The organism is Streptomyces sp. Sge12, from assembly GCF_002080455.1.
Lineage (GTDB): Bacteria > Actinomycetota > Actinomycetes > Streptomycetales > Streptomycetaceae > Streptomyces.
In genome coordinates this window covers 3479763-3537433 of the sequence record NZ_CP020555.1, presented here as the reverse complement: position 1 = coordinate 3537433, position 57671 = coordinate 3479763, and the positions used below count along the sequence as shown (strand labels likewise).

Here is a 57671-nt window from a genome sequence, read left to right as displayed (position 1 = left end):
GCGACGGCAAGCCCGCCGTCAACCAGGAGGTGGTCTTCGCGGTGGAGAAGGACACCACCGGCGGCACCCTCTTCGGCACGGCGGATTCCCTGGTGGTCAAGGCGGGCGCCGACGGCATCGCCGCCGCGCCCGGGCTGAAGGCGGGCTCCAAGGCCGGCACCTTCACGCTGCGGGCCTCGGCCTACGACCCGCAGGGCGGGTTCACCGTGAACTTCGACGGCAAGGTCACGGTGACGGTCGCGGACAAGCTGGCGCGTGCGGGCGACGCGAAGCCGCTGGAGGCGGTCGCCGGCAAGAGCTTCACCGACGTGGAGGTCTTCGCGACCGCCGCCGGCAAGGCCGTCGCGGGTACCGAGACCGTCGCCGACCTGGTCGTGAAGGACGCGAACGGCAAGTGGGTCCCGGTGGACCCGGCGACCGCGAAGGGCCCGTACTTCAAGGACGAGGCCGGCAAGAAGGTCTTCGGGCGGCTGCTGGCCAAGACGGGCGCCGACGGCAAGATCGTCCTGCCGGAGCTGTTCACCGCGGACGCGGCCCCGGGCAGCTACTTCGTGCGCCTGACGACCAAGGAGAACGTGACCCTGGTCCTGGAGCTCAAGGTCACGGCCCCGGCCACCACCCCGGCCCCGGCCCCGGACCCGGCTCCCACGAAGACGGCGGCCCGCCCCTGAGGCAGTAGGGCGGCAGGCCCGGTACGCGAGTGGCCCCCGGCACCGTTTCCACGGTGCCGGGGGCCACTGCGTTGCCCCTCCGGGCCGGCGGACGGCCCGGAGGGGCAAAAAAGGCAGGAGCCCTGCCTGATCTGCTCGCGCAGAGGGGACAGGGCTCCTTGGATACTGCTTTTCCAACCCGCGATGAGGTTGGCCCAGGCGACTAGGCCGGGGTGACGTTCTCCGCCTGCGGGCCCTTCGGACCCTGCGTGACGTCGAAGTTCACCTGCTGGTTCTCCTCGAGGGAGCGGAAGCCAGAGGCGTTGATCGCGGAGTAGTGGACGAAGACATCCGGGCCGCCGCCGTCCTGGGCGATGAAGCCGAAGCCCTTTTCAGCGTTGAACCACTTCACGGTTCCGGTAGCCATGAGCCCTCCTATGGGCCAAAGGGTCGCCCTGCTCCAGAACCTGCTAAGAAGTCTGAAAACTACAAAAGCCTGCGGGTCACATTCTCCGCAGGCCTCGTACTGCAAGGGAAACCAAACTGCAACTTGCGGTGAGCCTAGCACGCACCCTGCGGCGGAGACCAGAGGGAAAGATCACGTCACCCGGACGTTTGAGACCCGCCGGAAGGCTGACGCCGAGCCGGGGGCTAGTCTCGCGATGTGGACCTCTATCGCAGCCGGCCCCGCGTCGGCCACATTCAGTTCCTGAACTGCCTGCCCCTCTACTGGGGGCTGGCCAGAACCGGCACTCTGCTGGACCTGGAGCTGACCAAGGACTCCCCCGAGAAGCTCAGCGAGCGCCTCGTCCAGGGAGACCTGGACATCGCCCCGATCACCCTCGTGGAGTTCCTCCGCAACGCCGATCAGCTCGTCGCCTTCCCCGACATCGCGGTCGGCTGCGACGGCCCGGTGATGTCCTGCGTGATCGTTTCGCAGGTCCCCCTGGAGCAGCTCGACGGCGCCCGCGTCGCACTCGGCTCCACCTCCCGTACGTCCGTTCGCCTCGCCCAGCTGCTGCTTTCCGAGCAGTACGGGGTACGGCCCGACTACTACACCTGCCCGCCCGACCTCAGCGTGATGATGCAGGAGGCGGACGCGGCCGTACTGATCGGGGACGCCGCGCTGCGCGCCTCGCTGCACGACGCACCCCGGCTCGGGCTGACCGTGCACGACCTCGGGCACATGTGGAAGGAGTGGACCGGGCTGCCGTTCGTCTTCGCCGTCTGGGCCGCCCGCAAGGACTACCTCGCCCGCGAGCCCGCCGTCGTGCGGGAGGTCCACGAGGCCTTCCTCTCCTCCCGCGACGTCTCCCTGGAGGAGGTCACCAAGGTGGCCGAGCAGGCGGCCCGCTGGGAGGCCTTCGACGCGGAGCTGCTGGAGCGGTACTTCACGACGCTCGACTTCCGCTTCGGCCCCGAGCAGCTGGCCGGCGTACGGGAATTCGCACGCCGTACGGGACCGACGACCGGGTATCCCGCGGATGTCGACGTGGAGCTGCTGAGCACGGTGGTCCAGGAGTGCTGAGCGGGTTTACCCGGCGGTAGTCCAAAGGCCGGGTGCGGGTGAATGTACGGTTTACCGGGAATTCCCGTCCTTTTTGCATTTCTCGCCTTGGGGTGGAAATGCAAAAGGGTGACCTGCACCTTCACCCGGCCCGCCCCGGCACCCCACTAGGCTGCTGCTGCTCTCCCGGGCGGCACAAGGCGCCCGGGAACACGGGGAATTGGGGGACGCGATGCAGCCGCTCGAAGCCGGGGAGCCGCGGACCATCGGCGCGTACCGGCTGCTGGGCCGGCTCGGCGCGGGTGGCATGGGCCGGGTCTACCTGGGGCGCAGCGCCGGCGGCCGGACCGTCGCCGTCAAGATCGTGCACCCGCATTTCGCCACCGACGAGGAGTTCCGTGCCCGGTTCCGCCGCGAGGTCGAGGCGGCCCGCCTGGTGGGCGGCGAGTGGACCGCGCCCGTGCTCGACGCGGACCCCGACGCCCCCGTGCCGTGGGTGGCCACCGGCTACGTCGCCGGGCCCTCCCTGGACCGGGCGCTGGCCGCGCACGGACCGCTCCCCGAGGCCTCCGTACGGGCCATCGGCGCGGGGCTGGCCCGCGCCCTGGTCGCCGTGCACGGCCTGGGGCTCGTACACCGGGACGTGAAGCCGTCGAACGTGATGCTCACCCTCGACGGGCCGCGGCTGATCGACTTCGGGATCGCGCGGGCCACGGACGGCACCGCCTCGCTCACCTCCACCGGGGTCTCCGTCGGCTCGCCCGGCTACATGTCGCCCGAGCAGATCCTCGGCAAGGGGATCACCGGGGCGGCCGACGTGTTCTCGCTCGGCGCGGTGATGGCCTTCGCGGCGACCGGGCGGCCGCCCTTCACCGGGGACAACTCGGCCACCCTCCTCTACAAGGTGGTCCACGAGCCGCCCGAGCTCGGCGCGCTCCCGGCCGGGGAGCTGCGCGACCTGATCGAGGCCTGCCTGGCCAAGTCGGCCGCGGATCGCCCCGCCCCCGAGGCCGTCGCAGCGGCCCTCGGCGGGGCGCTGGGCGCCCCGGGCTGGCTCCCCGGGCCGCTGGTGGAGGAGGCCAGCCGGGCCGCGGTGGCCCTGCTGGACCTGGACGCGGACACCTCCGCGGGCGGGGCCGGCGTGTCGGCCGGCGGGGGCTTCGCGATGCCCCACGCGCCGTACGCGGACGGCCCGTCCGGGCCGGTGCCGTTCACGGCGGCCTCGTACGGCGGCCCGGCCGGGGGCGGCTTCGGGCCGCCCGACCCGGCGTACGGCACTCCGGGACCGGGATCGGGACCGGGAAGCGGCCCGGGTACCGGCGGCGGGGCGGCTCTGCCCGGGCAGCGGACCGTCGCGGAGGGTCCGGGGCGGCAGGCCGGCGTCCGGGTGGCCGGGCGCCGCTTCAGCTGCACGCTGGTCCTCGCCGCGGCGGCGGTACTGGCGGTGCTGTCCGGGGGGTTGTACTGGCTGGACGTCCTGCCCGGCCCGGGCGGGAAGGAGCGGGACCTGGCCGACGCCGGACCGGGGGCCTCCGCCTCGGCCTCCGCGCCCGCCCCGGCGGCCTCGGCCTCGTCGGCCCCGAACCCGACCGGGAGTCCGGCGGCGCCCAAGGGGACCCGCCAGGACGTGCCCAAGGAGCTCGTCGGCACGTGGAAGGGCACGGTCACCACCGCCCGCCTCGGCCTGTCCTCGGAGTTCGAGATCACCATCAGGGCGGGCCGGGTCGGTGAGGTCGTCGGCCGGGACAAGTCGGTCCTGGCCGTCCTGGGCACGGACTGCAGCGGCGACTGGAAGCTCTCCTCCGCCACCGACCGCTCGCTGGTCCTGGACACCTCGGGCGGCCCCAACCCGGCTCCCGGCGTCTGTTCCGACGGCTCCGCCGACGAGCGCTTCAGCCTGAACACCGACGGGACGCTGCACTACAGGTCGGGCGACACCCCGGCCGGAAACCCCGAGGGCGACCTCAGGCGCAGCCCCTGAAATGCGCCGGTCGGCCCTGGCGTAGGCTGGATCGGTCCGGACCTTGACACAGACACACCGCCGAAAGGTGACTCACCGGTGACCGACCTGGCCGTTCTCCAGTCTGTCCTCGACCGCGCCGCCGCGGGGGGCCGGATCACCAAGGAAGAGGCGCTCGACCTCTACCGCCACGCGCCGCTGCACGCGCTCGGCCAGGCGGCCGACGCCGCGCGCCGCCGCCGCTACGCGGGTACCGAGCACATCGCGACGTACATCATCGAGCGCAACATCAACTACACCAACGTGTGCGTCACGGCGTGCAAGTTCTGTGCCTTCTACGCGGCTCCCAAGGACGCGAAGAAGGGCTGGTCCCGCGACCTCGACGACATCCTGCGCCGCTGCGCGGAGACCGTCGAGCTCGGCGGCACCCAGATCATGTTCCAGGGCGGGCATCACCCGGACTACGGCGTCGAGTACTACGAGCACCACTTCTCCGCCATCAAGAAGGACTTCCCGCAGCTGGTCATCCACTCCCTCGGCGCGTCCGAGGTCGAGCACATGGCCCGCATCTCGGGCGTCTCGGCGGAGGAGGCCATCCAGCGCATCCATGCGGCCGGCCTCGACTCCTTCGCGGGCGCCGGCGCCGAACTGCTGCCCGCGCGACCGCGCAAGGCGATCGCCCCGCTCAAGGAGTCGGGCGAGCGCTGGCTGGAGATCATGGAGATCGCCCACAAGCTGGGCGTGGAGTCCACCTCCACGATGCTGATGGGCACCGGCGAGACGAACGCCGAGCGCATCGAGCACATCGCGATGATCCGGGACACGCAGGACCGTACGGGCGGCTTCCGCGCCTTCATCCCGTACACCTACCAGCCCGAGAACAACCACCTCAAGGGCCGCACCCAGGCGACGATCTTCGAGTACCTGCGCATGATCGCGATCGCGCGCCTCTTCCTCGACAACATCGCCCACATCCAGGGCTCCTGGCTGACCGTGGGCAAGGAGGCGGGCCAGCTCTCGCTGCACTACGGTGCGGACGACCTCGGCTCGATCATGCTGGAGGAGAACGTCGTCTCCTCGGCCGGTGCCAAGCACCGCTCCAACCGCCAGGAGATCATCGACCTGATCCGCAAGGCGGAGCGCACCCCGGCGCAGCGCGCGACCACGTACGAGCACCTGCTCGTGCACGACGACCCGGCGAACGACCCGGTCGACGAGCGCGTGGTCTCGCACATCTCCTCCACCGCCCTCGAAGGCGGCACGGCGCACCCCGAGCTGAAGCTCATCTCCACGAACTGACGACGCCGGCCGACCGATGCTGACGCTGCACACCGCCGAACTCCTGGTCCCCGGGCCGGGATCCGCGCCGCTGCCCGGCGGCGCGGTCCTCGTCGACGGCGACCGGATAGCCCGCGTCGGCCCCTACGAGGAGGTCGCCGCGGCCCACCCGCACGCCAGGACCCGCCGCTGGCCCGGGGTGATCACCCCGGGGCTGGTCGTGCGCGGGGCGGACGAGCTGCTGGAGCGGACGTACTACCCGGACGACCCGTACGAGGTCACCGAGCTCGGCGCCGACCCGATCAGGGGCGAGGCCGCGCTGGAGGCGCTGAAGATGACCGAGCCGCGGTGGGGCAACAGTGCCCGGCGCGGCACGCAGCGGCTCCTGGCCCGTGGGGTGGTGGCGGTCTGCGGCCGCTTCACGATCCCGGCGGTGCGCACGGCGGTGTCCCGGTCGGGGCTCGCCATCCTGGCGCCGGCCGCTCATGAGGGGCTGCCCGCCCTGGATCCGTTCGCCGGGCGCAGCGCGGCGGCGGAGGCCTTCCACGGCATTCTGGAGGCGGGCGTTCCGGCGCGCTTCGCGGCCTTCGCGGTGGCGGACGAGGCCGACCTGCTGGAGCAGGGTGCGACCACGTGCGTGGCCACGGTCATCGGCGGGCGGCTGCTGCACCGCCGTCGCTGAGGCCGCCGGGCCCGGTCCGCGCGCAGTGCCCGGAGCGGGCGGCGCGCAGGGTGTCCTCCCGGGCGAGGGCGGCCAGCAGGCAGGCCTGGAGGCGGCTGATGCCGCCCAGCTTGGCCCGTATGTTGACGACGTGGAACTTGACGGTGCTGACGGAGAGTTGAAGCTCGGCGGCGAGTTCCCGGTTGGAGGCGCCGGTGGCCAGGCACAGGAACACCGCGGACTCCTGCTCGGTCAGCTGGGCGTCGGCGGTCCGGTCCGGCGTCGGGCGGTCGGAGGCCGGGCGGTCCGCCGCCGGTCTGATCGCGGCGGGTCCGTTCGCGGCGGGTCCGCCCGTCGGGGATCTGTCCGCCGGGGATCCGTCCGCCGCCGGTCTGTTCGCCGCCGGTCTGTTCGCGGCCGGGCCGTCCCCGTTCGACGCGTCCTCGTGCGGCGCCTGCCCCTCCGCGCCCGTCTCCTCGTACGAGGGGAACCAGGCGGGGACGGTGAAGCTGACGACGCGCACGGTTTCTCCTCGCCCCCGGGCGCCCGTCCTGTAGCCGCCTCTCCCTATAGGACGGGTGGACCGGACAGGTAGGTTCCATTCGAGTCGTACGGCCAGGCGTTGGACTTGCAGCCGAGCAGCCCCTTGATCTGCTGCATCATCGCCGGAGCGGGCTGGCCGGGGCCCGGGCACGACTCGTGCCCGCGGCCGAGCTCGTGCCCGACCTCGTGGTTGATGATCAGCGCCCGGTACTCCTCGGGCGAGCCGCTGAACTGCGGCGAACCCTCCTGCCAGCGCTTGAGGTTGACCACGACGGTGTGCCCCGTGCTGCAGTTGGTCTCGCCGATGAGCTCGGGCGTGACCACGTCGCACAGCCGGTCGGTGGTCTTGGGCGTCGCGATCTTGATGGTGAAATCGACGGGCTGGCCGGCCGCGACGAGCTGGAAGCCGTACTTCGGGTCCTTGGTCCAGCCCCGCGGGTCCCCGAGGATCGCCTCGACCGAGCGCGCGGCCGACTCCGGGTCGATCCCGCTGCCCTCCTCGACCTCGATGCGCCAGCGGCGCGCGGGCCCCTTGCCCTGCGCGTTGCCGACGGTGGCGGAGGGCTTGAAGACACCCGGCCGGGCGGCCGTCGCGGAGGGCTGCACCGAGGGCGAGCCCTCGGCCTGCGGCGAGGGCGAGGCGGGCGGCTGGGCGGAGGGCGACTTCTGGCCGCCCTGCGGGACCGCGTTCCCCGAGCCGTCGGCGGACTCGGCGTCCGTCGGGTCCGGCGAGGCCGCGGTCCGGCCCGCGGCGGTGTTCGCGCCGTCGTCCCCGGGCAGCAGCGTGTACGCGGTCGCCGAGACGACGACCAGTGCCGCCGAGCCGATGAGGATCGTGCGCCGCAGCCGCTTGCGCCGCTCGGCCCGGCGCCTGGCGCGCGGGCCGCTGCGGCTGGAGCGACCGGTGGAATGGCCTGCCGGCATCGTGAAGCTTTCTGTTCGCGGCGGCCACTGCCGGACCGGCCACGATTCGGGTGCCGATCCGGTGGGTGACCCTCACCGGGCCGCACCCTTGTCAGTCAACGTGTCCGCGGGTGCGCGGCGTAACTGTCCTTCGGAACAGTTTCCGGTATCCGCCCGGCGGCGGTCACAGCGGGTAGCCGTGGAGCCCCTTCGTCCGGCGAGGGCCCGGCCTGAGAGGATGGGGGCGTACCCGCCGATCCGCATCGCACACCGAGGGGCGAACGCCAGTGACAAGGGCTTCCCTGGACAAGCAGCCGCACGAAGTCGCCTCCATGTTCGACGGTGTCGCCGCGAACTACGACCTCACCAACGACGTCCTCTCGCTCGGCCAGGCACGGCTGTGGCGCAAGGAGGTCGCCAAGGCGGTCGGCGCCCGCCCCGGGCACACGGTCCTCGACCTGGCCGCGGGGACCGCGACCTCCTCCCTGCCCTTCGCCGCCACCGGCGCGTACGTCGTCCCCTGCGACTTCTCCCTGGGCATGCTCATGGAGGGCAAGAAGAAGCACGACTGGCTGCCGCTGACCGCCGGCGACGCGACGAAGCTGCCGTTCAAGGACGGCTCCTTCGACACCGTCACGATCTCCTTCGGGCTGCGCAACGTCCAGGACACCGATGCCGCGCTGCGCGAGCTGTACCGGGTGACGAAGCCCGGCGGGCAGGTCGTGATCTGCGAGTTCTCACAGCCCACTTGGGCGCCGTTCCGCACGGTCTACATCGAGTACCTGATGCGCGCCCTGCCGCCGGTGGCCCGCGCGGTGTCCTCCAACCCCGACGCGTACGTCTACCTCGCCGAGTCCATCCGCGAATGGCCGGACCAGCCGGCGCTGGCCGCCCTGCTGCAGAAGGCCGGCTGGTCCAAGGTGGCCTGGCGCAACCTCAGCGGCGGCATCGTCGCGCTGCACCGGGGCACCAAGGACTGACTGCCGTGCCGGACGTCGCGCCCATGGACTACGGGCCCCTGCTGGAGCGGATCGCGGCCGACATCGCCCCGCTGGTGGGCAGCGGCACCCCGGCCGAGTACATCCCCGCGCTCGCCGCCGTGGACCGGCGGCAGTTCGGGATGGCCATCGCCGACCTCGACGGCAACGTCTTCGGGGTCGGGGACTGGCAGGTCCCCTTCTCCGCGCAGTCCATCACCAAGGTCTTCGCGCTGGCCCTGGCCCTGGCCGAGGGCGGTGACAGCCTGTGGGAACGGGTCGGACGGGAGCCCTCCGGCAATCCGTTCAACTCGCTCGTGCAGCTGGAGTACGAAAACGGCATTCCGCGCAATCCATTCATCAACGCGGGCGCCCTCGTGGTCACCGACCGGCTCCAGACGCTGACGGGCGACGCGAGCAGCGAACTGCTGGAGTTCCTGCGGCAGGAGAGCCAGAACCCGGACATGGGCTTCGACGGCGAGGTCGCGGCCTCCGAGCAGGAGAACGGCGACCGCAACGCCGCCGTCGCCCACTTCATGGCCTCGTACGGGAACATCGACAACCCGGTGCCCGCCCTGCTGGAGCACTACTTCTGGCAGTGCTCCATCGAGATGAGCTGCGCCGACCTCGCCCGTGCCGGGCGCTTCCTGGCCCGGCACGGAGTACGGGCCGACGGCTCGCGGCTGCTGACGCGCAGCGAGGCCAAGCAGATCAACGCGGTGATGCTGACCTGCGGGACGTACGACGCGGCGGGCGAGTTCGCCTACCGCGTCGGCCTGCCGGGCAAGAGCGGGGTCGGCGGAGGGATCGTCGCGGTCGTCCCGGGCCAGTGCGTCCTGGCGGTGTGGAGCCCGGGCCTGGACGCCCGGGGGAACTCGGTGGCGGGCGTGGCCGCCCTGGACCGCTTCACGACCCTGACGGGCCTGTCGGTGTTCTAGGCCGTGAGCGCCCGGGCCGCGGGGCCGGACCGTGCCCGGTCCGGCCCGCGGCCCGTGATCAGGACTGCTGCGCCGCCAGACGGTCGGCAGAACTCTTGCGCTGCGGCTGGACGGTGTCCACGAGGACACCGGAGCCCAGCCCGGGCGTGTGGTTCCAGTCCCAGATCTTCCCCGCCACCGTGCCGAGCCGTTCGTCGCCGGGCCGTACGTCGATGTAGAAGAGCGACTCGTCCGGCTTCGGGTCGTCGCCGCCCCAGCGCACCACGCCCTCGCAATCGGCGAGGATGTCCCGCAGGGTCAGCTCCTGCATCGGGTAGAAGCCGCCGCGCGCCCCGGCGGGGTAGGAACCGGAGCGGATCCGCACGGCCGTTCCGGACGCCAGGTTCGACTCCGGAAGGCCCTTCCGCACGGAGCCGGGCTTCACCCAGCCGACGACGTCACCGCCCCGGAGGGCGTCGATCTCGTAGTGGAAGCGTCGGACCACGTGGACCAGGACGGTCTCGACGTCGGCCATGCGGATCTGGATCCCGCCGACCGGGAGGCCGGTGACGGGCCGGGTGTAGATGCTGCCGTGGTCGTCCGCGACCTTCTCCATCTCCCACCCGTTCTTCGAGGGGATGCCGGTCTGGACGCGCTTCTCGCGCTCCTGGGCCTTCTTGATGGCGTCACGGACGTGGGCCGGATCCGGGGAACTGCCCGCGGCGTGGGCGGGGGTGGCCAGCTGCGAGCCGACCGCGACGCCGACCGCCACGAAGGCGGCACGCCGCAGGACCGTGCGGCGAGAGATCTTCTCAGTCACTTCTTGTCTCCTCGTACCGATGGCCGGCGTCAGACGTTGCGGGATATGGAGTTGTACTTCTCCATGACCTGGTAGAGCGCCAGGCGCTTCTTGGCGTGCTCCACGGCCACCGAGTCCTCGGTGCCCTGGTACCGGCGCAGGATCTGGTAGATCTCGCTCTCCGTGTAGTCCAGGCTCATGGGCCGCATCACCTTTTCGGTGGGCGAGTTGCCCGGTGCGCCACCGGCGTTCCAGAGGTGGACGAGCGGGACGCTCTGGATGGCGAAGTAGTCCTCGTTGCGGAGGTCGTCCCAGACCTCGAACTTGTCCTTGTCGCTCTGGACGTTGCGGATCGTGCCCGTGGTGAAGCCGTTCTGGATGGCGTAGTTCCACGCGAGGACGGCGGTCTTGCCGAACATCTGGGCGATGCCGGTCGAGCTGTCCGCGAACCCGAGGCCGGTCTGGAACTGAGCCGCGACACGCACGTCCGCGGCGAGGTCGGCGGCGTCGATGTGCCGCATCTCCCAGTAGCACGCCGTCTGGATGAGGGCCTTGCGCATCTTGTACTTGTAGGCGAGCTGGGTGATCACCGTGTCCCACTCGACGACGACCCTGTTGAAGCACGTCTCGTTGCCGTACGTCCTGATGCCGCCGTCGTTCGGGAAGCCGATCGACTCCATGTACTTGCCCACGTCCGTCCGCATCGCCCCGATCACGCTGGGAAGGAGGTTGGTGTCCGGGCGCGGGGTGCGGGGCGCGTCGAACGACGCCTGCCCGATGTCGCGGCCCGACGCGATGTTGACGTCGATGTTGATCGCGCCGTCACCCGAGCCGATGGTGCGGGTGACGATCTGGTCGTAGGCCCAGTTCTCGGGCATCGGGTAGCCGAAGTTGCCGGAGAAGCCGGACGACATGTCGGAGACGAACGAGGCGGTGGCGTGGCCGGCCTCGCCGACACGGGTGCAGACGTTCCGGGGCCCGTAGACGCCGATGCCGAAGCGGTTGCCGTCGTCCGCGATGGCGTCCTTGATGCCCTTGAAGTGCGGCAGGACGCTGCCCGACACGTCCTCGTCGAGCGCGTCGAAGTCCACGGCGAAGAAGATGCGCGTCCCGGTCCTGAAACCGTGGTCCAGGGCCGCGTTGATCGCGGACTGGCCCGCGGCACGGCCCAGGGGGTAGCTGAAGTCCGAGGCGTCGCGGCCGAAGGTCTGGTAGATCGGGAAGCAGCGCAGCCCGCTCGCGGCGATGGTCTGGAGCTCGCCCGGCTGGATCGCCTTGTGGCGCAGCGGGTCCTTGTCGTCCTTCGGGGGGACCGGGTTGGTGAGGTATCGGCCGACGTATTTGATGCCCTGCGCCTTCAGGGTCGCCGCCCGCGCGGGCGTGATCAGCGTGATGCCGTCGCACGCCTCGCCGTTGCGGGACTGGTCGCCGTACGAGACCAGCAGGGAGGCCCAGGTGGAGAAGTTGCCCGTGCCGGTGACGGGAAGGTTCACGAACGACTGGAAGGCACTGACCGCGTAGGCGAGGGAGTCGGTGAAGGTGGAGGTGAAGGTGGCCGGGCGCTGGTTGAGGACCATGCCGCCGGAGAAGAGCCGGACCCAGGTGCCCGAGGAACCCGTGGAGACGGTGTGGCTCTTCAGCCCGCTCTGGGTGCCGGGTCCGAAGACGCCGTTCGCGGTGCCGTCGGCCATGCCCAGTTCGTACTGAACGGCGAAGAGCATGGACTTCGCGACGTCGCGGGAGTGGTGGCCGTCGGCCGGGATGATGTAGAAGTCGCGGCGGTTGACGTAGGAGCCGTTCAGCCAGCGCTGGACGGCCCGGATGTTCTCCGAGCCGCCGTTGACGGTGACGTAGGCGTCCATGTTGAGCAGGCCCTTGAACACCTTGGGCACCAGGGTGTCACCGGGGTACGTGGAGTCCACGCCCATGTCCTGCTTCAGCTTGGCGACGGACGCCGATACCCGGGAGTTGTACGTGCCGTCGAAGGAGCCCCCGTCGTAGCCCTTGCAGTAAAGGGCGGCCTGGATGATCGAGGCAACGTTTTTGTTGGGCACCGTGCTGCTGTTGAGAGCCGGGTATTTCGACTGGAGGGTATTCAGCGTCGTCGGACCGAATGTGTCGGAAAGGGTCGCAATGCCGAGCTCGTATTGAAGGGCGCGGGTGAGTGCGAACATCACCTTCCAACTGGTCACGCCGTTTTCGACGAGCGGGTCGGTACCCAGCTTTCCCCGATAGGCGGTATTGAGCCAGCTCTGGGCCCTGAGCACCATTTCGTCGGCCATGCGGAACTCCTGTCAGTGCGATCGCAGCCAGGTGGGGCACCGGCCCGTCGCGGTGGCGTACGGGCTGATGGGCGCAGGTGCGCATGACGGGAGCGCGCGAAAGCAGACCGATGCGTCCCCCGGCACCGGTCTGACGATTTCGGATGGTCGGCCGAAATTGCCGCGCTTGTCGATCAACCTATCGGAAGGATCTCGCGCGGAGCAGCTCGAATATCTGCGTCCGGAGAGATTGGCGCGAAATATTCTGTTGCGGACGGAGGTCTGCTGCAGCTATAGCAGTGCGCTACGGAGAGCAGGACGGCTCGCCCGGACGACATTCCACGGCGAACTGGAAGAAGAGGAGGACGAGGAAACAGACGACGAGGGACACGGCGCACATGACGGCGAAGCGCCGGCGCGCTCGCCGGTGCCCTCCCGCGTGCGCCAGCACCAGCCCGGCGACGGGAGCGGCGACCGCGCCCGTGAGGGCCACCCACGCCAGCACCGTGGCGGGGCCCCAGAGGAATCCGTGGTCATGTGACCAGACGGTGAGGCGGGCGCTGAGGATGAAGGCGACCGGAGACGTCGCCCACCACACGGTCAGTACGGAGGACAGCCGCGTGGCAGCGGCAGACGGAGGGCCCGAGCCGTTGGCGGCGTCGTCGGCGGACCCGGTGGACTCGGTGGCGTCGTCGGTGGACACGGACCACTCCCTTCCGTTCTACAGTGCGAGTTCGTACCGGCGGGCGGGGTTGCCCGCCGGGGTGGTGAACTCCGCCGCCAGCGCCATGTCCAGGCGTTCCGCGACCGCCACCGAGCGCTTGTTGCGGGCGTCGATCATCGCCACGACCCGGGGCAGGCCGGCCGCCCGCACCCGTTCCAGCGTGGCCAGCGCAGCGGCGTACGCGTAGCCCTGGCCCCACGCGGCCCGGCCCAGGCGCCAGCCGATCTCGATCTCGCCGACCGGCCCCCAGGTCCTCTCCCGCGGCCACGGCTGGGCGCCGGTGAAGCCGATCACCGTGCCCTGCCCGTCGAGCAGGGTCCACAGGCAGTAGCCGAGCTGGGCGTCGTGCATGCGCTGGCGCGCGGTGATTTCCTCGTACGCGGACAGTTCCGCGGGCCCGCCCAGGAACTCCATGACATCGGGGTCGGCGAAGACCGAGTGCCATGCGTGCGCGTCCTCGTCCGTGGGCACGCGGAGCTGTACGGCGGGAAGTGGCCGGATCGGCGAGGTCGTCATCGGAGGCACCCTTCGGATCGTGATCTCTCTCGCTGCATAGACTGCACATGTCCGGTGCCGCCTGGCACCCTTTATCGAGCCTTCGGGAGACCCCGCAGTGACCGAGCTCCTCTCCGAACACTCCGCGGACGTGATCGTCGTCGGGGCCGGGCCCGCCGGCTCGACCACCGCCTACTACCTCGCCAAGGCCGGATTGGACGTCCTGCTCCTGGAGAAGACGGCGTTCCCCCGCGAGAAGGTCTGCGGCGACGGCCTGACCCCGCGCGCCACCAAGCAGCTGGTGGCGATGGGCATCGACATCTCCGAAGAAGCCGGCTGGCTGCGGAACAAGGGCCTGCGGATCATCGGCGGCGGCCAGCGGCTCCAGCTGGACTGGCCGGAACTCGCTTCCTACCCGGACTACGGACTCGTCCGCAAGCGCGACGACTTCGACGAGACCCTGGCCCGCCAGGCGCAGAAGGCCGGCGCCCGGCTCTACGAGCGCTGCACCGTCGGCGAGCCCGTGCGCGACGCGCGCACCGGCCACATCACCGGCGTGCAGGCGAAGCTGGGCGAGGAGAAGACCCCGGTCACCTTCCACGCCCCGCTGGTCGTCGCGGCCGACGGGAACTCCTCCCGGCTGTCCCTGGCGATGGGCCTGCACCGGCGCGAGGACCGCCCGATGGGCGTGGCGGTACGGACGTACTTCACCTCGCCGCGGCACGACGACGACTACCTGGAGTCCTGGCTGGAGCTGTGGGACCGGCGCGGCCCGCAGGACCGGCTGCTGCCCGGCTACGGCTGGATCTTCGGCATGGGCGACGGCACCTCCAACGTCGGCCTCGGCATCCTGAACTCCTCCTCCGCCTTCAAGGAGCTGGACTGGCGCGAGGTCCTCAAGGCCTGGTGCGCCTCGATGCCGGAGGACTGGGGCTACACCCCCGAGAACATGACGCAGCCGATCCGCGGCGCGGCCCTGCCGATGGCCTTCAACCGGCAGCCGCACTACACCAAGGGCCTGCTGCTGGTCGGCGACGCGGGCGGCCTCGTCAACCCGTTCAACGGCGAGGGCATCGCCTACGCCATGGAGTCGGGGCAGATCGCCGCCGACGTCATCGTCCAGGCCCAGGCCCGTGCCACCCCGGCGCAGCGCGAACTGGCGCTGCACAACTACCCGAAGGTGCTCAAGGAGACCTACGGCGGCTACTACACGCTGGGCCGCGCCTTCGTGAAGCTGATCGGCAACCCGAAGGTCATGAAGATCGCGGCTCAGCGCGGCCTGACCCACCCGGTGCTGATGAAGTTCACCCTGAAGATGCTGGCCAACCTGACCGACCCGACGGGCGGCGACGCGATGGACCGCATCATCAACGGCCTCTCGAAGGTGGCCCCGAAGGCCTGAGCCCGAACCGGGTCAGGGGCGGCGTCCGCACGGGCGCCCGCCCCGCCCGGTCAGCCGTCCGTACCGGTTTCCGCCGGGGCGCCCGCTCCGGCTTGCGGACCTGCGGGCGCGGGGGTGTCGTCCGGGCGGCCGTGGACGGTGCGTACGCACCGGGCCAGCAGGACCAGGCCGCACAGCAGCAGGGCTCCCGAGGCGGTCCAGCCCAGGCCGAGCGTGAGCGGGTGGCCGGGCTTGTGCCAGGGCCGGGCGGTGGTCAGCAGCCAGCCGCCGACGGCCAGGAGGCCGAGGCCGAGCGCCGCCGGGCCCGCGGTGGGGTCGCCGGCGCCGTGGGACTCGTACGACTTCGGGTTCACGGGACCACCACTTCCAGGGGACGGCCGGGGCGCACTGCCGCCCGCGGCCTTCCCCGCTATCTTCGCAGGGCCTCGGCCGGTTCGACACGGGCCGCCCGCCAGGCGGGATAGAGGCCGGCGAGCAGCCCGGTGACCAGGCCGGTGAGCGGGGCCGCGGCCACGGTGACCGGGTGGATCACCGGGGTCCAGTCCCGGACGAGGCAGACGCCGACCACGGTCAGCTCGCCCAGCGAGGTCCCGACCAGGCCGCCCAGCGCCCCGAGAGCCGCGGACTCGGTGAGGAACTGGGCCGAGACGTGCCGGCCCCGCGCGCCGAGCGCCCGCCGCAGCCCGATCTCGCCGGTCCGTTCCAGTACGGCGACCAGCGTGGTGTTCGCGATCCCGACCGCGCCGATGACCAGGCAGATCCCGGCCAGCAGCAGGAACAGCGCGCTCAGGTCGGCGGTGACCCCGGAGCGCAGCATCCGCGGGTCGGGCGGCGGAACGGCCTTGAGGTACTCGGGGTGGTCGGGGCGCAGCGCGAGCGGGGCGAGGTCGGCGACCTGGCGGGCGGCGCCGAGTTCGGTGGCGATCAGCATGCTCGCGGCTCCGGGCGCGGGCGGCCCCCAGAGCTGTTCGGCGGTGGCGCGCGGCACGAGGACCGACATCAGGTGCTCGGGCCGGCGTTCGAGGTCGCCGACGATCCCCGCCACGGTGAACGGCTCCTGCCCGATGTAGAGGGCGGGCCGGGTGGCCAGGGTGGTGATGCCCAGGCGGGCGGCCAGCCCGCTGCCGATGACGACGACGCGTTCGCCGCCGCGCTCGGCGAAGTCGTCGTAGAGCCGTCCTTGCTGGAGGGTCGGCACGAGGGCGGCGACCGCGCCGGGGGAGGCGGCGACGACGGCCGCGCCGGTGGTGGGGTCGCCGGCCCCGGACGGCAGTGCGCCGACGGTGGTCCGGGAGTCGAGCCGTACCGGCCACAGCACCCCGGCGTGCTCGATCCCGGCGACGGCGCGCAGCCGCTGCTCGGCGTCGGCGGGGAAACCGGGTCCGGCGAACTCGTTCTGCTGGGCGGCGACGTCCTCGATGCCGACCTCGGTGGCGGTCAGGACGTTGAACCGGCCGTCGATCTGCGAGGAGATGGTGGCGGTGAGGCCGAGCACCGCGACGAAACTCCCGACGCCGAGGACGGTGCCGAGGGCGGTGAGCACGGCCCGGCCGGGTCGGCGCAGCATGCCGGCGACGGCCTCGGCGAGGGCGTCGCGGACGGCGAGCCGGGTGGGTGCGACGGCGCGCGGCGGGGTCGCGCTCACGGGTGGAGCCGTCCGTCGCGGATGGTGACGGTCCGGTGTCCGCGCCGGGCCACCTCGGGGTCGTGCGTGATGACGAGGACGGTCATCCCGGCCGCGTGCAGGTCCTCCAGAAGTCCGAGGACGGAGGAGGCGTTGGCGGAGTCGAGATTGCCGGTCGGTTCGTCGCAGAGCAGCAGGGAGGGCCGTCCTACCAGGGCGCGGGCGATGGCCACGCGCTGGCGCTCGCCGCCCGAGAGCCGTCCGGGCACGGCGCCGGCCCGGTGCCCGAGGCCGACCTGGTCCAGGGCCTCGCGGGCGCGTACGAGGCGCCGGTCGCGCGGGATTCCGGTGTAGAGCATGGCGAGGGTGACGTTCTCCAGGGCGGACCGGTGGGGCAGCAGGTGGAAGGACTGGAAGACGAAGCCGATCCGGCGGCCGCGCAGGGCGGTGCGCTCCCGGTCGGGGAGGGCGGCGGTGTCGATCCCGTCGAGGAGATAGCGGCCGCTGGTGGGGGAGTCGAGCAGTCCGGCGACGTTGAGGAAGGTGGACTTCCCGGAGCCGGAGGGGCCGACGACGGTGATGAACTCGCCGCGCCGGACGGTCAGGTCGCAGGGGTGCAGGGCCGCCACGGGCGGCGGCCCGGGGTAGGTGAGGCCGACGCCACGGAGTTCGATCACGGGCCTGTCCGCGTCTGGGGCAGGGTCTGGGGCTGCGTCCGGGTCCGGGTCGGTGTCGGTACCGGTGTCGCTGGTGACGTCGCCCGCGGGCTGCGGGGCCCGTTGCGGCTGCCGCCGCAGGAGCCTCACTCGGGCTTCCCCGGGGCCTGCCGGGGCGCGGCGCCGATCACCACTCTGGTCCCGGCGGCCAGTGCGCCCGCCCGGGCCGGGGTGACGGCCACGAAGCCGTCGCCGCTGGTGCCGGTGCGCACCTCGATGCGCCGCTGGGTTCCGTCGGCGGAGACGGCGGTGACGACCGTACGCCCGTCCGCGCCCGCCGAGACGGCGGTGACCGGGACGACGAGGGCCTCGCCGTCGGTGGCGGCGGACTCGATGGTCAGCCGGACGTCCTGCCCGGCGAAGCCGGCGGGCAGCGGCTGGTCGGCGCGGACCACCATCCGGTAGCCGAGATCGGCGCCACCGGCGCCACTGCCCCCGCCGGAGCCCCCGCCGCCCTTGGGGTCCTGGCCCTGGCCCTGCTGGGGGAGGTCCCCGGCGGGCTGTGCGGCGGTCCGTTCGGTGGCGACGAGCGCCACCTTGCCACGGGCATCGGTGCCGGAGACCTCGGAGGAGATCACCACGGCCATCCCGGCGCGCAGCAGCTGCCGCTTGTCGTCCTTGAGGTAGGCCTCCACGACGAGTTCTCCGGCGGAGAGCGTGAGCACCGGCCCGGAGACGGGGGAGCCCGCGCGGGCTCCGACGGAGCTGACGCGGGCCGGGAAGGAGCCCAGGAACACGGCCTCGGCGGTGGGCAGCATCGGCCCGTCCGCGGCCTCCGCCGCCGCGAGTGCGGCCCGGGCCTCGCCGAGGGCCTCCCGTGCCCGCGCCAGCTCCCGGCCGGCCCCGGACCCCGTGCCGGTGGTGGGGCCCGCCCCGGGGCCCGGGGCGGCGCTCGCCCCGCCCTTGCCGGACCCGGGCCCCGCGGGCGCGCCGGCCGGGCCGCTCGCGTCCTCCACGGCCCACGTCGCGGACCGTACGGCCTCCCGCGCCGACTTGAGCGCCGCGCCCCCGTCGGCGACCGCGGGCAGCGGCTCGTACCCGATGGCCCGGTAGCGGGCGGCGAGCGCGGCCTTCGTACCGGCCCCGAAGACGCCCTTCGCGTCGGCGCCCGTGCCGTGCCCGAGCTCGCGCAGTGCCTGCTGGAGCTGTGCGACGTCGTCGCCGCCGGCCCCGGGCTTCAGGTCGCGGTACATCGGCTGCGCGCCGTGCAGGGTGAACACGGGCCGCCCGGAGACTTCGGCGACCAGCTGCCCGGCCGTGACCGGCTCCCCGGCCTTCAGGGGCAGTTTGGTCACCACCGCGGCCCCCGCGCCCTCGGCGGAGCGCATGCCCTGCGGGGACACGGCGACGCTCTGGTCGGCGGCCACGGTCCCGCGCATCACCACGGTCTGCGCGAGCACGCGCCGCTCGACCTCGGCGGTCAGGGCCCCCTGTGCGGGCGGCCCGGTCTCGGCGGCCACCTGCGCCGGGGACTTCACCAAGGTGGTGGCCAGCAGTCCGCCGACCGCCATCAGTGCGGCCCCGCCGACGACCGCGAGCACCACGCGCCGGCCGCGCGCGAGACCGCCGCGGTCGTCGTCGGGGGCGCCGCGGTCCCCGGGTTCCGTACGGGACTCGGTGTGCCGCACGACGTGTTCCAGTTCGGTCATTTGTGCGTCCGGCACTTCTGCAACGCCTCGACGTGGTCTCGCTTGAGCGCACTCCACTGCTCGGGAGTGCCCTTGGTCTGGTCGATCTCGGCGGTGACCGGGTCCGGGTCGGGGTACCAGGAGACACCCTCGGCCCGCAGGCACGCGGCTTCCCTCTGTGCGGCGGCGAGTTGTTCGGGGGCGACCGGATCGGGCTTCGGCCGCGGCGGCAGCATCGACTCGCAGGCCTTGTGCGCCTCTTCGTTCCAGGGCTTGGACTTGTCCACGCGCGGTGCGCCGTATTCGGTGTGGACGATGGCGACGCCCTGCTTCTTCAGGCAGTCGTGGTAAGCGATTTCCTCTGCGGTGGGGGGCGGACTATCGCTTGCCTTGGGCTCCTTGTCGCCGCCGCCGCATGCCGTGAGTGAAATGCATACGAGGAGCAGCGGGGCGAAATAGCGTGCGCGCACGACGGGAGTTCCCTTGCGGCCGTAGAAGTGGGATCGGCGCGCCCGTGGAGAAGTGCGAAGGGAGCGCGCCGGGCGATAGTAGATAGCCGCAGGTGCAGACACAAGTTCCTGGACAGTAACCGGAGATGACTGTCCATCAGGTGAGAAAGGGGTTGGTTTCCGGGCGCCCTGGCCTGTTGAATCCGGCCGGACGGGGAGTCGTGACCGCAACTCGGCTCGGCGTCACTCATTCACCTTCGGAGGAGCAGATCATGAGCAAGGTATTCCGTTCGCTGACCACGGGCGGCGTCGCCGCCGTTTCGGTGGCCGCGATTCTTCTGGGTGCGGCCGGACCGGCGGCCGCCCTCGGTAAGAACGGAAATCTGGAAGTCGACGAGTTCGGTCTTTTCTACAACCAGAATCAGGCCGGTTGTGTCTTCGACCTGTACGGCGAGGACCTGAACTTCAACAACGACTACTTCAAGAGCGGGTGCACGGGCGGCACGTCCCTCGTGAACGACAACACGGAGTCCTACCGGAACCGTGACGTCTACGCCTGGAAGGTCGCCACCGACGCGAACATCGACGGAAATGTCGGTGAGATCCCGTCGGGCTACTCCGGAAACGCCTCGACCAACTTCAAGAACAAGATCAGCTCGGCCACCTTCACCCTCCACCCCTGATCCGGACGAAGGAGTTCCACGCGATGCGTCCTGCCAGGCGCCTCGGCTCGGCCGCCCCGGTCGTCCTGCTGACCGCGGTGCTCGCCGGGTGCTCCGGCGCCACCGGCGAGGAGGGCGGTGAGCCAAAGCTCGGTCCCGTCGAGGTGAACCCCGCGACGGCCGCGCTGTCCTTCCCGATGGACGCGTACACGGACTCCGACGCGGAGCGCAGCCGCATGGGCCAGGTCCAGCAGACGCTGGTCTCCCGGTGCATGGCCCGCTACGGGTTCACGTACGAGGGGGCGAAGGCGGCCGCCCCGTCCGGCGGCGGGGCGGCCGAGGACCGGCACCGGTACCTGTTCGGCCTGGCCGATCCCGTGTACGCGGCGGCCCACGGGTACGACAAGTCCGCGGGGGAGGGGGCGCCGACCAAGCCCCCGGCCCCGCAGCTGAGCGACAGCGCGCACCTCGTGATGTACGGCGAGCAGCGGGGGGCGTCGGGGGCCCCGGTCCCCGACGCGAACACCGAGGAGGAGGCCGCGACGGTCGACAGCGGTCTGACGGCGGCCGGGCAGAAGGTGCCGGCCGGCGGGTGCGGGCGGGAGGGGTACCGCAAGCTGTACGCACCGACCAAGGACAGCGTGGACCTGCTCTTCGCGTTCGGGCTGGCCTCGGAGGCGCACGAGCGGTCCCGGCAGGACTCCCGGGTCGTCGACGTGCTGAAGAAATGGTCGACTTGCATGGACAAGTCGGGATACGGCGGGATCGGCACGCCGTACGAGGTCATCGAGAAGCTGGGCCTGGAGAACGACAAGGGCGGCCCGAAGGCCGTGACGGCGGCCAAGGCGGACGTCGCGTGCAAGCGCGAGGTCAACCTCGTCGGGATCTGGGGCGCGGTCGAGAAGGCCTACCAGGAACGGCTCGTCGAGGAGCACGCCGAGACGCTCGCGCTCTACAAGAAGCAGCGCGAGGCCCGCTTCAAGCTGGCGGCCTCGCTGGGGCGCTAGACGGCCCAGGGCGGCTCGGCGCCGCGAGAAGGCGAACAACGGCCCCAGGGCCGGTACTCCACCCCCGAGCGGGGGAGTACCGGCCCTCGGCCGTGTTCAGGTGTTCCGGTGCTCAGAGGACGCGGACGGCGCCCGTCGGCTTGTCGTAGCTCAGGTTGCGCTCGACGATGCCGGTGCTGGGGTTCTGCGCGCCGACGAACTTGCCGCCGCCGACGTAGATGGCGACGTGGTACGCGCTGCCCTTGGAGCCCCAGTACAGGATGTCGCCCGGCTGAAGGGCGCTGAGCGACACCGAGGTGCCGGCCGAGGACTGCGCCTGGGACATGCGCGGCAGGCTGATGCCGGCCTGGCGGTAGGCGGCCTGGACGAGACCGGAGCAGTCGAACGAGGACGGGCCGGTGCCGCCCATCACGTACGCCTTGCCGACCTGCGCGCGGGCGAAGTTGACGATGGCCGCGGCGGAGCCGGTGGCCGGGGCGGAGACCGTGCCGGTGCCCTGCGGGGCGGAGGCGCTCTTGAGCGTGGTGCGCTCGGAGCTGCGGCTGGAGCGCTCGGCCTCGGCCTTGCGGTCGGCCTCCTGCTTCGCCTTCTTCTCGGCGTCGGCCTTCTTCTGGGCCTCTTCCTTGGCCTGCTTCGCCTCGGCGGCGGCGCCGGTACGGGCGCTCTCCTCCTGGGCGGTCAGTTCGCCCTCGATGGCCGCGAAGCGGGTGTTCTCGGCGGCCACGGTGACGGCGGAGGAGACCTCGGCGCCCAGGTCCAGGTTGAGGACCGGCATTTCGAGCGTCGTCTCGGCCACGGGCTCGGCGGACGGGGACGCGCTCGCGGTGCCGGCCATGGCCAGGGTGCTGAGGACGCCACCGGCAACTCCGGCGCGGACCGCGAGCTTCGAGGCGCTGCGGCGGGGCTTCCGGTGGCTGGGTATGTGAGCGGTGTGGGACATGAGGACAACCGCTATCAGGGTGCCCGGGTTCCCTTCAAGAAACGTGGGTTGCGCCACAGTTGCGCGCGAAGGCCGCTAACCGGGCGCCTCTCGCTTCTTATTGACGCCGTAACGGGCGAAACGGACAGGCCGTCACAGGGCTGTGATCATGGGGTTTCGGAATTAAGTCCTATATGCTCCCTGACCTACCATCACTGCGCACAGATGGCCAAGCCCTCTTTCGGAAGCGTCGATTCAGAGTGGCGCAGGTCACAGCAGCATCACGCCATGTGGACGCTGTGCCCCTCCCGTGACCTTCCTGTGAACGGGCCGAGAGGTTCGTGAACGGATGCACGCACTCGCGCGGCCCCCGCGCGGCCGCCGGACGCTCCCGCCCGTCCGGCACCGGCACCCTCATCCGCCCCGCCGCGCACCCCGCGGCGCATCCCGCCGCGCGTCCCGCCGTCCGTCCCGCACCCTCGCGTCTGCCCCGCGTCCACCTCCGTACACACGGGATCCCCCGACCGGGCGACGGCGATCCCTTTATCACCACAGCACCCCCGTTGCCAATTTGCCTGCATCGGGAATCGTTTGATAGGGCAAGCAGCCTTCTACCTGCGGTAACGGGCTCGGATGTCACCTTTGGTGATCATGTGGATGCTTCGCGTATGAAGATCACCACTCATCGGACTTCATGATCGTTCGTCAGGTGGTGGAGATCACAAACTCGGTGTTGCAACCCGTGTCGCAGATCACAGACGAGCAGGCATAAGATGCGCACCAGTCCGGCTTGTGAACTGCCTCACATGCGAGCGCTCGATCGGAAGCGCGATCTTCGCGAGGCGGTGCACGCGGCGCCGGCAGCGGTCCAACGGTCAAGGACGACTGGAAGGAGCGAGGAGCGTGAATGCGTACGCGCCCATCCTCGTGCTCGGCGCCCTCGGCGCAGGGTTTGCGATCTTCTCCGTGGTCATGGCCACGCTGATCGGTCCAAAACGGTACAACCGGGCAAAGCTCGAAGCCTACGAGTGCGGCATCGAACCGACGCCGATGCCGGCCGGCGGTGGCCGCTTCCCGATCAAGTACTACCTGACGGCGATGCTCTTCATCGTCTTCGACATCGAGGTTGTCTTCCTCTACCCCTGGGCCGTCACCTTCGACTCCCTGGGGATCTTCGGGCTCGTCGAGATGCTGCTCTTCGTGCTCACCGTCTTCGTCGCCTACGCCTACGTGTGGCGCCGCGGCGGCCTGGAATGGGACTGAGGGGCTGAATTTTCCATGGGACTGGAAGAGAAGCTGCCGAGCGGCTTTCTGCTGACCACCGTCGAACAGGCCGCGGGATGGGTGCGCAAGTCGTCCGTCTTCCCGGCGACCTTCGGCCTGGCCTGCTGTGCGATCGAGATGATGACCACCGGAGCGGGCCGGTACGACCTGGCCCGCTTCGGCATGGAGGTCTTCCGCGGCTCCCCGCGCCAGGCCGATCTCATGATCGTGGCCGGACGGGTCAGCCAGAAGATGGCGCCGGTGCTGCGGCAGGTGTACGACCAGATGCCCGCTCCCAAGTGGGTCATCTCCATGGGCGTTTGTGCATCTTCGGGCGGAATGTTCAATAACTACGCGATCGTCCAGGGCGTTGACCACATCGTCCCGGTGGACATCTATCTGCCCGGCTGCCCGCCCCGCCCGGAGATGCTGATGGACGCGATCCTCAAGCTCCACCAGAAGATCCAGGGCTCCAAGCTCGGCGTGAACCGGGAAGAGGCGGCCCGTGAGGCGGAGGAGGCGGCCCTCAAGGCCCTCCCCACCATCGAGATGAAGGGGCTGCTCCGGTGAGCGAGACCCAAGAGCCGGAGAACGGCAGCAACGTCCCCGCCCCGCGCGTCCAGGGCCCCGAGGTGATCGGTGTCCGCAAGGGCATGTTCGGCGCCGCGGGCGGCGGGGACACCAGCGGCTACGGCGGCCTCGTGCGGACCGTGGTCATGCCCGGCGCGACGAGCCGACCGTACGGCTCCTACTTCGACGAGGTGGCCGACGAGCTCGAAGGCGCCTTGGAGGAGCAGGACCTGGTCCCCGAGAACGCCATCGAGAAGACGGTCGTCGACCGCGGAGAGCTCACCTTCCACATCGCCCGCGAGCACCTCGTCCGGGTCGCGCAGCTCCTGCGCGACGACCCGGCCCTGCGCTTCGAGCTCTGCACCGGCGTCTCCGGCGTGCACTTCCCCGGGGACAAGGGCCGCGAGCTGCACGCCGTCTACCACCTGCGCTCGCTCACGCACGGCCGGGTCCTGCGGCTGGAGGTGTCCGTCCCGGACAGCGACCCGCACGTCCCCTCGCTCGTCCAGGTCTACCCGACCAACGACTGGCACGAGCGCGAGACGTACGACTTCTTCGGCCTGATCTTCGACGGGCACCCGGCCCTCACCCGGATCATGATGCCGGACGACTGGCAGGGCTTCCCGCAGCGCAAGGACTACCCGCTCGGCGGCATCCCCGTCGAGTACAAGGGCGCCCAGATCCCGGCTCCCGACCAGCGGAGGTCGTACAGCTGATGTCCCCCACCTCTCACGACGCAGTGAACAACGCCTCCGCCGATCACGCCTCCGCGCGCGAGACGACCGAGGGCACCGTCTACACCGTCACCGGCGGCGACTGGGACGAGATCGTCCAGTCCGCCGCCAAGGCCGACGACGAGCGGATCGTCGTCAACATGGGTCCGCAGCACCCGTCCACCCACGGAGTGCTCCGCCTGATCCTGGAGATCGACGGCGAGACGGTCACCGAGGCCCGCTGCGGCATCGGCTACCTGCACACCGGCATCGAGAAGAACCTCGAATTCCGGAACTGGACGCAGGGCACCACCTTTGTGACGCGCATGGACTACCTGACGCCGTTCTTCAACGAGACGGCGTACTGCCTCGGCGTCGAGAGGCTGCTCGGCATCACCGACCAGATCCCGGACCGCGCCACCGTCGTCCGCGTGCTGCTGATGGAGCTCAACCGGCTCTCCTCCCACCTGGTGTGCATCGCCACCGGCGGCATGGAGCTGGGCGCGACCACGATCATGATCTACGGCTTCCGCGACCGCGAGCTGATCCTCGACATCTTCGAGCTGATCACCGGACTGCGCATGAACCACGCGTTCATCCGCCCCGGCGGCCTCGCCCAGGACCTGCCCCCGGGCGCCGTCGACCAGCTGCGCGAGTTCGTCAAGACGATGAAGAAGAACCTGCCGGAATACGACAAGCTCGCCACCGGCAACCCCATCTTCAAGGCCCGCATGCAGGACGTCGGCTACCTCGACCTCACCGGCTGCATGGCGCTCGGCGCCACCGGCCCGATCCTGCGCTCCGCCGGCCTGCCGCACGACCTGCGCAAGTCGGACCCGTACTGCGGCTACGAGAACTACGAGTTCGACGTACCGACCACCGACACCTGCGACTCCTACGGGCGGTTCCTGATCCGCCTGGAGGAGATGCGCCAGTCGCTGCGGATCGTCGAGCAGTGCCTGGAGCGGCTGGAGCCGGGACCCGTCATGGTCGCCGACAAGAAGATCGCCTGGCCGGCGCAGCTGGCGATGGGCCCGGACGGCCTGGGCAACTCGCTCGACCACATCAGGAACATCATGGGCACCTCCATGGAGGCCCTCATCCACCACTTCAAGCTGGTGACCGAGGGCTTCCGGGTACCGGCCGGCCAGGCGTACACGGCCGTCGAGTCACCCAAGGGCGAGCTCGGCGTGCACATGGTCTCCGACGGCGGCACCCGCCCCTACCGGGTCCACTTCCGCGACCCGTCCTTCACCAACCTTCAGGCCATGGCCGCGATGTGCGAGGGCGGCCAGGTCGCCGACGTCATCGTCGCCGTCGCCTCCATCGACCCCGTGATGGGAGGCGTCGACCGATGACCGCCAGTCCTTCGAACCAAGGGGTCTCGCTGGGCATGCCCCAGCTGCCGGCCCCCGACTTTCCGGCGGAGGTACGCGAGCGCCTCGAGGCCGACGCCCGGGAGGTCATCGCCCGCTACCCCGACAGCCGCTCCGCGCTGCTGCCGCTGCTGCACCTGACCCAGTCGCACGAGGGCTACGTCTCGCGCACCGGCATCCGCTTCTGCGCCGAGGTGCTGGGCCTGACCACCGCCGAGGTCACGGCGGTGGCGACGTTCTACACGATGTACCGGCGCAAGCCCTCCGGCGACTACCAGGTCGGCGTCTGCACGAACACGCTGTGCGCGGTGATGGGCGGCGACGTGATCTTCGAGGAGCTCAAGGAGCACCTCGGCGTCGGCAACAACGAGACCACCCCCGACGGCAAGGTCACCCTCGAGCACATCGAGTGCAACGCGGCCTGCGACTACGCCCCCGTGGTGATGGTCAACTGGGAGTTCTTCGACAACCAGACCCCCGAATCCGCCAAGGCCATGGTCGACGACCTGCTGGCCGGCCGCGAGGTCTCCCCCACCCGGGGCGCGCCGCTGTGCACGTACAAGGAGACCGCCCGGATCCTGGCCGGCTTCCCGGACGAGCGGGAGGGCGCGGTCGAGGCCTCCGGCGGCGCCGGGCCCGCCTCCCTGATCGGACTGCGCATCGCGCGCGGCGAGTCCGCGCACACCTCGATCGTCCACCCGCGTGGCGAGGCCACCACCGAGGGAGGGGAGTGATGTCCGTGTCTTCCGAGCTGAGCAACGGAGGGACCTCCCGGCCCGAGGCCGGGGGCGGGACGAGCCCGGAGAAGCTCCTCGCCCCCGTGCTGTCCTCCTTCTGGGACGAGCCGCGGTCGTGGACGCTGGAGACCTACCGGCGCCACGAGGGGTACGAAGGCCTGCGCAAGGCGCTCGCCATGACCCCGGACGACCTGATCGCATACGTCAAGGACTCGGGTCTGCGCGGCCGCGGCGGCGCGGGCTTCCCCACCGGAATGAAGTGGCAGTTCATCCCGCAGGGCGACGGAAAGCCGCACTACCTCGTCGTGAACGCGGACGAGTCGGAGCCGGGAACCTGCAAGGACATCCCCCTCCTCTTCGCCAACCCGCACTCCCTCATCGAGGGAATGATCATCGCCTGCTACGCGATCCGCTCCGAGCACGCCTTCATCTACCTGCGCGGTGAGACGGTGCCCGTCCTGCGGCGCCTGCACGAGGCCGTGCGCGAGGCGTACGCGGCCGGATACCTCGGCAAGGACATCGACGGCACCGGTCGCAACCTCGACATCACGGTGCACGCGGGCGCGGGCGCGTACATCTGCGGCGAGGAGACGGCGCTGCTCGACTCCCTCGAAGGCCGACGCGGTCAGCCCCGGCTGCGTCCCCCCTTCCCCGCGGTCGAGGGGCTCTACGCCTGCCCCACTGTCGTGAACAACGTGGAGTCCATCGCCTCCGTTCCCGCGATCCTGAACAAGGGCAAGGACTGGTTCAAGTCGATGGGGACCGAGAAGTCCCCCGGCTTCACGCTGTACTCGCTCTCCGGGCACGTCGTCGGACCCGGCCAGTACGAGGCCCCGCTGGGCATCACCCTGCGCCAGCTCCTCGACATGAGCGGCGGCATGCGCCCCGGCCACCGGCTGAAGTTCTGGACCCCGGGCGGCTCCTCCACCCCGATGTTCACCGACGAGCACCTCGACGTCCCGCTGGACTACGAGGGCGTGGGCGCCGCCGGCTCGATGCTCGGCACCAAGGCCCTCCAGTGCTTCGACGAGACGACCTGCGTGGTGCGGGCCGTCACCCGGTGGACCGAGTTCTACGCCCACGAGTCCTGCGGCAAGTGCACGCCGTGCCGCGAAGGCACCTACTGGCTGGTCCAGTTGCTGCGCGACATCGAGGCCGGCAAGGGCGTCATGTCCGACCTCGACAAGCTGAACGACATCGCCGACAACATCAACGGCAAGTCCTTCTGCGCGCTCGGCGACGGCGCGGCCAGCCCGATCTTCTCCTCGCTCAAGTACTTCCGCGAGGAGTACCAGCAGCACATCACGGGCAAGGGCTGCCCCTTCGACCCCAGGAAGTCGACCCTCTGGGCCGACACGGAGGTGAACGCATGACCGTCACCACTCCAGCGGCCTCCGGGGGCGCAGCGGCGGTTCCACCGGAGAACACCGTCTCGCTGACCATCGACGGCGTCGAACTGTCGGTGCCCAAGGGCACCCTCGTCATCCGGGCCGCCGAACAGCTCGGCATCGAGATCCCCCGGTTCTGCGACCACCCCCTGCTCTCCCCGGCCGGCGCCTGCCGCCAGTGCATCGTCGAGGTCGAGGGCCAGCGCAAGCCGATGGCCTCCTGCACCATCACCTGCACCGACGGCATGGTCGTCAAGACCCAGCTGACCTCCGAGGTCGCCGACAAGGCCCAGCGCGGTGTGATGGAGCTGCTGCTCATCAACCACCCGCTGGACTGCCCGGTCTGCGACAAGGGCGGCGAGTGCCCGCTGCAGAACCAGGCGATGTCGCACGGCAATGCCGAATCCCGCTTCGAGGGCAAGAAGCGCACCTACGAGAAGCCGGTCCCGATCTCCACCCAGGTGCTGCTGGACCGCGAGCGGTGCGTGCTGTGCGCGCGCTGCACCCGCTTCTCCAACGAGATCGCCGGCGACCCGATGATCGAGCTGCTGGAGCGCGGCGCGCTCCAGCAGGTCGGCACCGGCGAGGGCGACCCCTTCGAGTCGTACTTCTCCGGCAACACCATCCAGATCTGCCCGGTCGGCGCCCTCACCTCGGCCGCCTACCGGTTCCGCTCCCGCCCCTTCGACCTCGTCTCCTCCCCGAGCGTGTGCGAGCACTGCGCGGGCGGCTGCGCGACCCGCACCGACCACCGCCGCGGCAAGGTGCTGCGCCGGCTCGCCGCCGAGGACCCCGAGGTCAACGAGGAGTGGATCTGCGACAAGGGCCGCTTCGGGTTCCGCTACGCGCAGCGCCCGGACCGGCTGACCACCCCGCTGGTGCGCAACGCCGCCGGGCAGCTGGAGCCGGCGAGCTGGCCCGAGGCCCTGGAGGCCGCGGCCAACGGCCTCGCCGCCGCGCGCGGCCGGGCCGGGGTACTGACCGGCGGCCGGCTCCCGGTCGAGGACGCCTACGCGTACGCCAAGTTCGCGCGGGTGGTGCTCGACACCAACGACATCGACTTCCGGGCCCGCGTGCACAGCGCCGAGGAGGCCGAGTTCCTGGCCTCGGAGGTCGCCGGGTACGGCGTCGACCTCGGCGGTCAGTGGCTCTCGTACACCGGCCTGGAGGCGGCCCCCGCGGTCCTGCTCGTCGGCATCGAGGCGGAGGAGGAGGCCCCCGGCGTCTTCCTGCGGCTGCGCAAGGCCCACCGCAAGCGGAAGCAGCGGACCTTCTCCGTCGCCCCCTTCGCCACCCGCGGCCTGGACAAGGCGGGCGGCACCCTGCTGGCCGCCGCCCCCGGCACCGAGCCCGAGTGGCTGGACGCGCTGGCCTCCCGGACCGGCCTGGAGACCGGGGGCGCCGAGGCCGCCGAGGCGCTGCGCCTGCCCGGCGCGGTCATCCTCGTCGGGGAGCGCCTCGCCGGAGTACCGGGCGCGCTGACCGCCGCGGTCCGGGCCGCCGGAGTCACCGGAGCCACCCTGGTGTGGATCCCGCGCCGGGCCGGTGAGCGGGCCGCCATCGAGGCGGGCGCGCTGCCGTCCCTGCTGCCGGGGGCCCGTCCGGCCACCGACCCGCGGGCCCGCGACGAGGTCGCCACCGCCTGGGGCCTGGACGAACTCCCGCACCGCTACGGCCGCGACACCGGCCAGATCGTCGAGGCCGCGGCGACCGGTGAGCTCTCCGCCCTGCTCATCGCGGGCGTGGAGGTCGCCGACCTGCCGGACCCGGCCCGCGCGCGGACCGCCCTCCAGGAGGCCTTCGTGGTCTCCCTGGAACTGCGGCCCAGCGAGGTCACCGACCACGCGGACGTGGTCCTCCCGGTCGCCGCGGTCGCCGAGAAGGCCGGCGCCTTCATCAACTGGGAGGGCAGGGTCCGGCCGTTCGAGGCCGCGCTCAAGCCCGACCAGATGACCCGCCGGCTCGCCCCGGCCGACGCCCGCGTGCTGCACATGCTGGCCGACGCCGCCGACCGCCCGATCGCGCTGCCCGACGTACACGCCGTACGCCGGGAGCTGGACCGGCTCGGCCCGTGGGCCGGTGAACGGGCCGCCGAGCAGAGCGTGGACACCGCGGTGCTGCCCCGTCCGGGCATCGGCGAGGCCGTCCTCGCGGGCCACCGGCTCCTCCTCGACCTCGGCAGGCTCCAGGAGGGCGACGACGCCCTGGCCGGCACCCGGCACGAGGCGAGTGCCCGGCTCTCGGCCGCCACGGCCGCCGAGACCGGCGTCAAGAACGGAGACGTCCTCGCGGTCACCGGCCCGGCCGGCACCGTGGAACTCCCGCTCCGGATCACCGAGATGCCCGACCGCGTGGTCTGGCTCCCGCTGAACTCCACCGGCTCCGGCGTCCTCGCCGACGCCGGCGCCCGCCCGGGCACCCTCGTACGCATCGGCCCGGCGACCCCGGCCGGCGCAGGCGACACCACTGCGGAGGTGGGCGCGTGAACACCGTTCAACTCGCTGCCGAGGACCTGTCCCTGTTCGGCAAGGACGTCTGGTGGCTCGTCCTGATCAAGGCGGTCTTCTGTTTCGCCTTCCTGATGGTGACGGTGCTCTTCTCCATCGTCTGGGAGCGCAAGGTCGTCGCCTGGATGCAGCTGCGCATCGGCCCGAACCGGCACGGCCCCTGGGGCATGCTCCAGTCGCTCGCCGACGGCGTGAAGCTGATGCTCAAAGAAGACCTGATCGTCAAGCGGGCCGACAAGGTCGTCTACATCCTGGCCCCGATCATCGCGGCGATCCCGGCCTTCATGGCCATCGCGGTGATCCCCTTCGGGCCGCCCGGTGACGAGGTCTCCATCTTCGGCCAGCGCACCACGATGCAGCTGACCGACCTGCCCATCGCGATGCTCTACATCCTCGCGGTGGCCTCGGTCGGCATCTACGGCATCGTGCTGGCCGGCTGGTCCTCCGGCTCGACCTACCCGCTCCTCGGCGGCCTGCGCTCCTGCGCGCAGATGATCTCCTACGAGATCGCGATGGGCGCGGCCTTCGCCTCGGTCTTCCTCTACTCCGGGTCGATGTCGACCTCGGCGATCGTGGAGGCCCAGGAGGGCCGCTGGTTCATCGTGCTGCTGCCGGTGTCCTTCATCATCTACGTCATCACGATGGTCGGCGAGACGAACCGCGCCCCCTTCGACATGCCGGAGTCCGAGGGCGACCTGGTCGGCGGCTTCAACACCGAGTACTCGTCCATCAAGTTCGCGCTGTTCATGCTGGCGGAGTACGTCAACATGGTCACCGTCTCGGCGGTCTCGGTCACCCTCTTCCTGGGCGGCTGGCGGGCCCCGTACCCGATCAGCTCCTTCTGGGAGGGCGCGAACCACGGCTGGTGGCCGATGCTCTGGTTCGTCCTGAAGGTGCAGCTGCTGCTGTTCTTCTTCATCTGGCTGCGCGGCACCCTGCCCCGCGTCCGCTACGACCAGCTGATGAAGCTCGGCTGGAAGGTGCTGATCCCGGTCTCGGTGGTCTGGCTGATGCTGGTGGCCACCGTCCGGGCGCTGCGCAACGAGGCGTACGACATCAGCGAGATCGTCCTCTACGTCGGCGGCGCCGTCGTGGCGATCCTGCTCCTGTCCTTCGTCGCGGACGTCTTCCGCGACAAGCGGGAGAAGACGGCGGCCGCGGAGGCCGTGCGGGACGACGCTCCCTTCGACCCGCTGGCGGGCGGATTCCCCGTACCGCCCAAGCCCGGCCAGCACCTGGCACCCGTACCGCGCAGGCGGTCCCGCACCGAGCGGGAGCTGATTGTCAGTGGTGGCACGAATACTGACAGTGACCGAGAGGAGGCTTGAGAGATGTCCGACGAGAAGTGGCAGAACCCGGTGGCGGGCTTCGGCGTGACCTTCAAGGCCATGTTCAAGAAGCGCCTCACCGAGCAGTACCCGGAGCAGCAGAAGACGACCGCCCCGCGCTTCCACGGACGGCATCAGCTCAACCGGCATCCCGACGGTCTGGAGAAGTGCATCGGGTGCGAGCTGTGTGCCTGGGCCTGTCCCGCCGACGCGATCTATGTGGAGGGCGCGGACAACACCGAGGAGGAGCGCTACTCCCCGGGTGAGCGGTACGGCCGCGTCTACCAGATCAACTACGCCCGCTGCATCCTGTGCGGGCTGTGCGTGGAGGCGTGCCCGACCAGGGCGCTCACCATGACGAACGAGTTCGAACTGGCCGACTCCAGCCGCGAATCGCTCATCTACACCAAGGAGCAGCTGCTCTCCGGCCTGACCGAGGGCATGGTCGAGGCACCGCACTCGATCTTCCCCGGTACGGACGACACGGACTACTACCGCGGACTGGTGACCGGGGCCGCCCCGGGCACGGTCCGGCAGGTCGCCGTCTCCAAGGGCGAAGTCGCCGCGGAGGACGGGAAGTCCGAGGAGGTGGACGCATGAGCGCCATGGCCGCCTCCATGACCTCCACGGGCGAGGCGATCCAGTTCTGGATCCTCGGCTCGGTCGCCGTCATCGGCGCCCTGGCCACGATCCTGATGAAGAAGGCCGTCCACAGCGCCCTCAGCCTGGCCGGGACGATGATCATCCTGGCCGTCTTCTACCTCGCCAACGGGGCGTACTTCCTGGGCGTCGTCCAGGTCATCGTCTACACCGGCGCGATCATGATGCTCTTCCTCTTCGTGGTCATGCTCGTCGGCGTCACCGCCGCCGACTCCCTGAAGGAGACCATCAAGGGGCAGCGCTGGCTGGCCGCCCTGTGCGGGCTCGGCTTCGGCACCCTGCTGATCGCCGGCATCGCCAACGCCGGGCTCACCCACTTCAACGGGCTGGGCCGGGTCAACTCCGCCGGGCACATCGAGGGCCTGGCGCAGCTGATCTTCACCAAGTACGTCTTCGCCTTCGAGATCACCGGCGCGCTGCTGATCACCGCGTCCGTCGGCGCGATGGTGCTCACCCACCGCGAGCGCACCGAACGGGCCGCCACCCAGCGCGAACTCGCCGAGAAGCGGGTCCGCGAGGGCGTCCAGCTCCCGCCGCTGCCCGCGCCCGGCGTCTACGCCCGGCACAACGCGGTGGACGTCGCCGGTCTGCTGCCGGACGGCACCCCGTCCGAGCTGACCGTGAACCGGACGCTGCGTGCCCGCGGCCAGATCCGGGACGTCTCCAGCCAGGCGATCGACGACCTCAAGGCACTGGAGCAGGCCTCGTCGGAGCGCCTCGGCCGTGAGGAGGCCTCGAAGTGAATCCGGTCAACTACCTGTACCTGGCGGCCCTGCTGTTCACCATCGGTGCCGTCGGGGTCCTGATCCGCAAGAACGCGATCGTGCTGTTCATGTGCGTGGAGCTGATGCTCAACGCCTGCAACCTCGCCTTCGTCGCGTTCTCCCGGATGCACGGCAACCTCGACGGCCAGATCATCGCGTTCTTCACGATGGTCGTCGCCGCCGCGGAGGTCGTGGTCGGCCTGGCGATCATCGTGTCGCTGTTCCGTACCCGCCACTCGGCCTCGGTCGACGACGCCAGCCTGATGAAGCTGTAAGGGGTCGCTGTGGAGAACCTGATTGCGCTGCTGGTGGCAGCGCCCCTGCTCGGAGCGGTGGTGCTGCTGTGCGGCGGCCGGCGCCTCGACAAGGCCGGTCACTGGATCGGCACCCTGCTCGCGGCCGTCTCCTTCGGGATCGGCGTCGCGCTGTTCGCCGACATGCTGGGGCGCACGGCCGAGGACCGGACCCTGACCCAGAACCTGTACACCTGGATCCCCGTCGAGGGCTTCCAGGCGGACATGGCCTTCCAGCTGGACCAGCTGTCGATGACCTTCGTCCTGCTGATCTCCGGGGTGGGCACGCTCATCCACGTGTACTCGATCGGGTACATGGAGCACGACGAGCGCCGCCGCCGCTTCTTCGGCTACCTGAACCTGTTCGTCGCGGCGATGCTCCTGCTGGTGCTCGCCGACAACTACCTGCTGCTGTACTTCGGCTGGGAGGGCGTGGGCCTCGCCTCGTACCTGCTGATCGGTTTCTGGCAGCACAAGCCCAGCGCGGCCACCGCCGCCAAGAAGGCCTTCCTGGTCAACCGCGTTGGCGACATCGGCCTGTCGATCGCGATCATGCTGATGTTCACGACCTTCGGGACCTTCGCCTTCGAGCCGGTGCTCGCGTCGGTGGGCGAGACCTCCGAGGGCACGCTGACGGCGATCGGCCTGATGCTGCTGCTGGCCGCCTGCGGCAAGTCCGCGCAGGTCCCGCTGCAGTCCTGGCTCGGGGACGCGATGGAGGGCCCGACCCCGGTCTCGGCCCTGATCCACGCGGCGACCATGGTGACGGCGGGCGTGTACCTGATCGTCCGCTCCGCCGCCATCTTCAACGGGGCGCCGGATGCCCAGCTGGTGGTCACCGTCGTGGGTGCGGTCACGCTCCTCTTCGGTGCGATCGTCGGTTGCGCGAAGGACGACATCAAGAAGGCCCTGGCGGGCTCGACGATGTCGCAGATCGGCTACATGATCCTCGCCGCGGGCCTCGGACCGATCGGCTACGTCTTCGCGATCATGCACCTGGTGACGCACGGCTTCTTCAAGGCGGGCCTCTTCCTCGGCGCCGGTTCCGTGATGCACGGGATGAACGACGAGGTCGACATGCGCAAGTACGGCGCGCTGCGCACGTACATGCCGGTCACCTTCGTGACCTTCGGACTCGGATACCTGGCCATCATCGGCTTCCCGGGCCTGTCGGGCTTCTTCTCCAAGGACATGATCATCGAGGCGGCCTTCGCGAAGGGCGGCACCGAGGGCTGGATCCTCGGCGGCGTGACCCTGCTCGGCGCCGGCATCACCGCCTTCTACATGACCCGCGTCATGCTCCTCACCTTCTTCGGCGAGAAGCGCTGGCAGCCGGACGAGCAGGGCCAGCTGCCGAAGCCCCACGAGTCCCCGAAGTCGATGACCATCCCGATGGTGATCCTGGCCTTCGGGTCGGTCTTCGCCGGAGCCTTCTTCGAGATCGGCGAGCGCTTCCTGAAGTGGCTGGAGCCCGTCACCGGTTACGAGCACGGCAACCCGCCGGTCAGCGCCATGACGGTCACCGCGGCCACCATGGTGGTCCTCGTCATCGGCGTCGCCGTCGCCTGGACCATGTACGGCCGGCGGCCCGTCCCGGTCGTCGCCCCGCGCGGCTCGCTCCTCACCCGGGCGGCCCGCAAGGACCTCTACCAGGACGACTTCAACCACGTCGTGCTGGTGCGCGGCGGGGAGCACCTGACCCGCTCGCTCGTATACCTCGACCACAGCGTGGTCGACGGGGTGGTCAACGGGACGGCCGCCTCGGTCGGCGGGCTCTCGGGCCGCCTGCGCAAGCTGCAGAACGGCTACGCCCGCAGCTACGCGGTCTCGATGTTCGGGGGCACGGTGGTTCTGATCGCCGCGACCCTGCTGATGAGGGCGGTGTGAAATGAGTTTCCCGCTTCTGACGGTGACGGCCGCGGTCCCCGCGGTCGGCGCGATCCTGACGGCGGCCGTCCCGGCCGCCCGCAGGACCGCCGCCAAGTGGCTCGCGCTGCTCTTCTCGCTGGCGACACTGGCCCTGGCCGTGCTCGTCGCGGTCCGCTTCGACCCGGGCGGTGACCGCTACCAGCTCACCGAATCCCGGCCGTGGATCGCCGACTTCGGCGTCCGCTACGAGCTGGGCGTGGACGGGATCGGGGTGGTGCTCATCGGGCTCACCGCGCTCCTGATCCCCTTCGTGATCGCGGCCGGCTGGCACGACGCCGACCCCCTGGAGACCAAGAGCTCCCGGTGGCGTCCGACCCAGGGCTTCTTCGCCCTGATCCTGCTGGTCGAGGCGATGGTGATCATCTCCTTCGAGGCCACCGACGTCTTCCTCTTCTACATCTTCTTCGAAGCCATGCTCATCCCGATGTACTTCCTCATCGGCGGCTTCGGGGACCGGGCCCACGGCGGCTCCGAGGAGAATGCGGCCACGCAGCGCTCGTACGCGGCGGTCAAGTTCCTCCTCTACAACCTGGTCGGCGGCCTGATCATGCTGGCGGCCGTCATCGGCCTCTACGTGGTGGCCGGGAACTTCTCCCTCCAGGAGATCACCGCCGCCCGCGCCGCCGGCACGCTCGACATGGCGACCAACACCGAGCGGCTGCTGTTCCTCGGCTTCTTCTTCGCCTTCGCGGTGAAGGCCCCGCTGTGGCCGCTGCACACCTGGCTGCCCAACGCGATGGGCGAGTCCACCGCCCCCGTCGCCGTACTGATCACCGCGGTCGTCGACAAGGTCGGCACCTTCGCGATGCTCCGCTTCTGCCTCGGGCTCTTCCCCGACGCCAGCAAGTGGGCCACGCCGGTGGTCCTCGTCCTCGCCCTGATCAGCATCGTCTACGGCGCCCTGGTCGCCGTAGGCCAGCGGGACATCAAGCGGCTGGTCGCCTACGCCTCGATCTCGCACTTCGGCTTCATCATCCTGGGCATCTTCGCGATGACCTCCCAGGGCCAGTCCGGCGCCACCCTCTACATGGTCAACCACGGCCTGTCGACGGCGGCGCTGATGCTGGTGGCCGGCTTCCTGATCTCGCGGCGCGGCTCGCGGCTCATCGCCGACTACGGCGGCGTCCAGAAGGTGGCCCCGGTCCTCGCCGGCACCTTCCTGATCGGCGGCCTCGCCACCCTCTCGCTGCCGGGCCTCGCGCCCTTCGTCAGTGAGTTCCTGGTCCTGGTCGGCACCTTCGCCCGGTACCCGGTCGTCGGGATCATCGCCACCGTCGGCATCGTGCTGGCCGCGCTCTACACGCTGGTGCTCTACCAGCGCACGATGACCGGTCCCGTGAAGGAGGAGGTCCGCACCATGCCGGACCTGCGCCTGCGGGAGGTACTGGTGGTCGCCCCGCTGATCGCCCTGCTGATCGGGCTGGGCGTCTACCCGAAGGTGCTCACCGACATCGTCAACCCGGCGGTGGAGCACACCATGTCGGACGTGAAGCAGACGGACCCCGAGCCCGAGGTCGACGTCGAAGCCAAGAACGGGGAGGCGGCGAAGTGAGCACACTGACTTCCGCCCACAGCCTGTGGACACTGGCGGCCGAGGCGCCGGCCGACCGGATCCCGGCACCGACCATCGAGTACGCACAGCTCGCGCCCACGCTGATCGTGGTGGGCGCGGCGGTCCTCGGGATCCTGGTCGAGGCCTTCGTGCCCCGCAAGGCCCGTTACTACGTACAGGTGTTCCTCACCGTCGCCGCGCTGGCCTCGGCCTTCGCCGCCGTCGTCGGCCTGGCGGCCGGGGGGTACGGGTCCACCAAGGCCCACATCGCCGCGATGGGCGCCATCGCCGTCGACGGACCGGCACTGTTCCTCCAGGGCACCATCCTGCTGGCCTCGATCGTCGCGGTCTTCACCTTCGCCGAGCGCCGGCTCGACCCCGCGGCGCACGGCAACCGGGTGGACTCCTTCGCCGCCCAGGCGGCGTCCGTACCGGGCAGCGACAGCGAGAAGGCCGCCGTCAAGGCGGGCTTCACCACCACCGAGGTCTTCCCGCTGGCCCTGTTCGCGATCGCCGGCATGCTGATCTTCCCGGCGGCCAACGACCTGCTGACGCTGTTCATCGCCCTCGAGGTGTTCTCCCTCCCGCTCTACCTGCTCTGCGCCCTCGCCCGCCGCCAGCGGCTGATGTCGCAGGAGGCCGCGGTGAAGTACTTCCTGCTGGGTGCCTTCTCCTCCGCCTTCCTCCTCTTCGGCATCGCGCTGCTCTACGGGTACGCGGGCTCGGTCTCGTACGCGGTGATCGCCGACGTGGTCGACGGCACGGTCGCGAACATCGACCCGGCGCTGGCCTCCACCATGGGCAACGACGCGCTGCTGCTGATCGGCGGAGCGCTGATCATGATGGGCCTGCTCTTCAAGGTCGGCGCGGTCCCCTTCCACATGTGGACCCCGGACGTCTACCAGGGCGCCCCGACCCCGATCACCGGCTTCATGGCGGCCGCGACGAAGGTGGCCGCCTTCGGCGCCCTCCTGCGGCTGCTCTACGTGGTCCTGCCGGGGCTGCGGTGGGACTGGCGGCCGGTCATGTGGGCGGTGGCCATCGTCACGATGCTCGCGGGTGCGGTGATCGCCGTGACCCAGACCGACGTCAAGCGGCTGCTGGCCTACTCCTCGATCGCGCACGCGGGCTTCATCCTGGCCGGTGTGATCGCGACCTCGGCGGAGGGCGTCCAGTCGGTCCTCTTCTACCTGGGCGCGTACTCCTTCGTGACGATCGGCGCCTTCGCGGTGGTCACGCTGGTGCGCGACGCGGGCGGCGAGGCCACGCACCTGTCGAAGTGGGCGGGGCTCGGCCGGCGTTCGCCGCTGACCGCGGCCGTCTTCGCGGTGTTCCTGCTGGCCTTCGCGGGCATCCCGCTGACCTCGGGCTTCACCGGCAAGTTCGCCGTGTTCCGGGCGGCGGCGGAGAGCGGCGCCGGGGTGCTGGTCGTGATCGGTGTCCTGTCCTCCGCGATCGCCGCCTTCTTCTACATCCGGGTGATCGTCCTGATGTTCTTCAGCGAGCCGAAGGCCGACGGCCCGACGGTGGCGGTTCCCTCGCCGCTGACGATGACCACCATCGCGGTGGGCGTCGCCGTCACCCTGGCCCTGGGCCTCGCCCCGCAGTACTTCCTGGAACTGGCGGGCCAGGCGAGCACCTTCGTCCGCTGACCGGTCCGCGCAACGGCCGAGGGCCCGGCCCCCTTCGGGGGGCCGGGCCCTCGGCCGTGTGCGGGGCTACTTCTTCGGACGGTGCCGGGGTGTGATCGCCGTGAGGTCGACATCGATGATGAACGGTACAGAGACCTTCAGCCGGTCGTGGAAGATACCCGTCGCAACGTAGGCGCTCGTGGCGGGATCCAACTCGTAGACGTAGACCACAGCACGTCCGTCCTTGTTCTCGACCCGCCAGAAGTGGACGATCCCGGCCCTGGCGTACTTCAACGGCTTGGTTTCGCGGTCTCGTCCGACAGAGTCGGGGGAGACCACCTCGATGGCCAGCACCACTGCCTCGGCAGGGAACCGGGTCTGTTCCAGATCGCCTACGACGTCGGTGCGCACGACCACCACGTCCGGCTCGGGCCGATTCCGTTTGTCGATGTCGATCGTGAACTCGCGAAAGATCTCGAAGTCGGCGGGGGCCACCGACCGCAACTGCCACTTGAACAAGTCGATCGCTCGCTCGTGGAAGATGCTCTGCGGACTCACGAAGATCAGGCTCCCGTCGATCAGCTCCGTGTGCGGAGGCAGATTCGGAAGCGTGTCCAGGTCGTCCGCTGTCCAGCCACCCGCGGGCGGGATGGGCCAGCGGGGTCCCGGCTCCGGCGCAGGCGGCGGTGCTGCGGGTTCGACGCTCATCAGTGCTCCCATGGGGCAGAGTCTCGCGAGTCCGACCAGCGTATCGCCCGGGGTTCCCGGAGAAGCCGTCCTTACGGGTGAGTCATATGCCCGGGTCACTTGATCGCACGGGCCGCGCGGACTAGTGGCCGTGCGGGTGGGCGGCGGCCGGCTTGCCCGGGGTGGGGGCCTTCTTCGGGCAGTTCAGCGCCGGGTTCCAGTTGTGGAAGCGGCCCGCCGGGTTCTCCTTGTACGCCCACATGTGCAGGTCGTAGTGCTTGGGCATGCCCGCCCAGTGGCCCGGCATGGGCCCGTCGAAGGGGAGGCCGAACATGCTCGGCCGGTCGTCGGTGGTCTTCAGGTCCTGGTCCCGGTCGGTGGACATCCACTCCACGGTCTGGAGCTTGCGACGGCCGTTGCGGTCCTTGTCCTTGCTGTAGAGGAGCGCGGTCGGCCGGGCCGGGTCCTTAGAGCCCCAGTTGGCCTGCTTCACGTAGTGGTAGCCCATGGCGCCGACCCCGAACGGGTTGGTCATGCATTCCTCGCCGTGCGGGACGTACCCGTCCTTGAGGGCCTCCCGCTCGTCCGCGTACTTCGCCGTCACCGCGATCGCCGTGGCCATGTCCCGCATCGCCTTCGCGTCGCGCGGATCGGGGGCCGGGCCCTCGACCCCGTGCGCCGGGGCCACGGCGGCCAGGCCGAGCGACACGGCGGCCGCGCAGGTGACGACGGTCTTCAGGCTGCGTAGGGACATGGCGGCGGCTCCTCGCGGTGGGGGTACGGGGTACGGGTTCCCGCTTCCATTCGTCCGTCCACCATCCCGGCCCCGCCCGCCGGGCGCACGCGGCGCGCCTCCGAACGGGGGCCGCGGCCCCGTCAGCCGCGGGCGGCGTAGGCGCGGACGTCCGCGTCCGGGTCCGAGACCGCCGTGGCGAGAGCCGCCCGGGCCTCCGCGGTGTCCCGGTGGGCCAGCAGGGCGAGCACCGCGGCCTTGCGGACGTCCGCGTTGGCGTCGGCCAGGGCCTTGGCCAGAGCCGGTACCGCCGTTTCCGGGGCGGCCGCCGACAGCCCGGCCGCCGCCCCCGCCCGGACCTGCCACGCCGGGTCGGCCAGGGCCGCCACCGCGGTACGGGCGTACCCGTCGGGGCAGCCGGCCCTGGCCAGCGCGCCCAGGGCCGCACCCCGCACCAGCGGGTCGGCGTCCGCCAGCAGCGGGTCCAGCGGGGCCGGGACCGGGGCGTGCACCGAGGCGAGGCCCTTGGCCACCGCCACCCGGACCTCGCGGGCCGGGTCCGTGGCGGCCGCGGCCAGCTCCGTGGCCGCGTCCACGGAGACCAGCGCCCGCACCGCGTGGATCCGTACCTCCGCATCGCCGTCCGCCAGCGCGGCGGCGTACAGCCCGGCGTCGCCCAGCCGCAGCGCCCGCAGCACTTCGAGCGCGGCGGAGCGCACCGCGGCGTCGGGCACGGCGAGCGCGGCGCGCAGCCCCGCCGCCAACTCCGGCCCGCCGGGCAGGACCTCCACCAGCTCGCGCAGCGCTCCCGCGGCGGCCGCCCGTACGACGGCGGCCGGGTCGGCGAGGCGCGCGGCCAGCGCGGGCCCGGCGCCCGCCGGGACGGTCTCGCCGAGCGCGGCCACGGCGGCGGCCCGCACCCCGGGATCGGGATCGTCGAGATAGGGGCGCAGGAGGTCCAGGCCGGGTGACTCCTCCGCCAGGGCGAGCAGTTCCAGGATCCGGGGCGAGGCACCCCCGGCCGCCCGGCCCTCGGCTCCGGCCGCCCGGCCCTCGGCTCCGGCGGGCTCGGGCCCCTGCGGGGCGGCGGCCCCCGGCCCGTCCGTCCGCCCCGCCGGGGGCGACCGGCGGGGCCCCGCCGTGGCCACCGGGACCAGGTCCACCTCGCCCAGGTGCCGCGAGGGGCCGCCGGCCGGGGCGAACCCGTCCACCGGCACCAGGTACGGCTCCACCGGCCGGGCGGTGAACTCCATCGCCCCCGAGGCCGACTTGCGCAGGTCCAGGTGGTGCAGCCAGCCCGTGTCGTCGCGCTCCGGGTGGTCGAGCCGCTCGTGGTAGAGGCCCCAGCGGGACTCGGTGCGGGCCAGCGAGGAGCGGGCCGCCATCTCCGCGCAGTCCCGGATGAAGGACACCTCCGCGCACCGCATCAGCTCGTGCGCGGTCCCGGCGCCCATCTGTGCGATCTCGCCGGTCATCCGGTCGAAGGCCGCCACGGCGAGCGAGAGCTTCGCGCCCGTCTTCGGCGGGGCCACGTAGTCGTTCACGAACCGCCGCAGCTTGTACTCCACCTGCGGCTGCGGCGGACCGTCCGGGTTGCGCAGCGGCCGGTAGACCAGCTCGTGGGCCGCCGCCAGCTGGTCGGCCGGCAGCGCGCCCTCGTAAGCCGTGTACTGCGCCGCGTCCGCGCCCGCCAGATCGCCGAAGACGAACGCCCCGATCATGTAGTTGTGCGGTACGGAGGCCAGGTCCCCGGCCGCGTACAGCCGAGGCACCGTGGTGCGGGCGTGGTCGTCCACCCGCACGCCCGACGCCGAGTGGCCGCCGCACAGCCCGATCTCCGAGATGTGCATCTCGATGTCGTGCGTGCGGTAGTCGTGGCCGCGGCCCGCGTGGAAGGTGCCGCGCGTCGGCCGCTCGGTGGTGTGCAGGATGGATTCGAGGGAGGCCACCGACTCCTCCGGGAGGTGGCTGAGCTTGAGGTACACCGGGCCCCGGTCCGAGGCCAGTTCGGCCGCGAACTCGGCCATCATCTGCCCCGACCAGTAGTCGGAGTCCACGAAGCGCTCGCCGTGCCGGTTGACCTGGTAGCCGCCGAAGGGGTTCGCGACGTACGCGCACGCCGGCCCGTTGTAGTCCTTGATCAGCGGGTTGATCTGGAAGCACTCGATCCCGGTCAGGGCGGCGCCCGCGTGGTACGCCATGGCGTAGCCGTCGCCCGCGTTGGTCGGGTTCTCGTAGGTGCCGTAGAGGTATCCGGAGGCGGGCAGCCCGAGCCGGCCGCACGGGCCGGTCGCCAGGACCACCGCCCCGGCGCGCACGGTCACGAAGGCGCCCGTGCGGGTGTTGAAGGCGGCCGCGCCGATCGCCCGGCCGTCCTCGGGCGAGGTGAGGACGCGGACCGGCATCACCCGGTTCTCGATGCGGATCCGCTCGCGCATCTCGCGGCGCCGCAGCTGCCGGTAGAGGACCTTCTTGACGTCCTTGCCCTCGGGCATGGGCAGCACGTACGACCCCGAGCGGTGGACCTGGCGCACCGCGTACTCGCCGTGCTCGTCCTTCTCGAACTTCACCCCGTACGACTCCAGGCGCTGGACCATCGCGAAGCCGCGGGTGGCGGTCTGGCGGACCGTGGACTGGTCGACGATGCCGTCGTTGGCGCGGGTGATCTCGGCGACGTAGTCGTCGGGCTCGGCGCGGCCGGGGACGACGGCGTTGTTGACCCCGTCCATGCCCATGGCGAGCGCGCCGGAGTGGCGTACGTGCGCCTTCTCCAGGAGCAGGACCCGCGCGCCGCGCTCGGCGGCGGTCAGCGCCGCCATCGTGCCGGCCGTGCCGCCGCCGATGACGAGGACGTCGCAGGAGAGTTCCTCGGCGTCGCAGATCGCGGGGATGTCCATGGTGCGGCCCTTCAGAGTGAGTTGATGATCTGCTGCCGGAGGTCGGCGTACGGGGCCCCGCGCTCGCGCGGCCGCGGTACGGGGAGCACCCGCGCGGCGGCGAGCAGTGCGACGCGGTCGCCGAGGAACAGCGCCTCGTCGACGTCATGGGTGACGAAGACGACGGTCGCGCCCGTGCCCGCGAGGACGTCCACGAGAAGGTCCTGCATCTCGGCGCGGGTCTGGGCGTCGAGGGCCCCGAAGGGCTCGTCCATCAGGACGGCGCGGGGGCGCGCGGCGAGGGCGCGGGCCAGCTGCACGCGCTGGCGCTGCCCGCCCGAGAGCTGGTGCGGGAACTTGTGCGCGTGCCCGCCCAGGCCGACCCGCTCCAGCCATCCCTCGGCATCCCGCCGGCGCGCGGCGCGGGCGGTGCCGCGGATCGCGAGGGGCAGTTCGACGTTGGCCCGGACGGTGCGCCAGGGAAGCAGGGCGTCGTCCTGGAAGACCAGGGCCCGGTCGGCGTCCGGTCCGGTGACCGGGGCGCCGTCCTGTTCCACCGTGCCGTGGAGCGGCGGCAGCAGGCCGGCCAGGGTGCGCAGCAGCGTGGACTTTCCGCAGCCGGACGGGCCGACCACGGTCAGCACCTCTCCGGCTTCGACCGCCAGGTCGATCCGGTCGAGCACCACGGTATCGCGGTGGCCGAGCCGGACCCCGCGCAGGGCGAGGGCGGCGCCGGTGTTCCGGACGGCCCGGGCGGCCGGGGTGCCCGGTGTGCCGGGTGGGGTCGGGGTGGCCGGGGTCCGGGTGGTCGGGGTGGTCACTTCTGCGGCCCTCCGGTGGTCGTGCCCTGCGCAGGCTGGAGGTCCCGCCGGACGGCGGTCCCGGTGGCGGCGGGCGGGGCCGTCCGCGGAACCCGGGCCGGCCGGGAGGCCCGGGGCGGTGTGGCGGGGGACGAGGACGCGGCGGTGCGGGGGAGCCAGGACGTGAGGCGGCGGCCCAGCAGTTCGACCGCCGTGGAGGTCAGCCAGCCCAGCGCGCCGATGGTGACCATGCCGACGAAGACCCCCGGATAGTCGATCACCGTGTAGTCCTGCCAGGTCCGGTAGCCGACCCCGTACTCGCCGGAGATCATCTCGGCCGAGATCACACAGATCCAGGCCACCCCGATCCCGACCGACAGGCCCCCGAAGATGCCCGGCAGGGCCCCCGGCAGCACCACGGAGAAGAGGATCCGCGCCCGACCCCCGCCCATGGTCAGGACCGCCTCCTCCCACACCGGGGTCAGCGCCCCCACCGCGTGCCGCGTCGAGACCAGCACCGGGAAGAAGGCGGCCGTACAGGTGATGAACACGATCCCCTGCTCGTTGGAGGGGAACAGCAGGATCGCCACCGGGACCAGCGCGATCGCCGGCACGGGGCGCAGCACCTCCAGCAGCGGGCCCAGCACGTCGGCCGCGATCCGCGAGCGGGCGATCGCCGTGCCCACCGCCACCCCCAGGACCGCGGCGAGCGCGAAGCCCGTCACGATCCGGCGCAGGCTGGAGGTCAGGTCCTGCCAGTACGGTGCGGTCCCGGCCCGCTCGGCGAAGGTCGAGGCGACCTCGCCCACCGTCGGGAACTGCTCGAAGCGCAGCCACACGTTGACGTCCAGCGAGGTCAGCCCCTGCCACACGAGCAGGGCCGCGCCGAGCGAGGCCGCCCTCAGCAGCCAGCGGCCGGCCGTCATGAGGCCAGCGCCCCGGCTTCGGCGAAGCTCACGATCCGCGCCCCGGAACCCCGGTGCGCCTCGACGTACGCCTTCGCGCCCGCGGACGTGACGAAGGCGCGCAGATCGGCTCCCTCGGCGACCCACACCGCCCGGTCCGCGAACCAGAGCGTGCCGGTCACCGCGTCCGGTACGTACGCCGCCCGGACGTCCGCGCCGCGCGCGGCCTTCAGCAGCTCGCGCGGGGAGTCGAAGGACTGGGTGCGGGCCCCGCCCTTCAGCCACAGCTCGGGGCGGGCGGCCGCGGCCGCTGGGTACGGGGCGGTGCCGGCCCGGGCCCGGTCCAGGGGCGCCGGGTCCACGAAGGCGTCCACGTCCACCTCGCCGACCAGCTTGGCGTCCTTGAGCACCGGCACGTCCTGCTTCAGCGCGTCGATCAGCTCCGGGCGCAGGGCCGGGTCGAAGGTCGCGATGCCGTTCGCTCCGTTGTAGAGGTACACCACCTCCGCGGGCAGCCCGGTCTCCTTGGCCACCGTCTCGGCGGCCGCGACCGGCTCCGCGCGCAGGTGGTCGGTGGCGCGGCGCTGGGCCCGCAGGAAGTCGTCCAGTACGCCGGACCGCTCGCGGGCGAACTTCTCGCGCACGGTGACCCCGTGGAAGGTCGGCAGGTTCAACTCGGCCCCGTCGTAGAGAGCCTTGGCCCGCCCCTCGAAGGCCAGCTGCCCCGGCCACGCCACGAACTGGGACAGCGCGTCGATGCTGCCCGCCTGGAGCGCCGAAGCGCCGACGCTGGGCTGCTGGTTGAGCTTCTCGATGCCGCTCGTCGGGTCGATACCCGCGCGCTGCAGAGCCCGTACCAGGGTGCCGTCGGCCGCGGAGCCCACGCTCGTCGACACCTTCCTGCCGCGCAGGTCGGCCAGCGACTCCAGTGTCGAGTCCGGTGCGGTGACCACGGTGTTGAGGCCGCCGCGCAGGTTGTAGCCGGTCACGGAGACGAGGCGGGTGGGTTGCTTCAGCTCCTTGCCGCGCACCGCGTTGATGAGGAGCGGGAAATCGCCCATCGAGCCGATGTCGATCTTTCCGGCGGTCATCTGGGCGGTGATCGGGGCGCCGGTGGCGTAGTCCTGCCAGTCCACCTTGTAGGTGGTGCCGTCCTTCCTGCCGCGTGCGGCGAGCTCCTCCTCGAAGTAGCCGAGGGAGCGCAGCAGGGTGCCGGCGGTGACGGTGTTGATGGTCTTGGACTGGTAGCCGACGGTCACGGTGACCGTCCGGGAGCCGGCCGCTCCGGCGGAGCCCGAGCAGGCCGCGGTCGGCGCGGCGAGGAGCAGGGCCAGCGCGGCGGGCGCGAGTGCCTTCGTACGCATGGAGGTCGGACCTTTCACCGGAGCAGGTAGGGCATGTTGACGGTGACCGCGCCGGTGGGACAGCGGGCGGCGCACGGGCCGCAGTACCAGCACTCGTCGACGTGCATGTAGGCCTTGCCGTTGTCCTCGCGGATCGCGAGCGAGTCGAGCGGACACATGTCGACGCAGAGGGTGCAGCCGTCGATGCACAGGGACTCGTCGATGGTCACGGGCACGTCGCCGCGCTGGGGGACCACGGGCATGGCTGTCTCCAGGAAGGTGGGTACGCAAGGGGCGGGAGGGAGGGGAGGTCAGAGGGCGCGGCGCAGCAGGCCGCTCATGGTGATCCGGTCGCCGCGGAAGCGGATGAACTCCAGGTCCACCGGCCGGCCGTCGGCGAGGTGGGTGAGCCGCTCCAGCATCAGGACGGCGGCCCCGCGGGGGGCCTGGAGGACGGCGGCGGAGTGCGCGTCGGCGTTGACGGCCTCGAGGGTGATCTCGGCGTGGCCGAGCGGCTGCCCGGTCAGCTGTTCCAGGAGCCGGAAGACATCGGTGTTCTCCAGGTCGCAGCCCAGCAGTCCGGCGCCGATGTCCATCGGGATGTAGGTGAGGTCGAGGGAGAGCGGCAGTCCGTTCAGGCGCCGCAGCCGTTCGATGTAGAGCACGTCGGCGTGCTCGGGCAGGCCGAGCCGCCCGGCGACCGGGGCGGGGGCGCGTACGGGGCCTACGGTGCGGACCTCGTTGGTCACCCGGCCGTGCTCGTTCAGGGTCTCGGCCAGGCCCTGCAGCCGGTCCAGGCCGTGCGGGTACTTCTCGCAGACCACGACGGTGCCCACGCCCGGGCGGCGCTCCACGAGCTGCTCGCCGCGCAGCAGGTCGAGGGCCTGGCGGACGGTGTTGCGGCCGGCGCCGTACTCGTCGGCGAGGTCGCTCTCCAGGGGGAGGACCCCGCCGGGGTAGCCGCCCGCCAGGATCTGGTGGCGCAGCAGGTCGGCGAGCTGGCGCGCCCGGTCCGCGCGCAGTCGCCGACGGCGCGCGGCGGCGACCGGGACGGTGTGCGTGGCGGTGCGTTCGGCTGGCATGGCAGGGAACGTACCGGCGGAGCGGCATCGATGGTGTTGCCGCAGTGTTGCGCCACCTGACGGCGCGTGCGAAGGGCTCTGACCTGCGGTTTCGGCGGGGCGGTGGAAAGATCCGCCACCCCGCCGACCGCGTGTGCCGCCGGGGTCGGACTAGCGCGATCCCACAATGCGTCCGGTGACCTCGCCGAGGCCGACGCGGGTGCCGTCCGGGCCGGGGGCCCAGGCGGTGAGGGTGACGGTGTCCCCGTCCTCCAGGAAGGTGCGCTTGCCGTCGGTGAGCTCGATGGCGTCGCGGCCGTTCCAGGTGAGCTCCAGCAGCGAGCCTCGCTGGCCGACCTCGGGGCCGCTGACGGTGCCGGAGCCGAAGACGTCGCCGGTGCGCAGGGAAGCGCCGTTGACGGTCATGTGGGCGAGCTGCTGGGCGGCCGTCCAGTACATGGTGGCGAAGGGCGGCTGCGCCACCTCCTGCCCGTTGATCGAGACGGTGATGCGCAGGTCGAAGCCGCCGGGGCGGTCGAGTTCGGCGTCGTCCAGGTAGGGCTGGAGCGGGAAGTCGCGGGTGGGCGGGGCGACCCGGGCCGCGTCCAGGGCCTCCAGCGGGGTGACCCAGGCGGAGACGGAGGTGGCGAAGGACTTGCCGAGGAAGGGGCCGAGCGGCACGTACTCCCAGGCCTGGATGTCGCGCGCCGACCAGTCGTTGAGGAGGAACAGCCCGAAGACGTGCTCCTCGAAGTCGCCCAGTGCCACCGGCCGGCCCAGTTCGGAGGGGGTGCCGACGACGAAGCCGACCTCGGCCTCGATGTCGAGCTTGACCGACGGGCCGAAGACGGGCGCCGGGTCGGTGGGCACCTTGCGCTGGCCGCTGGGGCGTACGACGTCGGTGCCGGAGACCACGATGGTGCCGGAGCGGCCGTGGTAACCGATCGGCAGGTGCTTCCAGTTGGGGGTCAGCGCGTCGCCGTCGGGGCGGAACATCTTTCCGACGTTGGTGGCGTGGTGCTCGCTGGCGTAGAAGTCGACGTAGTCGGCGACCTCGTACGGCAGGTGCAGGGTGACCTCGTCGAGCGGGACCAGGTGCGGCTCGACGGTGGGGCGGTGGCCGGGGTCGGTGACCCAGGCGGTCAGCGCGCGGCGCACGTCGCGCCAGGCGGTGTGGCCGGCGGCCAGCAGCGGGTTGAGGGAGGACCGTCCGAGCAGTCCCGCGAACGGGGAGCCGAGCGCGGCCGCGGCCGCCCCCGCGTCGAGGACGAATCCGCCGATGCGGACGCCGACCCGCCGCCGCTCGTCCGCGGCGGTCGAGAAGACGCCGTAGGGGAGGTTGTGCGGCCCGAACGGGTCGCCCTCGGGGACATCGAGGGGGCTCTGCTGGGGCATGGGGTACTGCCTCGCTTTCGACGCGGTCCGGGGGTGTCCCGGTAGACACGGTGCGGGACACGCTACTCAGGATCCTGCGGGAAAGCGCGGGCACCCGGGCGGAGATGAAACACACCCCGGGACAACGCTCGTGGTCAGGTATCCACAGTTCCGGTCATATCTGATCTTTTGGTACGTGCGGTCGATCGGGGGCTCTACCGTCGGGGTTGTGCACTTCCCTGCCCCGGCCCTGTCCTGCTCGACGCGGGAGCGCGTCAAAGTGACGGATGGGACGTGTGGGAGGCCGGATTCGGGCTCTATTTGTAGGACTTGTCCAAAGGGGTCCGTATCCTTGGCGCCGTGACTTCCGCCCCGCCTCCGGCCCTTCCCTATGCCTTGATCGCCACCGACCTGGACGGGACTCTGCTGCAAGCCGGGGACACCGTCTCTGCCCGCTCCTGCGCGGCACTCGCGACGGCGCGCGCGGCCGGCGCCCAGCACATCATCGTCACCGGACGCCCCGTCCCCCAGGTCCGACACGTCCTGGACCGGCTCGGCTACACGGGGCTCGCGGTGTGCGGGCAGGGCGCGCAGGTGTACGACGCGGCGCGCGGGCGCCTGCTGCACTCCGTGTCCATGGACCGCGAGCTGGCCGAGGTGGCCCTCGGCAAGATCGAGGCGGAGATCGGCGAGGTCTACGCGGCGGTCAACCAGGAGGGGGCGGACGCGGAGATGCTGATAGGGCCGGGCTACCGGATGTGGCACCCCCACCTGCCGACGGTCTCCGTCCCGCGGCGCTGCGACCTGTGGTCGGCGCCGATCAACAAGGTGCTGCTCCAGCACCCCGAACTCGACGACGACGAACTGACGCGGGTGGCGCGCTCGGTGGTCGGCCACCTGGTGAACGTCACGATGGCGGGCGAGCACACGGTGGAACTCCAGCCTCCGGGCATCGACAAGGCCACCGGGCTCGCGCGGGCGGCACAGATCCTGGGCGCGTCCCCGGCCGGCACGATCGCCTTCGGCGACATGCCGAACGACATCCCGATGTTCGCGTGGGCCGCCCACGGCGTGGCGATGGCCAACTCCCACCCCGAGCTGGTCGTGGTGGCGGACGAGATCACCTTGTCCAACGACGACGACGGCGTGGCGGTGGTCCTGGAGCGCCTGTACGGCTGACCGCCGGTTCCGGGGGCGCTGCCCCCGCACCCCCGCGCCTCAAACGCCGGCGGGGCTGGATTTTGCCGGCGTCGGCGTTCGAGCGCGGGCCGCCCGCCGGGGCGGGGTTCGACCCGCTCAGCCCGCCGCCCGAGGCAGCCGGCGTTCCCACGTCCGGTGGAAGACCACCTCGTCCCCGTCCCGGCACACCACCTCGTTCGACGTCAGGAAACCGCCCTCGTCGCAACGGATCTCCGAGCGCGTCTCCACCCGCGCGTCCCAGCCCAGCTCCGGCCGGTGGAGCCGGATCCGCCACCGCGAGAGCGTGCGCGCCGACAGCGCGTCCGCGTCCTGGATCTCGTACACCTCCTCCGCGTCCTCCGCGTACTCCAGGCCGTCCGGGTACACCCGCGTGCCCCCGTACCGCGGGTCCACCTCCAGCCGCCACGTGCCGCGCGCGACGTCCCGTACGACCAGCCGCTCCGGGCGCGGCTCGTCCAGTGTCTCCGGGAAGACCACGCCCAGCGGCTCCGACTGCTCCGGGGCCTCGAAGACGATCCCGCCGTCCGCCGCCGACGCGGCACGCACCGGGAGGGTCAGCGCGCTGCCCGCCGGGTCCAGGGTCCAGCCGGCCTCGGAGCCGGCCCGCGGCCAGATCCACGGCCAGTACGCGGAGGACACGGCCAGGCGGATCCGGTGCCCCGGCGCGAAGGCGTGCCCGATGCCGTTCAGCTCGAAGGTGACGTCCTCGTACGAGCCCACCGGCCAGGGCACCGCACGGTCCCGGCCCCGGCGGGCGGACAGGTTCAGCGCGCCCCGCGTGACCAGCGTCGACGAGCCGTCCGGGGCGACGTCGCACAGCCGGGCCACGACCTGCCCGTACGGCACGTCGAGCCGCAGCCGCAGGGTGACCGACGGCCGTCCCAGGATCTCCACCGGCTCCTCGCGCCCCACCGGGAACTCGAAGCAGGCCGACTTCGCGTCCTCCTCCCGCTGGTCCGGCGGCAGGTCGGCGTCATTGCCGAAGGGGAAGAACCGGCCCGCGTCCAGCCCGGTGTGCTGCGGGGAGGCGACGTCCACCGGCGCGCCCTGGAACACGTACGGGACGGGGATCACCGACGCCGAGGGCCAGGCCCTCTCGCCGACCCAGCGGCCCGGGAGCTCCTCGTACACCGTCGCCGGCGGGTGCGAGTCGCTGATCCAGGTGCGCAGCAGCGGCTCCTCCATCACGTCGTTGTCCACGCCCTTCAGCCAGTGGTCCCACCAGCGCAGGGTCTCCTGGAGGAAGCCGATGGCGGGCCCCGGCGGCAGCCCGCGGTCCGGGTACTGGTGCGACCAGGGGCCGATCAGGCCCCGTACCCGGGCCGGCGGCAGGTGTTCGACCAGCCGCAGCACCGTGTCCCGGTACGGGTCGTGCCAGCCGCCGACCGCGAGCACGGCCGCGCGGATCGCCGCGTAGTCCTCGCAGACGCTGCCGTGGCGCCAGTAGTCGTCGCGGGTCTGGTGCGAGAGCCAGGTGTGGACGAGGGGCTCCACCGCCTCCAGCCGGTCCAGCCACTGCCGCCGCCAGCCGTCGCCGACGAACTGCGGGTCCGGCGGCCGCGAGGCGAAGGCCAGCATCGTCGCCGCCCACGCGTGCATGTCCACGGCGAGCACCGAGCCGCCCATGTAGTGGACGTCGTTGTCGTACCGGTCGTCCGTCGAGCAGACGGTGACGACCGCCTTCAGCGGTTCGGGAGCCAGGGCGGCGATCTGGAGCGAGTTGAACCCGCCCCACGAGATCCCGAACATGCCCACCGCGCCCGTGCACCACGGCTGCGCCGCCAGCCACTCCACCACCGCGACCCCGTCGGCCAGCTCCCGGGCGTCGTACTCGTCGCCGGGCCGGCCGCCGCTGCAGCCGTGCCCGCGCACGTCCACCCGTACCGAGGCGTAGCCGTGCCCGGCGTACCAGGGGTGGCGCTGCCGGTCGCGCGGAGCGGTCCAGTCGGTGAGGCGGTACGGGAGGTACTCCAGCAGCGCCGGGACGGGCTCGTCCGTCACCGGGCGCCAGATCCGCGCGTAGAGCTCCACGCCGTCGGGGAGCGGGATCCGGACATCCTCGTGGGTGGTGCCGTAAGGGAAGTCGGTACGGATGATCATCTGGTCTCGGCCGCCAATCGCCTCGGACGTATCCCTCGGACGTTTTCCTCGGACCCGGCCTCAGTGGACGGGGTGCATCGTGCGCCGCAGCCACGGCGCCATCGCCATCACGGCCACGCCCACAGCCACCGCGACGGCGCCGTTGAGGCCGAAGTACACGGGGTTCGGCACCTGGCCGTAGACCTTGACGACCTGGGCCTGGATGCCGTTGGCCAGCGCGAGCGAGAGGAACCAGAGCGCCATCGTCTGGCTGCCGAAGGCGCGCGGGGCGAGCTTGCTGGTGGCCGACATGCCCGAGGTCTCCAGCAGGACGTCGCCGAGGCCGAGCAGCAGGTAGGAGCCGACGATCCACCAGGCGGCCATCCTGTAGGCGTCCCCGCTGTGCCCGGAGGTCGGGATCACCATCAGCAGGAAGGACAGGCCGCCCAGGATCACCCCGATGGCGATCTTGTTGGAGGCGTGCGGCTGGCGGTGGCCCATCCGGGCCCACAGCGCGGCGACGACCGGGGCCAGCGCCACCTCGAAGGCGCCGAGCGCGGAGGCGTACCAGCTCGACGGGAAGTCGAAGCCGAGGATCGCGCTCTCGGCGTTGGTGGAGGCCAGCAGCATCATCGTCGAGTAGGCCTGGAAGAGGATGAAGTTGAAGGCGACCGAGGCCAGGAAGAGGACCACGTACGGGCGCAGCCGCCCGCGCTCCTCGGGCGTCACCCGCGGGCTGCGGAACATCACCACGAAGTAGACGATCGGGGCGATCACCGAGACGAGGGTGAGCAGGTCGACGAAGCGGTCCATGGTCAGCAGGCCGGTGACCGCCAGAAGGGTGGCGATCGCGCCGAAGGCGAGGCAGCCGCCGACGATCCGCCACACGGTGCGGCGCATGGCGTCGGGGGCGAGGGCGTACTCGGCGGAGTGCTTGCGTCCGGCCAGATGGCGGCGGCCCAGGACGTACTGGACCAGGCCCGCGGTCATGCCGATGGCGGCGGCGGAGAAGCCCCAGTGCCAGCCCTGGTGCTCGCCGAGCCAGCCGGTGACCAGCGGTCCGGCGAAGGCGCCGATGTTGATGGCCATGTAGTAGAGGGCGAAGCCGGCGTCGCGGCGGTCGTCGTCCGTCCGGTAGAGCTTGCCGACCATGGTGGCCACGTTCGGCTTGAGCAGGCCGGTTCCCGCGCTGATCAGGCCGAGTCCGACCCAGGTCATGGCGGCCGTCGGCACCGCCATGGCGTAGTGGCCGCAGGCGATCAGGATGCCGCCCCAGAGCACGGCCCGGTACGAACCGAGGATGCGGTCGGCGAGCCACCCGCCGGCGACGGAGACGAGGTAGACCATGGTCCCGTAGGCCGCCGAGACGGAGGCTGCGGTGCCCGGGGCCATCCCCAGGCCGCCGTTCGCCACCGTGTCCGCGAAGTAGAGGACGAGGATGGCCTGCATGCCCAGGAACGAGAAGCGCTCCCAGACCTCCAGCCCGGAGAGCGTGGCGAGGCCCCGGGGGTGGCCGAGGAAGGCATGGTCGTCACGGGGCGGCGGCTGGTCGGCCTCCGGATCCGCGGGCTCGTCCCTATCGGTCGTAGTTCTGGGCAAAACGTATTCTCCGGTTGATTCGGCTTCTCCAGAACATACCGGTGTGCATCGGACAGTGCGCGGGTGGTGGCCGGGAAGGCGCTCTCGGTGATCGAAAACAGACCCGATACGCTGGCTTGAGTGATGGCAGCGACACATCGACAATCCATGTGATCGTCAGCGTGATCGTCAGCAGACAGGAGTACCCCTCGTGACCGTCGTCGGGCCGTTCGGACTGAGCGTGCGGGACCAGGCTCTTGAGACCGATGTCCAGGCCGGACTGGCCGCCGTCGAGGCGGGTCTGCTGGAGGCCACCAAGAGCGAAGTCCCCTTCATCACCGAGGCCGCACAGCACCTGGTCCGGGCCGGAGGCAAGCGGTTCCGGCCGCTGCTGGTGATGCTCGCCTCCCGGTTCGGTGACCCGTACGCGCCCGGCATCGTGCCGTCCGCCGTCGTGGTCGAGCTCACGCACCTCGCGACCCTCTACCACGACGACGTCATGGACGAGGCGGACGTACGCCGTGGGGTGGAGAGCGCCAACGCCCGCTGGGGCAACTCGGTGGCCGTCCTCACGGGTGACTTCCTGTTCGCCCGCGCCTCGCACATCCTGGCCGACCTCGGGCCGGAGGCCGTACGCATCCAGGCCGAGGCCTTCGAGCGGCTGGTGACGGGCCAGATCCTGGAGACGGCCGGTCCGCGCGACGGCCGCGACCCCGTCGCCCACTACCTCGACGTCATCGCCGGCAAGACCGGCTCGCTGATCGCGGTCTCCGGCCGCTTCGGCGCGCTCATGTCCGGCGCCGACGAGTCGGTCGTCGACATCCTGACCCAGTACGGCGAGCGGCTCGGCACCGCCTTCCAGCTCGCCGACGACGTCCTCGACATCGCCTCCGACGCCCACGAGTCCGGCAAGACCCCGGGCACCGACCTGCGCGAGGGCATCCCGACGCTGCCCGTCCTGCGGCTGCGCGAGATGGCGGACCGGGACGGCGACCCGGCCGACCTGGAGCTCGTGAGCCTCCTGGACGGCGACCTGACGGACGACGCCCGCCACGCCGAGGTCCTCACCCGGCTGCGGGCGCACCCCGCCCTGGAGCGGGCCCGCCGCGACACCATCCAGTACGCCGAGGACGCGCGCGCCGCGCTCGCCCCGCTGCCGGAGTGCTTCGCCAAGTCGGCCCTCGAAGAGCTGTGCGACGCCGTGGTGCACCGCGCCGGATAGCCGCCACACCTGCGGAACGGGCCCTTCCGCCCCGGCGACCCCTACGGGTCGGGGGAGGGGGGCCCTTTTCATGTCATCCCACGGGCGTACACCGAGTTGCGTCCGGGGGCTGACGCCCCCGGGGCGCGAATTTGGTCAGATGGAGTCATCAAACCCCACCAGATCGGGTGAGCGCGGCGACACGGTGGTCACCGCAGTCGACACAGAGGGCAGGGCACTGACATGGCACCGAACACCAAGACTTCTCGCAAGGCCGCCCGGTACGCCGTACCGGTAGCGGTGGCGGGTGTGGCCGCGGCGACCGTTGCGATGGTCCCGGCCTTCGCGAACGCCGGCGGACCCGACCTGCCGAAGGTGACGGCGCAGCAGCTCATCGAGAAGGTCGCCGCCTCGGACGTCCAGCAGCTGTCCGGGACCGCCCGGATCACCACCGATCTCGGTCTGCCGAAGATCGCGAGCGGACTGCTCGGCGGCGGCGGCATCGCGGGCGGCTCCGCCAACCCGGAGGACAAGGTCGCCCAGCTGGCGAACGGCAGCCACACCCTGCGCGTCGCGGCCGACGGCCCGGAGCGCCAGCGGCTGACCTTCCTCGACGGCAAGGACGAGTACAGCCTCATCCACAACGGCGACGACGTGTGGGGCTACGACTCCAAGTCGAACGAGGTCTTCCACGAGAAGAACACCGAGGCCGGCAAGGGCAAGGACGGCAAGGAGGGCAAGGAGGGCAAGGACCACAAGACCGGCGACCGGCTCGCCGCCTCCCCGCAGAAGCTGGCCGAGGAGCTCCTGGCCGCCGCCGGCCCCACCACCGACGTCAGCGTCGGCGGGACCGCGCAGGTGGCCGGTCGGGACGCCTACCAGCTGGTGCTCAAGCCCAAGCAGAGCGGTTCCACGGTCGGCTCGGTCCAGATCGCGGTGGACGCGAAGAACGGCGTACCGCTGCGCGTGCAGGTGCTCTCCGCCCAGGGCGGCAAGCCGATCGTGGACGCCGGCTTCACCAAGGTCGACTTCGGCAAGCCGGCCGCGGACACCTTCGCCTTCACCGCGCCCAAGGGCGCCAAGGTGACCGAGGGCGTCGACGGGGCGGCCAAGGGCAAGGGCGGCGCGGACGAGCACTGGAAGGCGCTGGAGTCCTTCCCGGGCCTCGGCGACCTGGCCGGCGGCGCGAACGGCAAGGGCGACGTGAAGGTGCTCGGCGAGGGCTGGTCGACCATCGCCCGCATCGACTCCGGCGCGCAGCGCAGCCTGAAGGACCTGGAGAACGACAAGAACGCCCCCAAGGAGGCCAAGCAGTTCCTCGACTCGCTCGGGGACAAGGTCAACGGGAAGTTCGGCGAGGGCCGCGTCCTGTCGACCCGCCTGGTCAACGCACTGATCACGGACGACGGCAAGGTCTACGTCGGCGCGGTCACCAAGGACGCGCTGGTGCAGGCGGCCAACGCCAACAAGTAGCCGCACCCCGCCCGCCCGACGGGCGGGCGCACCGCAGGGGTGGGCCGGGACTGTGTCCCTGCCCACCCTTGCGGCATTCCTGCCACCCGTACAGCGCGCCCGCTGTACGGTGATGGACATGTCGAGACACGTCACCATCCGCCTGGACGAAGAGTTCCACGAACGCCTCAAGGCGCGTGCGGCGGCGCTGGGGACGACGGTCACCGCGTTGATCACCGAGGTCACCGAACGCGAACTGGACGAGGACCGCAAGAACTTCCTCTCCGGCATAGAGGAGTTCGCCGACCACTGGAGCTACTTCCAGGAGCGGTTCGGCAATTGAAGATCACCATGGAGTGGGCCTGGACCGCCCTGGCCCACCATCTCCCGTCCGATCCCGCCGTGTGGGATCCCTCCGGGGTGGCCGCCGCGGTCGCCCGGCACCAGAACGACCTCGTCCTGGTGCCCGAACAGCCCGCCCCGGACACCGCGTGGCGGGCCGCGGCGTTTTTGCACACCCTCGCGGTGTGCCCCGCGCTGGAATCCCCGATGAACGAGTTCTACGCGGCCGCGGCCACCCGCTCGTACCTGCGGGTGGCCGGGGCGAAGCAACTGCCCTCGCCGGAGGAGCTCGGCGATCTGGTGGAGGCGGCGAAGTGCGGGCGGGCGGACATCGCGGCCGTGGCCTCGGAGCTGCGCGCCCGGATCCAGGGGCCGCTCCAGGTGTCGGGGCGGCGCACCGAGGACACCTGAGCTCCGGCACGACCGGATCGGATCGTGCCGGAGCCCTGGATCGGGAGGCCGGAGGACCGGCCCGCCGGAAGGCCTAGAAGGTGATCTTCCAGCTGTTGATGTAGCCGGTGTCCTGCGCCGCGGCGTCCTTGACCCGGAGCTTCCAGACGCCGTTGGCGACCTCGCTGGAGGCGTTCACCGTGTACGTCTGGACCAGGTTGTCGGCGCTGCCGCCCGCGCGGTTGTGCAGGTTGTAGACGGTGCCGTCGGGGGCGAGCAGGTCGACCACCAGGTCACCGCGGTAGGTGTGGACGATGTTCACGTCCACCTTGGTGGTGGCAGGCGCGTTGCCCGTCACACCGGAGGCCGTGATCGAGGAGGTCACCGCCGCGGCGGGGGAGTCCGGGATCGTGACGTCCGTCGTGTTCTCGAAGGACTGGCCCGGCGGGACCGGAGTGGCCGCCCCGAGCGTCCAGATCGCGTAGGCGACGGCGTCGGAGTTGCGGTCCAGGGCGGTGTCGTTGATGTTCGACAGGTTGTCGCACGAGGAGTGGTAGCAGCGGTCGAAGGCCTGACCGGAGGTGCCGCCCCACTTCTGCGCCTGCGCGGCCGTCTTGGTGTAGTCGGCGCCGGAGAACAGGCCGCCGACGGGGATGCCCGCGCTCTTGAAGGGGGCGTGGTCGGAGCGGCCGTCGCCCTCGGTCTCGATCTCGGTCGGGATGCCGAGGCCGGCGTAGTAGTTCTTGAAGGTCTGCTCGATCGTGGGGTCGTCGTCGTAGACGAAGTAGCCCGGGTTCGGCGAGCCGATCATGTCGAAGTTCAGGTAGCCGGAGATCTTCGCCTTCTCGGCCGCCGGC

The 57671-nt window shown here is 71.3% G+C and carries 54 protein-coding genes (2 of these 54 cut by a window edge); 29 read left to right on the top strand and 25 right to left on the bottom strand.

Translation table 11 applies throughout. The features are described from left to right. On the top strand, window positions 1–671 hold the final stretch of the coding sequence (locus B6R96_RS37260; protein ID WP_159396330.1) for a hypothetical protein. The gene continues 1027 nt to the left of window position 1, outside the view; the window shows 671 of its 1698 coding nt (coding positions 1028–1698); its start codon lies off the left edge, out of view; its stop codon occupies window positions 669–671. 202 nt (window positions 672–873) lie between these two features. On the opposite strand, the gene B6R96_RS15545 is transcribed toward B6R96_RS37260, so the two are convergent. Further along, window positions 874–1077, bottom strand: coding sequence for a cold-shock protein (locus tag B6R96_RS15545; RefSeq protein ID WP_007265804.1), 204 nt, complete (start codon window positions 1075–1077; stop codon window positions 874–876). 237 nt (window positions 1078–1314) lie between these two features. On the opposite strand from B6R96_RS15545, the gene B6R96_RS15540 reads away from it, so the two are divergent. The 4 genes from B6R96_RS15540 (at window position 1315) to B6R96_RS15525 (ending at window position 6077) form a co-directional block, all read left to right on the top strand. After that, window positions 1315–2178: a menaquinone biosynthetic enzyme MqnA/MqnD family protein gene (locus tag B6R96_RS15540; protein WP_030388379.1), complete on the top strand. Its 864-nt coding sequence runs from the start codon at window positions 1315–1317 to the stop codon at window positions 2176–2178. 211 nt (window positions 2179–2389) lie between these two features. Next, window positions 2390–4138, top strand: coding sequence for a serine/threonine-protein kinase (locus B6R96_RS15535; protein WP_081522726.1), 1749 nt, complete (start codon window positions 2390–2392; stop codon window positions 4136–4138). Between the two features lie 78 nt (window positions 4139–4216). Beyond that, entirely contained in the window at window positions 4217–5416 is a 1200-nt protein-coding gene (gene mqnC, locus B6R96_RS15530) for a cyclic dehypoxanthinyl futalosine synthase (RefSeq protein ID WP_030388377.1), read from the top strand. Between the two features lie 16 nt (window positions 5417–5432). Next, window positions 5433–6077 (top strand): imidazolonepropionase-like domain-containing protein, encoded by a 645-nt coding sequence (locus tag B6R96_RS15525; protein WP_030388376.1) that lies wholly within the window; start codon window positions 5433–5435, stop codon window positions 6075–6077. On the opposite strand, the gene B6R96_RS15520 is transcribed toward B6R96_RS15525, so the two are convergent. Beyond that, window positions 6043–6579, bottom strand: a complete 537-nt coding sequence (locus tag B6R96_RS15520; RefSeq protein WP_081522725.1) for a response regulator transcription factor — start codon at window positions 6577–6579, stop codon at window positions 6043–6045. The genes B6R96_RS15525 and B6R96_RS15520 overlap by 35 nt on opposite strands. Window positions 6580–6623: 44 nt before the next feature. Next, entirely contained in the window at window positions 6624–7523 is a 900-nt protein-coding gene (locus B6R96_RS15515) for a DUF3152 domain-containing protein (protein ID WP_053704257.1), read from the bottom strand. A gap of 266 nt (window positions 7524–7789) precedes the next feature. Between B6R96_RS15515 and B6R96_RS15510 the strand changes: the two genes are divergently transcribed. Further along, entirely contained in the window at window positions 7790–8482 is a 693-nt protein-coding gene (locus B6R96_RS15510; RefSeq protein WP_081522724.1) for a demethylmenaquinone methyltransferase, read from the top strand. 23 nt (window positions 8483–8505) lie between these two features. Continuing rightward, a complete protein-coding gene (locus B6R96_RS15505) occupies window positions 8506–9417 on the top strand; it encodes a glutaminase (protein ID WP_081525114.1) in 912 nt (303 codons plus the stop codon). A gap of 58 nt (window positions 9418–9475) precedes the next feature. On the opposite strand, the gene B6R96_RS15500 is transcribed toward B6R96_RS15505, so the two are convergent. From B6R96_RS15500 to B6R96_RS15485, 4 genes are all read right to left on the bottom strand, one after another. Continuing rightward, the gene (locus B6R96_RS15500; protein ID WP_081522723.1) at window positions 9476–10216 is read right to left on the bottom strand and encodes a hypothetical protein; all 741 of its coding nucleotides are present in this window, start codon (window positions 10214–10216) and stop codon (window positions 9476–9478) included. Between the two features lie 29 nt (window positions 10217–10245). After that, a complete protein-coding gene (locus tag B6R96_RS15495; protein WP_081522722.1) occupies window positions 10246–12477 on the bottom strand; it encodes a glycoside hydrolase domain-containing protein in 2232 nt (743 codons plus the stop codon). Between the two features lie 283 nt (window positions 12478–12760). Then, window positions 12761–13159: a hypothetical protein gene (locus tag B6R96_RS15490; protein WP_081522721.1), complete on the bottom strand. Its 399-nt coding sequence runs from the start codon at window positions 13157–13159 to the stop codon at window positions 12761–12763. Between the two features lie 18 nt (window positions 13160–13177). Further along, on the bottom strand, window positions 13178–13696 hold the full coding sequence (locus B6R96_RS15485) for a GNAT family N-acetyltransferase (protein ID WP_107475522.1): 519 nt from the start codon (window positions 13694–13696) through the stop codon (window positions 13178–13180). 97 nt (window positions 13697–13793) lie between these two features. On the opposite strand from B6R96_RS15485, the gene B6R96_RS15480 reads away from it, so the two are divergent. Beyond that, a complete protein-coding gene (locus B6R96_RS15480; protein WP_053704255.1) occupies window positions 13794–15077 on the top strand; it encodes a geranylgeranyl reductase family protein in 1284 nt (427 codons plus the stop codon). A gap of 50 nt (window positions 15078–15127) precedes the next feature. On the opposite strand, the gene B6R96_RS15475 is transcribed toward B6R96_RS15480, so the two are convergent. From B6R96_RS15475 to B6R96_RS15455, 5 genes are all read right to left on the bottom strand, one after another. After that, complete coding sequence (locus tag B6R96_RS15475; RefSeq protein ID WP_081522720.1) at window positions 15128–15430, bottom strand: hypothetical protein; 303 nt, start codon at window positions 15428–15430, stop codon at window positions 15128–15130. Window positions 15431–15486: 56 nt separating this feature from the next. After that, complete coding sequence (locus B6R96_RS15470; RefSeq protein ID WP_053704254.1) at window positions 15487–16722, bottom strand: ABC transporter permease; 1236 nt, start codon at window positions 16720–16722, stop codon at window positions 15487–15489. Then, window positions 16719–17378 (bottom strand): ABC transporter ATP-binding protein, encoded by a 660-nt coding sequence (locus tag B6R96_RS15465; protein ID WP_030388367.1) that lies wholly within the window; start codon window positions 17376–17378, stop codon window positions 16719–16721. The genes B6R96_RS15470 and B6R96_RS15465 overlap by 4 nt, the downstream gene beginning before the upstream one ends. A gap of 125 nt (window positions 17379–17503) precedes the next feature. Then, window positions 17504–19066, bottom strand: a complete 1563-nt coding sequence (locus B6R96_RS15460) for a peptidoglycan-binding domain-containing protein (protein ID WP_081522718.1) — start codon at window positions 19064–19066, stop codon at window positions 17504–17506. Further along, window positions 19063–19515, bottom strand: coding sequence for a hypothetical protein (locus B6R96_RS15455; protein ID WP_081522717.1), 453 nt, complete (start codon window positions 19513–19515; stop codon window positions 19063–19065). Before B6R96_RS15455 ends, B6R96_RS15460 begins: the two co-directional genes overlap by 4 nt. 251 nt (window positions 19516–19766) lie before the next feature. On the opposite strand from B6R96_RS15455, the gene B6R96_RS15450 reads away from it, so the two are divergent. Together B6R96_RS15450 and B6R96_RS15445 are read left to right on the top strand one after the other, a co-directional pair. Beyond that, window positions 19767–20177, top strand: a complete 411-nt coding sequence (locus B6R96_RS15450; protein ID WP_030388364.1) for a hypothetical protein — start codon at window positions 19767–19769, stop codon at window positions 20175–20177. Between the two features lie 23 nt (window positions 20178–20200). Further along, a complete protein-coding gene (locus tag B6R96_RS15445) occupies window positions 20201–21163 on the top strand; it encodes a hypothetical protein (RefSeq protein ID WP_081522716.1) in 963 nt (320 codons plus the stop codon). Window positions 21164–21275: 112 nt separating this feature from the next. Here B6R96_RS15445 and B6R96_RS15440 read toward each other — a convergent pair whose 3' ends face one another. Then, entirely contained in the window at window positions 21276–22103 is an 828-nt protein-coding gene (locus B6R96_RS15440) for a C40 family peptidase (RefSeq protein WP_081522715.1), read from the bottom strand. Window positions 22104–22985: 882 nt separating this feature from the next. On the opposite strand from B6R96_RS15440, the gene B6R96_RS15435 reads away from it, so the two are divergent. The 14 genes from B6R96_RS15435 to nuoN are packed head-to-tail and all read left to right on the top strand — an operon-like array spanning window position 22986 to window position 38814. Beyond that, window positions 22986–23345 (top strand): NADH-quinone oxidoreductase subunit A, encoded by a 360-nt coding sequence (locus B6R96_RS15435; RefSeq protein ID WP_030010013.1) that lies wholly within the window; start codon window positions 22986–22988, stop codon window positions 23343–23345. 15 nt (window positions 23346–23360) lie between these two features. After that, window positions 23361–23915, top strand: coding sequence for a NuoB/complex I 20 kDa subunit family protein (locus B6R96_RS15430; RefSeq protein WP_007265818.1), 555 nt, complete (start codon window positions 23361–23363; stop codon window positions 23913–23915). Beyond that, window positions 23912–24631 carry an NADH-quinone oxidoreductase subunit C gene (locus B6R96_RS15425; protein ID WP_081522714.1) on the top strand — a complete coding sequence of 240 codons (720 nt, stop codon included), beginning with the start codon at window positions 23912–23914 and terminating at the stop codon, window positions 24629–24631. The genes B6R96_RS15430 and B6R96_RS15425 overlap by 4 nt, the downstream gene beginning before the upstream one ends. Then, the gene (locus B6R96_RS15420; protein ID WP_081522713.1) at window positions 24631–25986 is read left to right on the top strand and encodes an NADH-quinone oxidoreductase subunit D; all 1356 of its coding nucleotides are present in this window, start codon (window positions 24631–24633) and stop codon (window positions 25984–25986) included. Before B6R96_RS15425 ends, B6R96_RS15420 begins: the two co-directional genes overlap by 1 nt. After that, a complete protein-coding gene (gene nuoE / locus B6R96_RS15415) occupies window positions 25983–26738 on the top strand; it encodes an NADH-quinone oxidoreductase subunit NuoE (RefSeq protein WP_081522712.1) in 756 nt (251 codons plus the stop codon). The genes B6R96_RS15420 and nuoE overlap by 4 nt, the downstream gene beginning before the upstream one ends. Further along, window positions 26738–28114: an NADH-quinone oxidoreductase subunit NuoF gene (gene nuoF, locus B6R96_RS15410; protein ID WP_081522711.1), complete on the top strand. Its 1377-nt coding sequence runs from the start codon at window positions 26738–26740 to the stop codon at window positions 28112–28114. Before nuoE ends, nuoF begins: the two co-directional genes overlap by 1 nt. Next, on the top strand, window positions 28111–30615 hold the full coding sequence (locus tag B6R96_RS15405; protein WP_053704247.1) for an NADH-quinone oxidoreductase subunit G: 2505 nt from the start codon (window positions 28111–28113) through the stop codon (window positions 30613–30615). Before nuoF ends, B6R96_RS15405 begins: the two co-directional genes overlap by 4 nt. Next, entirely contained in the window at window positions 30612–31964 is a 1353-nt protein-coding gene (nuoH, locus tag B6R96_RS15400) for an NADH-quinone oxidoreductase subunit NuoH (protein ID WP_030388356.1), read from the top strand. The genes B6R96_RS15405 and nuoH overlap by 4 nt, the downstream gene beginning before the upstream one ends. A 3-nt stretch (window positions 31965–31967) precedes the next feature. After that, window positions 31968–32564, top strand: a complete 597-nt coding sequence (gene nuoI, locus B6R96_RS15395; RefSeq protein ID WP_030388355.1) for an NADH-quinone oxidoreductase subunit NuoI — start codon at window positions 31968–31970, stop codon at window positions 32562–32564. Next, window positions 32561–33367 (top strand): NADH-quinone oxidoreductase subunit J, encoded by an 807-nt coding sequence (locus B6R96_RS15390; RefSeq protein ID WP_081522710.1) that lies wholly within the window; start codon window positions 32561–32563, stop codon window positions 33365–33367. Before nuoI ends, B6R96_RS15390 begins: the two co-directional genes overlap by 4 nt. Beyond that, the gene (nuoK, locus tag B6R96_RS15385) at window positions 33364–33663 is read left to right on the top strand and encodes an NADH-quinone oxidoreductase subunit NuoK (protein WP_030016652.1); all 300 of its coding nucleotides are present in this window, start codon (window positions 33364–33366) and stop codon (window positions 33661–33663) included. Before B6R96_RS15390 ends, nuoK begins: the two co-directional genes overlap by 4 nt. Before the next feature lie 9 nt (window positions 33664–33672). Continuing rightward, window positions 33673–35568 (top strand): NADH-quinone oxidoreductase subunit L, encoded by a 1896-nt coding sequence (gene nuoL, locus B6R96_RS15380; RefSeq protein ID WP_081522709.1) that lies wholly within the window; start codon window positions 33673–33675, stop codon window positions 35566–35568. A 1-nt stretch (window position 35569) separates the two neighbouring features. After that, window positions 35570–37162, top strand: a complete 1593-nt coding sequence (locus B6R96_RS15375) for an NADH-quinone oxidoreductase subunit M (RefSeq protein WP_081522708.1) — start codon at window positions 35570–35572, stop codon at window positions 37160–37162. Further along, on the top strand, window positions 37159–38814 hold the full coding sequence (gene nuoN / locus B6R96_RS15370; protein WP_053704244.1) for an NADH-quinone oxidoreductase subunit NuoN: 1656 nt from the start codon (window positions 37159–37161) through the stop codon (window positions 38812–38814). The genes B6R96_RS15375 and nuoN overlap by 4 nt, the downstream gene beginning before the upstream one ends. Window positions 38815–38880: 66 nt before the next feature. Here the strand turns inward: nuoN and B6R96_RS15365 are convergent, their stop codons facing one another. The 9 genes from B6R96_RS15365 to fahA form a co-directional block, all read right to left on the bottom strand. Beyond that, a complete protein-coding gene (locus B6R96_RS15365; RefSeq protein WP_081522707.1) occupies window positions 38881–39501 on the bottom strand; it encodes a Uma2 family endonuclease in 621 nt (206 codons plus the stop codon). Window positions 39502–39622: 121 nt separating this feature from the next. Next, a complete protein-coding gene (locus tag B6R96_RS15360) occupies window positions 39623–40234 on the bottom strand; it encodes a hypothetical protein (protein ID WP_053176163.1) in 612 nt (203 codons plus the stop codon). Between the two features lie 122 nt (window positions 40235–40356). After that, window positions 40357–43110 (bottom strand): fumarate reductase/succinate dehydrogenase flavoprotein subunit, encoded by a 2754-nt coding sequence (locus B6R96_RS15355; RefSeq protein ID WP_081522706.1) that lies wholly within the window; start codon window positions 43108–43110, stop codon window positions 40357–40359. 11 nt (window positions 43111–43121) lie between these two features. Further along, a complete protein-coding gene (locus B6R96_RS15350; protein WP_081522705.1) occupies window positions 43122–43910 on the bottom strand; it encodes an ABC transporter ATP-binding protein in 789 nt (262 codons plus the stop codon). Then, window positions 43907–44815, bottom strand: a complete 909-nt coding sequence (locus B6R96_RS15345) for an ABC transporter permease (protein WP_081522704.1) — start codon at window positions 44813–44815, stop codon at window positions 43907–43909. Before B6R96_RS15345 ends, B6R96_RS15350 begins: the two co-directional genes overlap by 4 nt. Beyond that, entirely contained in the window at window positions 44812–46158 is a 1347-nt protein-coding gene (locus tag B6R96_RS15340) for an ABC transporter substrate-binding protein (protein ID WP_081522703.1), read from the bottom strand. The genes B6R96_RS15345 and B6R96_RS15340 overlap by 4 nt, the downstream gene beginning before the upstream one ends. Window positions 46159–46172: 14 nt before the next feature. Further along, window positions 46173–46400 carry a 4Fe-4S dicluster domain-containing protein gene (locus B6R96_RS15335; RefSeq protein ID WP_030011381.1) on the bottom strand — a complete coding sequence of 76 codons (228 nt, stop codon included), beginning with the start codon at window positions 46398–46400 and terminating at the stop codon, window positions 46173–46175. Between the two features lie 48 nt (window positions 46401–46448). Then, window positions 46449–47219, bottom strand: a complete 771-nt coding sequence (locus tag B6R96_RS15330; protein ID WP_053704239.1) for a GntR family transcriptional regulator — start codon at window positions 47217–47219, stop codon at window positions 46449–46451. Between the two features lie 150 nt (window positions 47220–47369). After that, window positions 47370–48593: a fumarylacetoacetase gene (gene fahA / locus B6R96_RS15325; RefSeq protein ID WP_081522702.1), complete on the bottom strand. Its 1224-nt coding sequence runs from the start codon at window positions 48591–48593 to the stop codon at window positions 47370–47372. A gap of 339 nt (window positions 48594–48932) precedes the next feature. On the opposite strand from fahA, the gene B6R96_RS15320 reads away from it, so the two are divergent. Next, window positions 48933–49751, top strand: coding sequence for an HAD family hydrolase (locus tag B6R96_RS15320; protein WP_081522701.1), 819 nt, complete (start codon window positions 48933–48935; stop codon window positions 49749–49751). A 117-nt stretch (window positions 49752–49868) separates the two neighbouring features. On the opposite strand, the gene B6R96_RS15315 is transcribed toward B6R96_RS15320, so the two are convergent. Together B6R96_RS15315 and B6R96_RS15310 are read right to left on the bottom strand one after the other, a co-directional pair. Beyond that, the gene (locus B6R96_RS15315) at window positions 49869–51872 is read right to left on the bottom strand and encodes a CocE/NonD family hydrolase (RefSeq protein ID WP_081522700.1); all 2004 of its coding nucleotides are present in this window, start codon (window positions 51870–51872) and stop codon (window positions 49869–49871) included. 60 nt (window positions 51873–51932) lie between these two features. Further along, window positions 51933–53450: a peptide MFS transporter gene (locus tag B6R96_RS15310; RefSeq protein ID WP_081522699.1), complete on the bottom strand. Its 1518-nt coding sequence runs from the start codon at window positions 53448–53450 to the stop codon at window positions 51933–51935. Between the two features lie 190 nt (window positions 53451–53640). Here B6R96_RS15310 and B6R96_RS15305 point away from each other — a divergent pair, with 190 nt between their 5' ends. The 4 genes from B6R96_RS15305 to B6R96_RS15290 all read left to right on the top strand — a co-directional run bounded on the left by B6R96_RS15305 (window position 53641) and on the right by B6R96_RS15290 (window position 56835). Next, entirely contained in the window at window positions 53641–54651 is a 1011-nt protein-coding gene (locus tag B6R96_RS15305) for a polyprenyl synthetase family protein (RefSeq protein WP_030388338.1), read from the top strand. Between the two features lie 222 nt (window positions 54652–54873). Beyond that, on the top strand, window positions 54874–56103 hold the full coding sequence (locus B6R96_RS15300; RefSeq protein ID WP_081522698.1) for a LolA family protein: 1230 nt from the start codon (window positions 54874–54876) through the stop codon (window positions 56101–56103). Between the two features lie 118 nt (window positions 56104–56221). Then, on the top strand, window positions 56222–56425 hold the full coding sequence (locus tag B6R96_RS15295; protein WP_229337077.1) for a ribbon-helix-helix domain-containing protein: 204 nt from the start codon (window positions 56222–56224) through the stop codon (window positions 56423–56425). After that, window positions 56422–56835 (top strand): hypothetical protein, encoded by a 414-nt coding sequence (locus tag B6R96_RS15290; RefSeq protein ID WP_234431889.1) that lies wholly within the window; start codon window positions 56422–56424, stop codon window positions 56833–56835. The genes B6R96_RS15295 and B6R96_RS15290 overlap by 4 nt, the downstream gene beginning before the upstream one ends. Before the next feature lie 73 nt (window positions 56836–56908). Here B6R96_RS15290 and B6R96_RS15285 read toward each other — a convergent pair whose 3' ends face one another. Beyond that, a protein-coding gene (locus B6R96_RS15285; RefSeq protein ID WP_030388334.1) for a M28 family metallopeptidase crosses the window boundary here: on the bottom strand, window positions 56909–57671 show its 3' portion. It continues 554 nt past the right edge of the window; the window shows 763 of its 1317 coding nt (coding positions 555–1317); its start codon lies beyond the right edge, outside the window — the gene reads right to left on this strand; its stop codon occupies window positions 56909–56911.

Coding starts and splice junctions, on each gene's coding strand:
- B6R96_RS15545 (WP_007265804.1), bottom strand. CDS start 1,077: ATGGCTACCGGAACCGTGAAGTGGTTCAACGCTGAAAAGGGCTTCGGC.
- B6R96_RS15535 (WP_081522726.1), top strand. CDS start 2,390: ATGCAGCCGCTCGAAGCCGGGGAGCCGCGGACCATCGGCGCGTACCGG.
- B6R96_RS15525 (WP_030388376.1), top strand. CDS start 5,433: ATGCTGACGCTGCACACCGCCGAACTCCTGGTCCCCGGGCCGGGATCC.
- B6R96_RS15515 (WP_053704257.1), bottom strand. CDS start 7,523: ATGCCGGCAGGCCATTCCACCGGTCGCTCCAGCCGCAGCGGCCCGCGC.
- B6R96_RS15505 (WP_081525114.1), top strand. CDS start 8,506: ATGGACTACGGGCCCCTGCTGGAGCGGATCGCGGCCGACATCGCCCCG.
- B6R96_RS15495 (WP_081522722.1), bottom strand. CDS start 12,477: ATGGCCGACGAAATGGTGCTCAGGGCCCAGAGCTGGCTCAATACCGCC.
- B6R96_RS15485 (WP_107475522.1), bottom strand. CDS start 13,696: ATGACGACCTCGCCGATCCGGCCACTTCCCGCCGTACAGCTCCGCGTG.
- B6R96_RS15460 (WP_081522718.1), bottom strand. CDS start 19,066: ATGACCGAACTGGAACACGTCGTGCGGCACACCGAGTCCCGTACGGAA.
- B6R96_RS15450 (WP_030388364.1), top strand. CDS start 19,767: ATGAGCAAGGTATTCCGTTCGCTGACCACGGGCGGCGTCGCCGCCGTT.
- B6R96_RS15445 (WP_081522716.1), top strand. CDS start 20,201: ATGCGTCCTGCCAGGCGCCTCGGCTCGGCCGCCCCGGTCGTCCTGCTG.
- B6R96_RS15440 (WP_081522715.1), bottom strand. CDS start 22,103: ATGTCCCACACCGCTCACATACCCAGCCACCGGAAGCCCCGCCGCAGC.
- B6R96_RS15430 (WP_007265818.1), top strand. CDS start 23,361: ATGGGACTGGAAGAGAAGCTGCCGAGCGGCTTTCTGCTGACCACCGTC.
- B6R96_RS15420 (WP_081522713.1), top strand. CDS start 24,631: ATGTCCCCCACCTCTCACGACGCAGTGAACAACGCCTCCGCCGATCAC.
- nuoE (WP_081522712.1), top strand. CDS start 25,983: ATGACCGCCAGTCCTTCGAACCAAGGGGTCTCGCTGGGCATGCCCCAG.
- nuoF (WP_081522711.1), top strand. CDS start 26,738: ATGTCCGTGTCTTCCGAGCTGAGCAACGGAGGGACCTCCCGGCCCGAG.
- B6R96_RS15405 (WP_053704247.1), top strand. CDS start 28,111: ATGACCGTCACCACTCCAGCGGCCTCCGGGGGCGCAGCGGCGGTTCCA.
- nuoI (WP_030388355.1), top strand. CDS start 31,968: ATGTCCGACGAGAAGTGGCAGAACCCGGTGGCGGGCTTCGGCGTGACC.
- B6R96_RS15390 (WP_081522710.1), top strand. CDS start 32,561: ATGAGCGCCATGGCCGCCTCCATGACCTCCACGGGCGAGGCGATCCAG.
- B6R96_RS15375 (WP_081522708.1), top strand. CDS start 35,570: ATGAGTTTCCCGCTTCTGACGGTGACGGCCGCGGTCCCCGCGGTCGGC.
- B6R96_RS15365 (WP_081522707.1), bottom strand. CDS start 39,501: ATGAGCGTCGAACCCGCAGCACCGCCGCCTGCGCCGGAGCCGGGACCC.
- B6R96_RS15360 (WP_053176163.1), bottom strand. CDS start 40,234: ATGTCCCTACGCAGCCTGAAGACCGTCGTCACCTGCGCGGCCGCCGTG.
- B6R96_RS15355 (WP_081522706.1), bottom strand. CDS start 43,110: ATGGACATCCCCGCGATCTGCGACGCCGAGGAACTCTCCTGCGACGTC.
- B6R96_RS15345 (WP_081522704.1), bottom strand. CDS start 44,815: ATGACGGCCGGCCGCTGGCTGCTGAGGGCGGCCTCGCTCGGCGCGGCC.
- B6R96_RS15340 (WP_081522703.1), bottom strand. CDS start 46,158: ATGCGTACGAAGGCACTCGCGCCCGCCGCGCTGGCCCTGCTCCTCGCC.
- B6R96_RS15335 (WP_030011381.1), bottom strand. CDS start 46,400: ATGCCCGTGGTCCCCCAGCGCGGCGACGTGCCCGTGACCATCGACGAG.
- B6R96_RS15330 (WP_053704239.1), bottom strand. CDS start 47,219: ATGCCAGCCGAACGCACCGCCACGCACACCGTCCCGGTCGCCGCCGCG.
- fahA (WP_081522702.1), bottom strand. CDS start 48,593: ATGCCCCAGCAGAGCCCCCTCGATGTCCCCGAGGGCGACCCGTTCGGG.
- B6R96_RS15315 (WP_081522700.1), bottom strand. CDS start 51,872: ATGATCATCCGTACCGACTTCCCTTACGGCACCACCCACGAGGATGTC.
- B6R96_RS15300 (WP_081522698.1), top strand. CDS start 54,874: ATGGCACCGAACACCAAGACTTCTCGCAAGGCCGCCCGGTACGCCGTA.
- B6R96_RS15295 (WP_229337077.1), top strand. CDS start 56,222: ATGTCGAGACACGTCACCATCCGCCTGGACGAAGAGTTCCACGAACGC.